Below are 57671 nucleotides of genomic sequence, written 5' to 3'. Positions count from 1 at the left end.
TCGCAGACCACATGGCAGCGGCCGCACTGGATGCAGGCATCCTGGTTGATGACAGCTTTTTCGATGTGGTTGAGGTTGAGGTTCTTCCAGTCCTTCACGGTAGGCACGGCCTGGCCCTTGAAGTCGTCGAGCGTGGCGTAGCCGTGCTCGTCCATGAAGTTGGACAGGCCGTCGCACATGTCCTGCACGATCTTGAAGCCATACACCATGGCGGCCGTGCACACCTGCACCGTGCCGCAGCCCAGCGCGATGTACTCGGCCGCATCGCGCCAGGTGGTGATGCCGCCGATGCCGCTGATGGGCAGGCCCCCCGTCTGCGCGTCGCGTGCGATCTCGGCCACCATGTTCAGCGCAATGGGCTTGACGGCCGGGCCGCAGTAGCCGCCGTGCGAGCCCCAGCCGTCCGTGCTCGGACTCATCACCATACGGTCCAGGTCCACGCCCATGATGGAGTTGATGGTGTTGATGAGCGACACCGCATCGGCTCCGCCCGCCTTGGCGGCGCGTGCGGGCTGGCGCACGTCGGTGATGTTGGGTGTGAGCTTCACGATCACGGGCAGCTTGCTATAGTGCTTGCACCAGGCCGTGACCATCTGGATGTATTCAGGCACCTGGCCCACGGCCGCGCCCATGCCGCGCTCGCTCATGCCGTGGGGGCAGCCGAAGTTGAGTTCAATGCCGTCGGCGCCGGTGTCTTCCACGAGCGGCAGGATGTTCTTCCAGCTCTGCTCCTCGCACGGCACCATCAGCGAGACGATCATGGCGCGGTCCGGCCAGTTGCGTTTGACGCGTTTGATCTCTTCGAGGTTGGTCTGCAGAGGCCGGTCGGTGATCAGCTCGATATTGTTCAGTCCGATCACGCGGCGGTCTTGCGACATGAGTGTGGAGTAGCGCGGGCCGTTGACGTTGACCACGGGTGGGTCTTCGCCCAGCGTCTTCCACACCACGCCGCCCCAGCCCGCTTCAAAGGCGCGGGTGACGTTGATCTCTTTGTCGGTGGGCGGTGCGGAGGCCAGCCAGAAGGGGTTAGGGCTTTGGATGCCCAGGAAATTGCTGCGAATGTCTGCCATGGGGTGCTCCCGTGAAAACTGGGGTGAAGGGGTTCAAGCCATCAGTGCGGCGTGGATGGACACAGCGGCGACCTTGCCGTGCTCCACCGCTTCCACCGTGAGGTCGCGGCCGCCCACACGGCAGTCGCCACCCGCCCATACACGCGGCAGGCTGGTCTGGCCTTCGGCATCGGTGGCGATGCGCCCGCCCTCCAGTGCAATGCGGTTGCCCACGGGTTCGGCCACAAAGGTCTGGCCAATGGCCTTGAGCACCATGTCGGCGTCCAGCGTGAAGGTTTCGCCCGTTTCCACCAGCTTGCCGCCGCTCAGCGCCGTGGCGGCGAACCGCACACCCGTCACCGCACCGTTTTCGCTCAGCACCTCTTTCGGTGCAGCCCAGTGGCGGATCGTCACACCATTCGTCTGCGCCCACTGCTGCTCCACAGCGGACGCCGACATGGCCTCGGCGCCGCGGCGGTAGACGATGGTCACTTCTTCGGCGCCCAGCTTGCGCGACTGCACGGCAGCATCCACCGCCGTCATGCCGCCACCAATCACCACCACGCGGCGGCCCACCGGCAGGGTCGAGAGGTCGGTGCTCTGGCGCAGCTCGGCGATGAAGTCCACCGCATTGCGCAGACCGGTGACCGTGGGCTCAGCCACGCCCAGCGCGTTCACGCCCTGCAGGCCCAAGCCCAGGAACACCGCGTCGTACGCGCCCAGCAGGCTGTCGAGCGTGATGTCACGGCCTAGTTGCTGGCCGGTGCGCACCTCAATGCCACCGATGGACAGCAGCCACTCCACTTCCTTCTGCGCAAAGTTGTGGGCGGTCTTGTAGCTGGCCAGGCCATATTCGTTGAGGCCGCCGAGCTTGGGGCGCGCCTCGAACAGCACCACGTCATGCCCGCGCACGGCCAGGCCATGCGCACAGGCCAGGCCCGCAGGCCCTGCGCCCACCACGGCCACGCGCTTGCCGGTGGCGGCTGCACGCTGGAACAGCGGTGCACCGGGCTGGGCAAAGAAGGCGTCGGTGGCGTAGCGCTGCAACGAGCCGATCTCCACCGGCTTGTCCTCGTTGGTGTTGCGCACGCAGGCCTGTTCGCACAGCACCTCGGTGGGGCACACGCGGGCGCACATGCCACCGAGCGGGTTGGCCTCCAGGATGGCGCGGGCAGCGCCCCGGTTGTTGTCCTGCGCAATGCGGTGGATGAACGAGGGGATGTCGATGCCCGTGGGACATGCCGTGGCGCAGGGCGCGTCGTGGCAGTAGTAGCAACGCTCGGCCTCGATCAGCGCCTGCGCCCGGGTGAGCGGCGGGTGCGCGTCGCTGAAGTTGACGGCGTAGTCGACCAGGTTCAGGCGTGCGGCATGAATGCCGCAGGCACGGCTTGCGGGTGTGTCCATCAGGTTTCCTCCGAGAGGGTGAGGGTGGGGGTCTGGGCGCCCAGGGGGCGTGCAAGCGCACGCCGCGCAGCGGTGGAACGCCAGCCAGTGGCGCCAACCAATGCGGCACCAGCGTGAATGCTGGTGCCCGCAAACTTCGGAGGTTTCATCGTGGTCCTCGCTGTGGGGTGCAGGTGCCCGCTGCTTTGCGACGGCGGTGCCCTGCGTTGTGGGTCAATTTACCAACCCGTAAAAATTTACCAATTGGTAAAATCCCTACAGCAAACCGCGTGCCAGCCTCCAGCCAGCCAATTGCCAGTTTTCAGGCCCCGGCTTGTTCCACAATGGTGCAATGACTGCAGCCCGCCCGTCCCCTGCCCCCCCGCCCCCGCGTCCCCGCAAGGCGGCCCTCCCGCCCGCCCACGACGAGTCCGCCCCCCGCGCCCCCACGGCCTCGCGGCTGCTCAAGGAGCAGGGCATCCTTACCGAGGCAGAGAATCAGTTTGCGCAATTCGGCTTTGAGGGCGCATCGCTGGAGAGCATTGCCGCCGCCATCGGCATCAGCCGCCACAACCTGCTGTACTACTTCCCGAGCAAGGAAGCGCTGTACCAGCGGGTGCTGGACGATGTGCTCACCCAGTGGCTGGCGGGCATGGAAGACCTGTCGCACAGCGATGACCCCCAGCAGGCGCTTCGGCGCTACATCCGCGCCAAGCTGCACTATTCGCGCACCCGCCCCCAGGGCGCCAAGGTATTCACCAAAGAGGTGATTGCGGGTGCACCACGGTATGGCACGGCCATCACCGAACGCGTGGCGCCGCTGCTCAAGACCGAGGTGCGCACCTTCGAGCGCTGGGCGCGCGAGGGCCGCATTGCCAAGGTCAACTTCACGCACCTGATGTTCATCATCTGGTCGGTCACCCAGGCGTATGCGGAGCAGGAAGCCCAGTTCGCCCTGTTGCTGGGCAAACCCGCCCTGACCGAGCGCGACTACGAAAAGGCCGAGGAACTGATCGTGCGCATGGTGCTGAGCGCGCTGGCGCCCGATGCGGTGGTCTAAGCCAGCAAGGCGCACCAAACGCTATATAAAAGATAGCTGCCAGCACAATCAATACATGCGCTTGAGGCCAATTTCTTCACTTATTGGCGTCAAGCACCCAATGTTTTCAGCCGCCGATACAGCGATCGCTCGCTGATGCCCAGCCGCCGCGCCAGGGCTGAACGGCTGCCCTGGTGGGCAGCCACGGCCTGGCGCAGGGCCTCGTCGTCGGGCAAGGGGCGGCGTGATAGCCCCGCTAACGCAACCGATACAGGCAGCACCCCTGCGCCCTGAGCCACCGCACCCGCGAGCGGGGGCAGACCACAGGCAAGCGCTTGCTGCACATGCTCCGCGCCGATGCTGTCGCCATCGCACAGCAAGGCGGTGCGCTCCAGCAGGTTGCGCAGTTCCCGCACATTGCCGGGGTACGGCTGCGCCTCCAGCAAGGCCAGCGCAGCGCCAGACAACTGCAGCGCGCGGGGCGGGGGCGCCACGCGCTCCAGCAGCGCGCGTGCCAGCAAAGCGGTGTCCCCCTGGCGTTCGCGCAGCGGTGGCAGGTGGATGGGGAACGTGCTCAGGCGGTAATACAGGTCTTCGCGAAAGTGCCCTGCGGCCACCATGTGCTGCAGGTTGCGGTGCGTGGCTGACACCACGCGCAGGTTGGCATGCCGCAGCTCGGTGCTGCCCACGCGGCGGTAGGTGCCGGTCTCCAGCAGGCGCAGCAGCTTGACCTGCAGCGGCAGCGGGATGTCGCCCACTTCGTCCAGAAACAGCGTGCCACCGTCTGCCGCGTCCACCAGCCCCGGCCGGGCCTGGGCCGCACCGGTGAACGCCCCTTTCTCATGCCCGAACAGCTCGGACTCGAACAGCGCCTCGGGCATGCTGGAGCAGTCCACGGGCACCAGCGCACGCCGCGCGCGCAGGCTGCCCTGGTGCACGGCATGGGCCACCAGCTCCTTGCCCGTGCCCGACTCGCCCAGCAGCAACACCGCAGCCCGCGAAGGCGCCACCCGCGCCACCAGGCCCAGCATCTTCTGGAACGCGGGCGAACGCCCAATGAGCCCCTGCGCGGACGGCACCGGCTGCGCCGCCACCGGCAAAGGCACCATCTTTTCCACAAAAAATCCCGTTGTGCCCTCCGCCCCCGCCACCGGTATCAGCTCGATCTGCACATATTCCTCACCCTGGGCCGTGTGGTGCACATGCAGCACCCGTTCGCATTGCCCCGAGGCGCGCGCCTGCGCCAGCGGGCAGGACTCGCCCGCCTGGTCACAGGGCACGCTGGCGTGGTGTGACACAGCGTGGCAGGTGCGCCCCACCACGCTGCCCTCCGCGCCGCCCGCTGCACCGAACTGGCGGCGATAGGCGCCATTGGCCGCCAGGATGCGATAGCGGTCGTCCAGCAGGATGTGCGGATCGGCCAGGCCTTCCAGGAAGGACACCAGTTCTGCAGGTGGTGCGGGGAGATGGGGCATGGAAAAACCTTGGCACATGCAAGGGCCCTAACGGTGCACCGGTTTCGGCAGCGGGCCTTTGATCTATGCCATGCGGACTGCAATGGATGGCAGTTGGCAGCCGGTTTGGCAGACAGCGGGCTGCGAATCCGGCCACGGCCGGGCCCGCAGCGCGCGGGCAAGCCTCGCATCGCGCGCGCAACCCGTTGAATTCACGGGCTTTTCATGCAGCACGCGCCATGGCACGCAGGTCTTAAGGGCGATGGCACGCGGTTTGCGGTAAGCCATAGCCGCTCGCAGCGATGCGGGCGGTGGCTGTCACCCCGGCGAGAACCTTTTCTGTGCCACAGCCCGTCCCGTCCTCCTTCTCAGAAAGCCCCCATGGCCCTCCACCCCGCTACAACGAATGGCTCCCTTCCAGGCACAGAGGGCGATCCCGCTGCAGAGCGTCGGCAGTTGATGCTGCTGACGGCGGCCACAGGCTGCGTGGCGGCGGCAGGGGTCGCCGTGCCCCTGGTGTCCAGCTTGGCCTCCAGCGAACGAGCGCGGGCCATGGGCGCCGGCGTGGAGGTAGACATCAGCGACCTGCCGCCCGGCGGCGTGAAGACGGTGGAATGGCGCGGCAAGCCCGTGTGGATCATGCGGCGTACGCCCGAGATGCTGGCCGCCCTGCCGCAGCAAGACGCCGCACTGGCCGACCCCGCCTCGCGCAAGGACCAGCAACCCGAGTACGCCCGCAATCCGCAACGCTCCATCCGCCCGGAGGTGTTTGTCACGGTGGGTATCTGCACCCACCTCGGCTGCTCCCCCACCGCCGTGCCCGCAGGCACCTCCAACCCCAGCGTGGGCGACCAGTGGCAGGGCGGCTTCTTTTGTCCCTGCCACGGCTCCACCTTCGACCTGGCGGGCCGCGTCTTCAAGAACAAGCCCGCGCCCACCAACCTGGAGGTACCGCCGCACCGCTATGTGTCCGACACCCGGCTGCACATCGGGGACGACGCAGCCTGAGCGACAGGCGGCGGCCTGGGGCGGCACATTCCCGGTTCAGCTTCGCGTCACACCTGCTTCTGTTGCCACAGCACATCCAGCACATGCTGGGTGGCGCGCTCCACCGGGCCCGCGCGGTGGGCGATGCCCAGGGGCCGCCACAGCCGGGGCTGCACCGGCAGCATTCGAATGCGCGGGTCCAGCGGCGTGGCGGTGGATGCCTCGTGTGGCAGCAGCGTGGCCCCGTAGCCGGCGGCCACCAGGCTCTTGATGGCATCGTTGTAGTTGAGCTGGATGCGCGCCTTGGGCTGCTCGCCCGCCAGGGCCAGCCATTCGCTCGTCAGGCGTGACAGGCTGGTGCCGTCATCGTTCAGGATCAACGGCTGCCCCGCCAGCCACTGAGGCGTGACCCTGCGGGGTGCCTCCCAGGACGAGGGGACGAACGCCACCACGGGGTCGCGCCGCCACGGCATCACCGTCACCCCGCGCACCGAGGCCATGGGCAAGGCCACCAGGCCCACATCCAATGCCCCCAGCGCCAACCGCGACACAGTCTCCTGCGACGTGAGCACCAGCACCTGAACATCGATGCCGGGGTGGTGCTGGCCCAGCACTTCCAGCGCCTGGGGCAGCAGGTGCGCGATGGCGCCGGTGGACGCGCCCAGCCGCACCCGCCCCTCCAGCCCCAGCACCTGGCGCCGTACCAGGTCCATGGCCTCGTCGGCATCGGCCAGCAGACGCCGCGCCCGCTCCACTAGCACCTCCCCCGCGCCGGACGGCCGCACCTCGCCCCGCTTGCGCACCAGCAATGGCGCACCGATCAACCCCTCCAGGTCGGCGATGTGCAGGCTGACCGTGGGCGGCGCCAGGTGCAGCGTGCGGGCAGCTCCAGCGAAAGAGCCGAGGTCAGCGATGGTGACCAGGGTACGCAGCCGGTCGAGATTGAGTTCGCGCATGACGTTCAGCAGAACTGATCTTGATGTTTGTGAAATTCAACTTTTCAAATTTTAGACCGGCGTTGAAGATTCCCACATCCCATCTCCCACCTCTGCCAGGAATCCGCACCATGACCACCCAGCCCCTTGTTTTTATTGACGGCGACCAAGGCACCACCGGCCTGCAAATCCACCAGCGCCTGCACGGCCGCACCGACCTGCAGCTGCTGACACTGCCCGAAGCCGACCGCAAGAACCCCACCCGCCGCGCCGAAGCCATCAACAGCTGCGACATCGCCATCCTGTGCCTGCCCGACACCGCCGCCCGCGAAGCCGTGGCCGCCATCCACAACCCCGCCGTGCGCGTGATCGACGCCAGCTCGGCCCACCGCACGGACGCGCAATGGGTTTACGGCTTTCCAGAGATGGATGCGGCGCAGGCCGCGCGCATCGCCAACGCGCAACGGGTCAGCAACCCCGGCTGCTACCCCACAGGCGCCATCGCCCTGCTGCGGCCCCTGGTGCAGGCCAGCTTGTTGCCTACCGACCATGCGCTCACCATCCATGCGGTGTCGGGGTATTCCGGCGGTGGGCGTGCCCGGGTGCAAGCACACGAAGGCCCCGAGGCAGCACATGCGCATGCCTTCCAGGTCTACGGGCTGCAGCTGGAGCACAAACACACGCCCGAGATCGCGCAGCACGCCGGGCTGTCGCAGCGCCCGTTTTTTCTGCCCTCGTACGGCGCCTTCCGCCAGGGCATCGTGCTGACCATCGGGCTGCATCTGCGGCAGCTCGCGCCCGGCACGCAAGGCGAACACCTGCACACCTGCCTGCAGCAGCACTATGCCAACGCCCCATTTGTCGAGGTGATGCCTCCCGACGCGACAGAAGCGGCCGAGCACCTGGACCCGCAGGCCCTGAACGGCACCAACCAGCTGCGGCTGGGGGTGTTCAACAACGCCCGCCACGGCCAGGTGCTGCTGACCGCCGTGTTTGACAACCTGGGCAAGGGCGCCTCGGGGGCGGCGGTGCAGAACCTGGATTTGATGCTCATCGGCGAACGTTGAGCAGCGTTACCCTGCTACGCATGCCGAGCCCCACAAAATCGGGCGTCCGCGGGTTCCAAACGATCTGCGTGCGTGCAGCAACCTAATGTTTTTGAACACATTTTTTTGCAGTTCACCTTACTTTTTGCTCTGCTACACTGCCTTTTGCACTTTGCCTCCCGCTCGGGTTGGCGCCTCCCATCTTCTCCCTGAAGCCCCTCATTCTCCCTGAAGCCCCTCATGGCTGAATCCGGCAAAGCACCCTATTTTTTCGCATTGATCGTGTTGTTGGCCGTGTTGGGCGTGTACCTGCCCACGCTGAACAACGAACTGCTGTTTGATGACTTGCGACTGACCGAAGGCTCCATCTTTGGTGTTTACGGGAGCTTGCTGGACATCAAGCAGCGCATGATTTCGTACGGTAGTTTTGTATGGATAGAGCAGATCTTTGGCTCTGGCTGGTGGAAGCAGCGTATGGTGAACATCGCGCTGCATCTGGGCGTAGTAGCAGCGATGTATGGGCTCTTCAAAGCGCTCTTGAGCCAGACTCGTTTTCCACAGGACATTGAGGAGCAACCGCACTTCGCGTCCTCTCAGCGCGCTGCCTTGCGGGTTGGCGTAGCGTTGTTTGCCTTGCACCCCATGGCGGTCTACGCTGTGGGCTACCTGATACAGCGGTCCATCCTCATGGCAACGCTGTTCGCGGTGTTGGCCTGCTTCGCGTTCGTGCGTGGGCTGCAAACACAACGTGTTGCCTGGTACGCGGGCGCACTGCTGAGCTACTTGCTCGCCGTGTTGTCCAAGGAGCATGCGGTCATGACCATTGCTCTTGCTGTGCCTCTCTACATTCATGTCAAGCGGCCCAGCTGGAAAAAAATCACGGCACTCCTGGGCAGTACCCTGCTGCTTTTGGCCGTGGTCACCGGGGTACTTCTGCACTTTTATGGCGCGGTAGTGGGCCGGCTCTTTGACGCGCAGTCGCAAGCTTTTGCCCAACAGCTGGAAGCTCTGCAGCCGGGGGTGACCCAGCTGATGTTTCCTCTCAGCATTCTCAACCAGGCGGCACTGTTTTTTGCGTACGGATTGCTGTGGCTAGTGCCCTATGTGGGATGGATGTCCCTGGACCTGCGACCAGCCTTCCCGCTGGGGTTTGCTTCGTCGTGGCACATACTGGGTGCAGTGGGCTACGTCACCCTGATGGCGGGTATGACATGGCTGCTTTTGCGACGCACAGGTGCCCTGAGCCTTGTAGCGCTGCTCATGCTTTTTCCGATGTTGTGGTTTGCCACCGAATTTGCGACCGTGTGGGTGCAGGACCCGTTCGTGCTTTATCGCAGCTATTTATGGGGCATAGCCCTTCCAGGATTACTGGCAGTGGCGCTCACAGGCTTCAAGCCCCGCACGATCTACATACTGGGTACCGTGCTTGGACTGGCCTTGGGCGCCTTTGCTCTGGAACGCAATCTCTCGCTGAGCGACGAAGTAACTGCCTGGACGGATGCCGCCGAGAAGATAGACCTCAAAGCCCCCCCCAATGCGGTAGGACGCAGCCGTCCATTCTTGAATCTGGGGGCCATCTACATACGCAAGGGCATGGTTGAGCAGGCTGAGCGGAACATTGCCACAGCATCCGCCCTGCGCGACCGAGGAGAACTGGGCAGCGGCGCCGTGTTCAACACGGGCGTCATTCTTCAGCTCAAGAAGAAGCACAAAGAAGCACTTCAAGCATTTTTATCGGCCGAGGAGCAGGGCTACTCCGAGGCTGGTTTGCACTTTCACAAAGGCGAATCACAGGCTGCGCTGGGGCAAGTTGTACCCGCGTTAGAGAGCTTTCGCATCGCATTGACCCAGGCCGAGAAGGACCGACAGCAGCAGAGCGTGGTGCCGACCATTCGCATCCGGCTGGTCGAAACGGCCATGGCCGCCCAGCGGTACGACGAAGCCATCGCCGGCTTCAAGGCATTGCTTCAAAGCAACCCCAATGACCCGCGGCTGCGATTGGGCATGGGCATGGCTCTGGTGGGCAAGGGCGAATCGCAAGCAGCTCTTGCAATCTTTGACCCACTCATCGCATCCCACCCTGGCGCCCCTGTGTACTACGGCAGGGCTTTGGCACGCCATCAAGCAGGCCAAGAGGCCGACAGCCTCAAGGATCTGGATGAAGCGATCAGACTGGATCCACAGAATGCGCAGTATCGCCAAATGCGGTCCCTCATTGCAGCGGCCAAAAAACGATAGTCACTTTCAGATTTAGACCAGGGTGGCATTCTGTGGCGTTGCGCGTATTGCATATTGGAAAGTTCTACCCCCCACACCGGGGCGGGATGGAAGTGTTTTTGGCCGACCTCATCAGGGAGCAACGAGCCTGTGGGATCGAGGCCGCAGCGATTGTGCACGGCACTCCGGAGCCGGAGGATCCGCCATGGTTGACGCGGGTTCCAGTGCAGTTTCAAGTAGTTTTCGCCCCCATAGCCCTGGGATTTCGCGCTGCATTGGTGAAAGCCATTCAAACATACAGGCCTGACGTGCTTCACCTGCACATGCCGAACAACTCTGCTCTATGGATCCTCACAGTGGACGAGGCAAAGGCATTGCCCTGGGTGGTGCACTGGCACTCGGACGTGGTTGTTTCGCGCATAAAACTGGGCATCGCATTGGCGTACAAAGTGTATCGCCCATTTGAACAAGCTTTGCTGGAGCGCGCGACGCGCATCATAGCCACGTCCCCAGCCTACCTAGCGGCCAGTCAACCGCTGACCACTTGGAACGAGAAATGCGTGGCGATCCCGCTCGCACTCGACATTAGCAAATTTCCGCAGTCTCCATATGCCTTTAGGCCCATATGGACACCCAACAAACTGCGTGTACTGTCTGTCGGTCGATTAACGTATTACAAAGGCTTTGAGACGCTCATCAAAGCGATAGCCAATCTTACGGATACTGAGTTAATCATCGTCGGCGACGGGGAGCTACATAACGATCTTCAAGCGCTTATACACGCTGTCACCCCATCGGGTAAGAGCCCCAACGTAAAGCTGCTTGGCGCCGTTGATGACGACACAAAACATGCATTGCTTGAAAGCTGCGATGTATTTTGCCTAGCGTCAAGAGAGCGGACTGAAGCGTTTGGCTTGGCACTACTGGAAGCCATGTACCATGCTCGTCCCTGTATTGTGTCGTCGTTACCTGGCTCAGGAATGCCATGGCTGGTCAATGTTGCAGGATCAGGCACGCAAGCACCGCCCGACGATGAGCAGGCTTGGATAAACGCAATAGCACATATGCGAAATCATCCGGCGCTCCGATTGGCACTCGGAGAGGCCGGACGTCGCTCATTGCACTCGCAGTTTGCGATGAAAACTTGTGTCGACTCAATATCTGGTCAGTATGCCCTTGCTGCACCTGAAGCCTCACGCTCAGCAAAAAATAGCCGCGATTTGCTCATCGTTATTCCCGCCCGTAACGAGGCCCTGACCATCGGAAAGGTATTGTCTAGCCTTAGCGCCATGGGCTGGAACGACGTTTTGGTAGTCAATGACCAAAGCACCGATGAAACAGCAAACATCGCACAGGCGCACGGTGCACAGGTACTTAGCCCCGTCTTGCCAGTAGGCGCTTGGGGTGGTATGCAAGCTGGCATACGTTACGCGCGACAGCACGGATATCAAGCGGTCATCACCATGGATGCCGATGGCCAGCACGAGGTCGATGAAATTCCGACACTTCTCAAGGTGCGTGAACAGGCTGACCTCGTAGTTGGCGCCTTTCCCGAGCGCGCCAGCCGCCTCCGACAAATTGCATGGGACTGGTTCCGCCATCTCGCGGGCTTTGACCTGCGCGACCTCACCTCAGGCTTCCGGCTGTATAGCCGTCAGGCGATCGAGGTTCTGGCATCACGCGAGGCTACACTGCTGGACTATCAGGATTTGGGCGCATTATTGCTGGTGCGTCGTGCGGGTCTGCAAATTGCCGAGGTACCCGTCACAATGAACACACGAACCATAGGGAAATCGAGAATATTCAACTCTTGGGTCAACGTGGCGAAATACATGCTTGCGACGAGTTTGCTTTGTTTGGCGCGGTGGAGCCACCGCTCGCGTGGCGGCTTGTAGCGTTCAGATCGCGACACATTGGCAAGAGATACGTAGTGTAGTGCGCACAGGTCTGGTGCAGTGTCTCAGTTGGCAGGATTGATTGGCCCCTACCGCAGGAGGCATAGACTGAATACAGACTCCTGCATTTCAATAGTAATGTTGAAGGAAGTGCTGTGGAGTCCGCCGTGGGAGTGCTTCAGTACCAGCACTGGCGTGGCCGACTTGCACCATACATTCGCAGCAAAGAGTAAACATCGGCACCAGTCGCCCAACAGCCAGTACGGCGTAACACACGTAAGCGATGAACAAATCTACACGACCTTTGATTTCAGCGTGGCGCAGCGCATTAACGGCTCTATCCGCCACTGTTTTGGTACTGTTGTCTGCAGCCGCGCAGGCGCAGCATGTGATGCAACTCGTGCCAGGTCAGGCCCCCTCCGAAAAAATCGCTAAAGCAGCGCTGGATGTCAGGCCCGGGGAAGCGCTGCGCATTGAAAACCTTCGCGTCAATGATGCCAGCCCCAGGGTGGTTAACTTGGAGCTTTACCGCTCTGAGGTAGTTAGCGCCGCCACGCAGTACACCGTATTTGACGATAAAGGCGCCCGCGCCTACCCACTGGCAATTAACGCGCACTTTGTCGGTGTTGTTCAAGGTCAGCCAGGCAGCTACGCCTATGCCACGGTGACTCCTCAAGGCGAAATTCGTACCATCATCCACCAGGGCCAAGACACCGTCTTGAACGAATTACTACCTGCAGTCGATCGTGACGGCGGCAAAGCCGAATCGAGGGCAGTGGATCATGAAAAAGACTTTGTTGATCGTAGTTTTTCTTGCGGTGTAACGCCTGAGTTTGTCCGTGGCAATGCCCAAGAGCAAAAACTCATGCTGCGAAAAATGATGGAGTCCGGTGCACCAGGTGCGACAGATGCAGCCACCATCAAAGCAACTGGCATGCGGCGTGCGGATATTATTGTGGACAGTGACTATGAGTTCTTTCAACTCAAAGGCACTGAATCAGCGACGTTCAACTACATAGTGGATCTGTTTACCTACGTAAGCAGTCGCTACCAATCCGAGATATCCACCAGATTTAACCTCAAGCAAATATTGGTTCGAAGCACCGTCAGCGATCCGTGGAGTGCCACGTCCACCAGTGCGATGCTTTCAGAACTGCGAACAACCTGGAACGGTGGCTCTTATGCATCGATTACCCGCCACCATGTCCACCTAATGAGCGGCAAGCCCGCGGGCGGGGGAATCGCTTACATTGACACATTGGGAATACCTTCCTACGGCTATGGAGTAAGCGCCAGCTTGGCAGGCAACTTTAGCCCCAACAACCCACAGGTAATCTGGGACTCGGTTGTTGTTGCACACGAGATTGGTCATGCATTTGGCAGCTCGCACACTCATGAGTTTGACAACCCCGCTGTAGTTCCGTCTCCCAACGTTGGCGGCGGAGCCATTGACTGCTGCTATTCGCCCGATGGCCCGAGCCAGTGCAGCACCGCACTCGGCGGGACCAACCAATTTGGGTACTTGCCAGGCCTGAGCTCCACAACGGGAGGTGGCGCTGGTCAACGCAATGGCACCATCATGAGCTACTGCCATTTGTTGAATGGTAGTTTTGGCAATATCGCGTGGACTTTCGGTACAAGCCATCCCTATGGCGTCAACCCTTCGCGTGTGCCCAGTGCTATGACAGCAGAGGCTCAACTCTACTTACCCCTTGACTCTGCCAGCACCTACGATGTGTACGTTACTAAAGCAGGCGCTGGCGCTTCGACTAGTACGGTTACCAGCAACCCTGCAGGTATCAATTGCGGGATCGACTGCACAGAGTCCTTTACCTCAGGTGCCGCCGTCACTCTAACCGCAACACCTGGCGCTGGGTACGTTTTCGCCGGTTGGTCTGGTGGTGGATGTACCGGTACAGGTGTTTGTATTTTGACCATGGACTCCTATAAAGGAATTACAGCCACCTTCACGGCTCCACCCGCAGGTTTATTGTCGATTGCAAAAATAGGCACCGGTAGCGGTACTGTAGTGCGCTCAGGAGGCTCGTTGAATTGCGGGGCCAACTGCACCGAATCGCTTGCATTGGGTGCCACGGTGACTTTGGTTGCCCCCCCTGCAGCTGGTAGCACTTTTGCAGGCTGGAGCGGTGGAACCTGTGCCGGCACTGGCTCATGCGCATTCACCATTAACGCCAACACAACAGTGAATGCACAGTTCAACGCCACCAACGGAGGCACCACATCTACCCCACTACTGCAAAATAACCTGTCGGGGGTTGCGGGGTCAACTCAATATTTTTCAGTGACAGTACCGACGGGTGCCAGCAATCTTGTCGTCCAAATGAGTGGCGGCACCGGCGATGCGGATTTGTATGTGAAGTTAGGGCAAGTGCCCACACTCAGCTCTTACGACTGCAGACCATATGTAAATGGAAATACAGAGTCATGCACGTTTCCAAACCCGGTCGCCGGCGTTTATTACATAATGATTAATAGCTATCAAAGCTTTGATGGATTAACACTGTCAGCGAGCTACCAGAAGTCTTCAACCACCAAAACCAAAATCAATATTCTTCCTGCAATCCAATTGCTTTTATTTGACTAAGAGGAATTATGAAAGTCAGCACAAAAACCATCGCAGCCACAATTTTTTTTACGATCGCCTGCTCAAGCCACGCAGGATCATCGAGTGGCAAGGTTACCACCATGATCATTAACTCCAGCAATTATTTATTTTTTACCGTGGGCACAAAATCAGGCTCTCCCACCTGTGGAAATAATGATCAATGGGCCATCAATCTGGCAACGGCGCAAGGAAAGTCGATTTATGCCTTGCTCTTGGCCGCACAGGCACAAGACAAAACAGTGAACGTGGTTGGGAACAACACGTGCAATAACTGGGGAGATCGCGAAGATGTTCTTTATGCGTTTACCTCATAACACAACCTAGCAGGCTGCAGGAATACCTGCACCTCCAAAAATGCGTGCTGAATGGTTGCGCTCCCAACGAGGAACTCAAATGGGTCGCCAGCAGACCTATTTATGGAGTCAAACTTTTGAAGCCATCATCAACCAGCAGTATTTCAGCGCCCTGCTGAGCAATGCGCAAACCATTTGTAGCATCCCGAACGTCCATACGGTCACTTGTGAAACAGTTGCTGCTACACCTATTATCAAGTTCGTCCTGAAAAATTCCGTTCTCAGCCGCAAGCATGTTGGTTCTCCAGCGCAGGGGCGAGCAGCGCTGCGATGACCGCCTGCATCGACAACCCGAACTCGGCGCATAGAAGCCGCAGCGCGGCCAGGATCAGGCGCCGGTTGTGCCCAGCGCCACACATCGCCGCGCGCAGCGCATCGCCCAGTGCGCCCTTGAGCGGATTGCGGGCAAGCCGCCCATTCATCTTCTTGTGCCCGATAGTCGGCTCTATGGCGCTGCGCCTTTCGATCATGGCCTTGAGCGGGCGGGTGATGCCACGCTTTTGGCCTGACATCAGGACACGCACGCCCTCAACCTTCACGCCACGGTAGCCCTTGTCCACGATGGCCGTGGCTGACGGCTTGTCCGTGCCGGTGAGGATGCCCACCTGCTCCGGCGTTTCGGCCGGTGTATGCCCGTCGTAGGGGTTGCCAGGCATGGAGCGCATGCCCACCACCAGCCCTTCCTTCAACGTGGTGGCAATGCAGACCTTCACGCCGAACTCTTGCGGTGTCCTTGCCTTGACCTTGCTGATGCATTCGACCTGGGGCGCGTGCAGGGCTTACAGCTTGTTCTTGCCTTTGGTGCGCTGGGTGAGGTGCGGCCCGTGCGCTGCAGCCGGTCCTGGACTTTGGCCTTGGCCGCTTCGCGCAGCATGTGCAGTGGGCGGGTGACCTCACGATGCACGCGGCCGACGCGGGTGCGCAGTGTCCTCACAGCTTTGCGCATACGGTTGATTTCCACGCAAACAAAACCCAACGGGGGTTGGTGGGTCACTTCTGCGAGGAAATCAACACCAACTTGTTATTACTGCGATTTTACCTGAATGGTCCAGCCTAGATAAATTAATCCCGTCCTGAGACTATAGCCTCCACTCGACTATAATCGAAAATAGACACCCTCTCCGACCCACTCACCTCAAGAAGATGAGAAATTAAATCACAAGGCAACGGACTTCGACTTTTATAATCATGAAAATAAATATGCGGCAGATTTATTAATTTACTCCGCTGCTCTGCTGCCGCAATACCTTCATCATCGAGCAAACAAATGGCGGGAAGCCCCAACAAATTAGCCTCCGCATGAATCGACGAAGCACCATTACAAACAACAATATCCGCTCGATGCATCAAATCAACAGAATTATCTACCGAAGAAAATACACGACAGTGCGGATGTTTTCTGAATAGATTCTCTATCTTATCAACCCCATTCCATGCCGGTAGCTTGACAATGACATTGGGCCCCAACAATGGTTCAAAATATTCAAACACACCCTGATCACCGTATCGCCAGCGCAGATGTTCGATCATGCTGATAAATAAGGCAACGGTTGGTGTCTGCCCTGGTAACGTACCGGCAACCCCAGTGCCACTCTGCGGCACCCTTGGTGGACTCACTTTAGCGTGTTTGATCCAACCAGCTGCATGTACTTGCGTTTGCCTGCCAACCACAGCTTGTAATGCAGGCGCTGGAAAAGGCGCAAATATGTGATCAAACAAGTCAAGGTAGCGATACTCATTAAGATTGCCATCACCAAAAGGCGTTAACAAGTCATGAGGAATATAAATCGAACGCAAGGGACGCAAAATCCCCAAAATCTCTAACGGAGCCAAGTATTTTGGATAGTGTTTAGCAAACAAGGGCGCCAACATCCCTGCGGTCATTGTAGTGAGGTTGGTGTGTGCTGAGGTAATATATGTACACTGACTATTACTTAAATATTGAAGGAGCCCTACAGCGTCACCCTTGAAAGAAGCGAAATCAATTTCATGCACTCGATGTCCTTGGTTCCGCAAATAATCAGCCAAATCACCAAGAACATATTCAGAGGCCACACCGGACAAAACAACTTCAGCCACAATCTTGATCCATGTGGAAACCAAATTCACTGACAGCAATATGTTGGCCATACACACGTATTCCAGCCGCCGCAGCATATAGTCCGTGTGCTACCGGTAGTTCAATCAATGGGTGGGGACCACAGCCAGCACGCACTTGTGTAGCGGTCAGATTCAGCCAACAAGTAATCCGCACACACTCTGCCTGGATTTGGCATTCTTCAGGCGGGACTTCTTTCGTTGAAAGACATTTCCACGCGCCGTCGTGCAACCAAATCGATAACACAGCGGTGCCGGGCTGGATCGATTGAATCATGGCCAGTACCATCGCCGTATCACCTGGTCCATGGTAAGCCCCCACCAACGATGCATGGCCCTCAACACGATGCAACGGCCACTGCATGACCGCCTGTATTTTCTGATAGTACCCAGTGGTTATGGCCTTATCAGCATCATTTTGGTAAATAGACAGTGATAAGGTATTCTGTGCCCCTATCCAGCCCAAGGCGCTGTCGCGCAAACCGCTATTCAAAACGCTACGCCACTTGGTCGTCCTGACTCCTTCTGGCTGACCAAGCCGACTTGCACGGTGCAAACACCAAGCCCCCCCTGTCCCTGACAAGCCTGGCTGGCTGCCAAGCAGCAAAAAATCACCATCTGCAGACCATCCGTGGGTAATGTGGTCTAGTTCACCATCGGATAAGACACTGGCAATTTCAAAAAACCCGATCTTGTGTAAAGACCGCCGTTGGGTGGCAAGGTCATCACGGACTTGCGAAAAATAAAACAAGTCGGATCGACAGGCTCGGATCAATTGAAACGGCACCTGTGGAGACTGAAGCGCTAACTTCATGAGGTCCAGCCCTACCACTGCAATGGCATCCCATCGGCGCCCAGTGAGCACATCTGCCCAGTCTTTCTGAGTTGCGACTACCACGACCTCTGCAGACTGGAATAAACCGCAAGCGGCCTCTGCCGTCAGCGGACAGGCAATCACCAAGCGACATCGCTGCAATAGATCACCATGACACCACCACTGGGTATGCAGGCTGTGCAATAGACCAGCGTGCACATGTTCCGGCGCAACATCATGAAGCGCATGTTGTGGCGTTACGGGTGCCTCCAGGGATATACCCGTCATGGAATTCGCTGCAGGTTCGATGATGGATTGCCGCAATTCGCGAACTTCCTGTCGCAATTGCTCAAGCGCTATCACTGTAGATGCACTGAAGTAGGTGCGCAGCCGTTCAAATAAGGGATGCAACAACCCCACCAACCAATTTGATATTATGCGCTTCATATAAGAGTCAATTCAATCGATGCCGATCAACTTGACAACGCAGACTGCAAATTGGGATGACACACCAAAGCGTAAAAATGTGTATTGGGCCAACGATTAAAAGCCGCAGGGTAGATATCAACAGGCTCATCGACGACAAAGCCCGCCTCTGCTACCAATTGTATTTCGCGCTGTATCCAACGATACTCAGAATAATATTTTTCACCAAGCTCTTCAGAATATCCATCGACCAAAACATCTTCTTGGATTCCCATTTGGTGCTTGAGGATAAGCACACCGCCTGGTTGCAGCCACCGAATAGCCTTGCGATACAGTTTCAAGGCTTCGTCTCGGTTAAAGAAATTCATCACACCAAAGATTGTGATGAGATCGAACCGCTCCGATGTATCGAAGTCATTAAGATCTGCATCAATCAACTCTACATGGGGTTCCCGAGCAATAAAACGGCTAAACTGCGGATATTTTTCCACCGCTGTGATACGACCAAACTCTTTGATCAGGGGGTTAATCAGCAATCCAGTTCCAGCACCCAAATCCAACAGATGTTTGGACTGACCAGAGAAACGGCGTATAAAATCAATATCGAAAGCCGAAAAATCTGGTGACTTGTTACGAGTTTCAATTGGTTTATGAATTTTTTTCGCCAACTGCTCGTAATATTTATGGATGTTAGCATTACCATGCTGCCATGAGGATACAAAATTTACCGCCTTTTTGTAATCTTCATAAGTGTCGATATCACGCGCACGGATGACCTTACACGGTAGAGGCAACAAGGGCTCTAACAGAGCGTAGACATGACCTGACGTAAAGTGCACCTGAGAGCGATGAAAGCACGCTGGTCCAGACCATTCGAAGTCCCCATCGTCGTCAGCAAAGGCCATCACACGTTGCTGCGCGTCAACTTTGACAAAAACCGTGTCTTCGCTGGCTTTCTGGCTCACACAAACATAATTTGCACCACCGGACAAGCATTGTTCAATATCGTCTGGATGCACCAGTAAGTCGCCGTCCCAAGCCACTACCCACTCATTGGCATGCCTGGCACCAAGGTACAGACTGGCACCAGTTTTGGTATGAAAGTAGTCGTGATTAAAAACAAAAACTAAGTCGCGTCGACTTTGCAAGGCAACGTCAATCAAATCCTGCGCCTGAAAGCCCACAACGATCCTCACATCGGGCACTGCGGAAAATTGCTTGAGTTGAATTTCGATCAGCGACTTATCTGCCAAGCGAATAAGCGACTTGGTTTGTCCAAGCCCCAAGCGTGAACCCACGCCAGCAGCACTGATCACGACCGATACACCAGCGCAGGGTTGATGAATTTGCTCTAATAACCGAAGTAGCGCCGCAGTGTCAAATACAGCATAGTCTGCGACTTGCATCACAGACGGGGCCGGCTTATGCACGATACCGCATGCAATGGAAACGTCCGCCAATCGCATGGCTTCGGCATCGTTATTGCCATCGCCAATGAAAACCACTTTTTCACCACGCGCTTGATAGGCCTTGACCAAATCTTCTTTTTTCAGAATCTGGGTTAATCGTACACATCCCCGGATATCTACTTCCCCCTTGGAAGCGACTGTTTCGCAAGGGATTTTTTTACAGAGCCCCTCAATCCAACCCTCAAAGTTGCCTGTAGCCACCACACAGTCTGCAGCATTTTTCGCAATGAATTCAACCAAGGGTTGGTTGACTTCCACACGCTCTAAAACAGCAGCTACATCTGCCACACTCAGATGTGCTAGCAGGTTGACACGCCGAATGAAACCCTCCATGAAAGGAATTTCCCCACGGATAGCCTGTGCAGTCAGAGCGTTGATCTTGTCCTCCATATGAAACGCCCGCGCAATTTCTGGCAAGGTTTCACGCAAAGTGAGCGTTCCGTCTAGATCAAAAATAAATTTCATTATTTACCAAGAAACTCAATAAATTCAGAATATATAGCAATCAAACAAAATCAATCTACCGTTCATTTAAAAGTCTGGCTGGCACGCCAACATAGGTTCCAGATTGAATTAAATTCTTGAGCACAACAGCTCCGGCTCCAAGCACAATATCATCACCAATGGCTACCTTATCGATCACAGTGGCTCCGGCACCCAACATCACATTACGGCCAATAGAGCAGCGGCCTGCGACTGAAGCATTAACCGAAATATGAGTAAAGTCGCCAACCTTTGTTTCATGGTCAACAACAGCCCCTGAGTTAATAATGCAACCATCGCCAACCACCGCCATCGGTCCAACATGTGCTTGCTGACCAACGATAGTTCCTGGACCTATGGTGGACGCTACGCCCAAGCTCGCACTGGGAGCAACCAGGGTCGCAAGTGGCCAACCTGCAGTGCGTATCCGCGCTAGCTGCGCCTGGCGTTGGGCGCTGTGCCCAGCGGCACCGAAAGCCATCCATCCATCAGGTAACGGTAGCTCCCACACCGGGAAAACCCGGAAACCTTGAAAGTGCTCACCACTGCGCGCGCTGGCATCTTCAAAAGCCAGTTCGGTAATGCCCATGGCAATGGCCACATCTGCCACTGCACGCGCATGCCCGCCAAAGCCCAAGATCAAGAGTCCCCTAGGGTGGGACTTACGCAGTTGAACACCCGTCATACAGCCATGCCTTGCCGCATATCTTGTGCAATTTGCTCGAGCTTATCGATATGCTCTCTGGCTACGTCTGACCAGGTGCGTTGCGTCAATCGCTGATAAACCGGTATTTGAATCGCGAGCAAATGCTCTCGATGCTTCAGCGCCCACTCGATTCGGGCCGCGCAATCTTTCCAATCGTAAGGATCAAAAAACATCACATTCTGCAACGTCTCGTCCACCAACACCTCTTTGGCCACGGGAATATCGGACATAACGACCGGAGTACCCACCGACAAAGCCTCAGTGAATGTGAACGGACAACCCCCTTCACTCAGGCTAGGGTTCACAGCCAGATCAGCAAGCTTATAGCACGCAGCAAGTTGCTCAACGCTCAAGCCGTGCAGGAAAATCACATCGTTTTCTAGCCGTCGTTCACTCACAAAGCGGTCAATTTCCGGGAGTTGCTGCGGTTTACCAGTCAAAACTAATTTATGGCCAATGCTGCGACTACGCAACAGATATTCGTATGCGCGCAGCAAGGTAATAATATTTTTGTTGGGCCGGAATTGGCTGGCGTAAAATAGGAATTTCACATCTTCATTGCGAAACGTCGATGTATATTCCAAACTGGCATTTTTTTGTAACGCCAATCTAAGCAGGTTTTTGCAATACTGCCGGGACGCCAAATGCGGCTCTGTAAAATCCCTAATATCCACCAAGGCGTTCAATGTATTGGGCGCATGGGGAATGGCTGCGACCTTATTCGCCTCTACGCCATATTGGCCAACCAAAGTGTTCCACTTGATGTGCTCGCTGTAGGTGACGAAATGATCGCCAGAACGGATTGCACACTCTAGGGCCTCAAATGTCTGATGAAAGAGATCTCCTCCGACTTGGGCAAACGCCACAACAAAATCCGAAAGCACCACATCAGGTACGCACATCAAGCGCGGAGCCTTGATCTCATGAAAAGACGGCCAAAAGGCTGTAGGACAATACCAGGCCTTGACATCGGTGAGATTGGCCGCCAAGCAATGCATGCGCCTAATTTCATGCGCCTGCATGGCGTCAAAGAGGTGAAGCACCCATGACTGACGCTCTGGCGCACTCAAAGCACGCATGGCAAGCAAATAAATGGCAATCAACCGCCTTGCAGTGCTGTTCTTCGCACGTGCAACGCGTCTTAATGTTGCTATCCCCGCCCTGACAAACAGCCACAGTACGGCAAAAGGCAAGGCCGCCAAAACCACGGGCAAAGCCAATAGGGCCCACAAACCCAGCTCCAACATAAAGCGCGAGAATGATGCAACGTTGTCCACGGCAACTGCGCGATGTGCCAAACGCCCCATGAGCACTCTAAAGGCCTTGGCCGCAGAGCCCAGCCATCGCGAAAACCATGACCTTTTCTTAGCTTTGGCTCGATAAGCTCGTATCCACTCAAACAGTCGCAAGATATAAGGCTTGCCCCTTGGCGAGACAATTTGGATAGCAGATATTGGTACCTGCTCGCTTTCAAAAAGTGCATGCAAGGCTTCCAATGACCAACTCGGACACAGAATTGTGAAGTGCACATCGCCCAGGCCCTGCGCTCCTTTAAGGAACATGGCCAAGTGCCGACCCAACCCTTGTGCTCGTAAATCTATCGTAGGGGGGAAAGCAAGGTAAATGCCGTAATGTTTTACAGACATGGCTGTATCTCTCGCCAGTAAAAACCAGCCAGTTTGTCCACACTTTGCTCGTTTAACCTGTCCATACTGGGTAGTTGTTGCCGCCGGGCTTCAGCATTCATCTCCATCCACTTCAGCGCCTCTGCCATCTTTCGGGCAGATGTCCCATCCATCCAAGCCATGGCAAGCCCAAACTGTTGGTTCATTTCACGCATGGCGGGATAGTCGCTTGATAAGGTCGGTGTACCCAGACAAGCAGCTTCCACGGCAGAGAAAGTACCGTTGTCCAACAAAGTCGGATGCCAAAGGAACTGAGCGTGTGCCAGCTTGCGCTGGTAATCCCGATCAGGGAGCTCGCCTTTGATTTTGACAGCACGGCGGGTTTTCTTGCTTTGAGAAAGAATTTCCGAAAAATCACTCAGATGCGGCGCAGTGCTGTTCAATATTTCAGCCACATTGACGCCGGTAAGCACGCAATTTAATGTGCCGCCCAATTCCTCGTAATAGACCTTCAGGGCTTGTGCTGCCCGCCCATGATTTTTATGAGGCCCCAAATTGGTACTCCAAACAAAGTAAAGCGGCTTACCCTCCCTCCGAGGAGCTAAATCCAGCCGCTTAAACAGCGATGCCAACATAGGAACTTGCCGAACTTTACGGGGATCGAGCCCCGCATATTGGACCGCATCCTGGCGGGTGAAATCCGTGGTGACCAGCACCCTGTCCGCCGCCCTGGCTGCCTGAATAAAACTGAGATCTGCGTTCGGTTGCAATTGCACCCAATAACGCTGGAGGTAGTCATACACCACCATGACTACGGGCTTGATAGGCAGTAATGGGTGCTGCAGGCGATCAGAAACCAGGCACCACACATCACAATCCTGCAGCTGCTGGATGCCATCGTCCGGAACAAGGTACGTGTTGGATGTTGGCTCCCAATCCTTGTAGCCGGCATAGCGCATAGCCCGGCGCGCCTCGGATGCGTTTAGCTCTTTCCATTTGAAAGGACGCCTATGCACTGCTGCGTCCAGATCGCAGAAATCTTCTTCGCTGTAAGTAACTGAATCATCCACATGCAGCAAAGTAATATCGGCCTTCTCGCCCTGTTGGGCACTGCCGATCACCAAGGCCTGGGCCAACGACTTGGCTGCGCGCAAAGTTCCACCACGGTAAGCCACCGGCAGTATCACGGCGACCCGCTTGTGACGCTGTGCCGCCAAAGGCCGTGCAGTTGTTGCCTCCCGGGCGGCTATGGCAGCCCGCTTAAGTAAAGTAAAACCCAGACTCCAACCTGCAAGACAATGCTCCACGGACATATTGCGTAGCAGCACGGGTTGGCTGTTGAGCACCTGGGCCATCAAAGATGCGTCACCAGCCAGCAAGCGACGCAGCTTTTCTTTGGCCTCACGAACCGATGTGCAGCGGCCGGGCAAACCAAGACCGCCCATTCGATCGAGTAAACCTCCACCCATGAAGATCAGAGGCATCCCAGATCTCACAGCCTCCAAGGGGTGATAGTGAAGGTGGCACGGTTCATCACTGTGGTAGAACATGACGCGCAATTGCCTCATGTTGTGCTCATGCTGTTCGCGGGGCACAAACCCCAAGACGTTTGGATCATCCACCGCCACAGGCTGCGCGCCGCCAATCAGGCAAGGTAAATCACCAAAGTTGCGCTTGAAGTCGGCATACACCTTTTTGTAATAAGGATTGAGTGCTATGTCTGGACATACAAAAAGAATTCTCGCGTCCTTACCCTCCCAACCGCCTGCGCTGGTGGTGTCAGGCAACCCCAGGGGCAAAAAGATGCGGCGACCCTGCAAGAAATCAGGCTCCTTGTCGGCCAAATGCGAATAGGCTTCGCCAAAGAAAAAGCGCTTGCTCAACGCCTCTATCGCATGTCTAGCGCGTCCGTTAGGCGAAAGAGTCCGAAGAAATTTATATTGCGTCCAAGCCTGAATGAATCCAAAAACGCGCCAAACAAGTACTCCTTTAAAATAACGTGAGGCATTTTCAATCAGGGCAGCGTCGGTCAGGATGAAAAAAACGATATCAAAGTAGCGATCGGCGATCTGCCACGCATCCGGAGTCGCCCCTGCATACCAGTCCGTATTGTTCAACACCTGCAAGTCTTCTGCCGGAATACTCAAATGACTATCTTCGGACCAATCAACAGAGGCGCTGCGAAAGGAAGGATCACCCGGAAAACTCTTGGGAAGGAAAAACTCCTGAACGCCCATTCTCTTGAGCATGGGAATTTCAAATTTCCTGGCGGAAGTATGGTTAAGCAACCACATTACGCGCAAAGGTCGATTATTTTCCATGGGGCGATTCTCAATTTTCAGTGCTGCTGGTTTTCGATCAAGCCGTCAAACCATTGATTTTTTTGTACTCATGTATGGCTGCAGCAATAGGCCCATCAAAAACAATGCTTCCATGATGAAAGACCAATCCGCGTGCGCACAAGGTTGACAATGCCCCAAAATCATGCGAGGCCAAAATTAAAATCTCTGCGGCCGCCACCAAATCAGCAATTCTCGCCCGCGCCTTCCCCATAAAATTCGCGTCACCCGCACCAATTACTTCATCCAACAGCAATATATCCCCCCCCACTGCGGTTGATATTGCAAAAGCCAACCGAACCTGCATGCCGGCAGAATAAGTTTTGATAGGATAATCAATAAACTCACCCAATCCAGCAAAATCAACTATCTCGGCTTCCTTCTGGCGCATGAAAGAAGGCGACAAGCCCAGGAGCAACCCCCTGTACAAAACATTTTCTCTACCAGTCGCATCAGGTTCAAAGCCCATACTCAGGTCAAACAAAGACCGCACCTCGCCATGGACTTCAACATCTCCCGCTGACACCGGATACAAACCAGCCACCGTCTTCAAAAAAGTGCTTTTCCCGGCCCCATTGTGGCCCAAAAGACCAACACGCTCCCCTCCTTTGATTTCAAGAGAGATATTCTTGAGCGCATGAACATCCTTGATATCCGCCCGTTTGGAACCCAGCTTAAAAGCGTTTGAAAGCAAAGACTTTAAAGAGCGCTCCTTAAATGCAACTGACGCATAATGCAAATTCACACCATTGAGCTTGATATATGGCGTTTTCATAAATAAAAAATCACCTTCCGCTCCGCTGACCGACCGACCAAATAAGCAACAACCGCAATAACACCGGCCGTGGCAAGAGTGAATAAATAGTTTTCAACTGTAGGCCAATTACCCTCGAGCAATGGAGCGCGAACGATTTGCAGAAGGTGATACACCGGGTTATAGTCCACCAAAAAAGCCATCCCCCCCTGTCGGAACATTTTGACCTCAAAGTAAACAGGTGACAAAAACCAAAGCGCCTGCATAGCCAGCCCGGTAGCATGTGGTACGTCACGAAAGCGCGCTCCAATGTAGGCAAGCAATGTAGATAATGGCCAAAGAATGAGACCCATGAGCGGGAACACAGTCAACATAGCCAACCAATGCACACCGATATTTTGGGGTAACACAATGGCCGACCAACCCAAAAGTGACGTTGACGCCAGGGCCAGAACAATCAGACTGGTTAGCACCGTTCGCAATGTATAAATTGCCAAAGGATGCCTGCATTGCTTAATGTAGGCATCTGCTTGCACAAAAGACAATGCTCCACCTGTCACACAAGCCATAACACACTCCCAAAATATGATTCCAGAAAGAATGTAGGGAGCGTATGTGTAAATATCGGACTTGAACATTTTGCTGAGCACCACCGCCAACAGCAAAGTCATTCCAAGAGGCTGAATCACCGACCAAAGAACACCAAAAAAAGAGCGGCGCCATCGAGCACGCAAATCCGCCAGTGCAAGATGCGACCAAAAATAGCGCGCTCGCCAAACACCTTGTATGTAGTTCTGCTTCATATCACGGCGCCTTATTAAATTTAAAAGCGCACACCAACCTATTTAAATGCTTTGCACAAAAGTAAAGACTGGTTTCAGGCCCATGGAATTACCAATCGATACCAGTCTTTAGAAGTAATGACCAACTATTTCATTGCACAGATCGATTGAAAAACTCAAATATTTTTTCAATCACGAAATTCACATCTTCTTTATTTAGCCCTGGATAACTCGGAAGATTAATTCCGCGTGCCGCCAAAGACTCTGCGACCGGGAAATTCTGACCCGTAGCGCAGTGAGGCATGGTGTGGGCGGGATAGAACACAGGACGGGTCTCTATGCCATGCGATTTCAAGAAATCACGCAATGGCTGGCGCTGCAAGCGGTCATTTAGCGCAACAGAACACATCCAGAAAGAATGGATCGTTTCTGGTCTTTCATTGTGAGATATCAATGGCAAGCCTGCCAAACCTTCTTTGTACCAGCGGGCTATTTGCCGTTTTTTATGCAAAATTTCTTCTACATTTTCTAATTGCGCAAGCCCTATTGCGGCACAAATATTGGTCATGCGGTAGTTGTATGCAACCACATCGTGCCAATACTCTCGGCTTTGCGAAACACCCTGATTTTTAAGGTGAAATGCCTTTTGTATGGTTTTTTGGTTTTTGGCCACCACCATACCGCCCTCACCAGTGGTGATCGTTTTATTGCCAAAAAAACTGAACGTAGAGATGTCACCGAAGGTACCAGCATGCCGTCCTTTGTAGCGAGTCCCGAAGGCTTCTGCGCAATCCTCTACCAAGAGCAATTGGTGCTCTTCACACAGCGCGGCAATTGCGTCCATGTCGCATGGCAAGCCATACAAATGCACCACCATCACAGCTTTGGTTTTCGGCGTTATTTTCCGCCTTACATCTTCGGGGTCAATCTGCCAAGTAAGCTCCAGTGAATCAACAAACACAGGTGTCGCACCAGTTTGAAGAATAGTATTAACGGATGCAATATAGGTGAACGTCGGAACAATCACCTCATCCCCTGGTCCCACGCCGAGGGCTTCCAGCGCAAGATGTATCGCAACGGTTCCGTTGCAGACACTGGTGACGTGCTCAGCACCTATATAGTCGGCAAATCCTTGCTCGAAACGCTGAATGAATTCACCCTTGGAAGAAATCCATGTAGTGTCTAAACACTCGTTGACATAGGCCTTCTCTTTGCCGCTGAAGTAAGGCCGATAAACGGGAATCAATTTCGGCGTCTCACTCATGGTGGTTGAAGTATTTGAATCCATGTTGCTTAACCAGATCATCACGCTGGGCGCCTTTCAAGTCCTCTCGCATCATTTCTGAAACGAGCTCATTGAATGACGTACGTGGCGCCCAACCGAGCTTCATCTTGGCCTTAGTAGGATCGCCAAGCAAGGTCTCTACCTCAGCCGGCCGGAAATATCGGGGATCTACCGCAACTATGCATTTTCCAGTTGCAGTGTCATAGCCCTTTTCCTCTACGCCATGGCCCTCCCAGCGTATCCGTATCCCAATTTCCCCAGCAGCACAGTTCACAAAATCTCTTACAGAATGCTGCTCACCTGTGGCAATCACATAATCTTCTGCAACATTCTGCTGCAGCATCAGCCACTGCATTTCCACATAGTCACGTGCATGCCCCCAGTCTCTCAGCGCATTCATATTACCCAAATATAGACACTCCTGCAGCCCAAGTTTGATGCGAGCAAGTGCTCGAGTTATTTTTCTAGTAACAAATGTTTCTCCGCGAATTGGGGATTCATGGTTAAAAAGTATGCCGTTGCAGGCATACATACCATAGGCTTCGCGATAATTCACCGTAATCCAGTACGCATACATTTTTGCAACTGCGTAAGGCGATCGCGGATAAAAGGGGGTGGTTTCCTTTTGTGGAATCTCTTGAACTAGCCCGTAAAGTTCTGACGTTGAGGCCTGATAAAATTTTGTTTTATCCTTCAGGCCGGCGATACGAATTGCCTCTAATAGCCGCAAGGTGCCCAGAGCATCTGAATTAGCTGTGTATTCAGGCTCCTCAAACGATACAGCCACATGGCTTTGTGCGGCTAGGTTGTATATCTCGTCAGGTTTCACCTCTTGAACGATCCGAATCAGGCTTGAGGAGTCGGTCAGATCGCCATAATGAAGGGTCAGGTCGTAGCCTTTGTTATGAGGATCGTGATACAGATGATCAATCCGGTTTGTATTGAACAAAGACGCGCGCCGGCGAATACCATGAACTTCATAGCCCTTTTGCAACAAAAATTCTGCAAGGTAAGCACCGTCTTGACCTGTAATACCAGTAATTAGTGCATTTTTTTTCTTCATGATCAATTCAATTTTATTTAAAAACTAACAATTTGGCATTCGCGCTACTGGGTGCGACCATAATTATCAGAAAACCTCACAATATCGTCCTCCCCCAAATACCCCCCCGATTGCACTTCAACAATCTCCAAGGGCAGTTTTCCTGGATTTTTTAATCGGTGGACATGTCCGAGGGGTATATAGGTTGATTCATTCTCACCCAGCAAGAATGTTTTATCCCCGTTGGTCACTTCTGCGGTACCTTGAACTACTATCCAATGCTCTGCCCGATGGTGGTGCATTTGCAAACTCAAGCTGGCTCCTGGGTTCACCACAATGCGCTTGACCTGAAACCGCTCGCCGCTGTCGATGCTGTCGTACCAGCCCCAGGGGCGGTGGATCTTTCGGTGCGTCTGGGTCAGGGTGTGCCCTGCTTCGCGCAGTTTGCCAACGATCTGTTTGACGTCCTGGGTTTGGCGTTTGTCAGCCACCAGGATGGCGTCGGCGGTTTCTACCACCACGATGTTGTCCAGCCCCACGCCAGCCACCAGGCGGCTGCTGGACAACAGCAGCGAGTTGGAACAGCCGTGCTGAATGGTGTCGCCCACGTGCGCATTGCCATGCGCGTCTTGCTCCCGCACCTGCCACAGGGCATCCCACGCGCCCAGGTCAGACCAGCCCGCCTGCAGCGGCACCACGCAGGCCGGGATGTCCAGGTCGGGGCGGGTGGGCAGTCGCTCCATCACGGCATAGTCAATGGAGTCTGCGGGGCATGCGCTGAAGGTTTCGGTGGATGGACGGATGAAGTCCACGTCCTTTTGCGCATCGGCCATGGCGGCCGCGCAGGCGACAAAGATGTCGGGACGGCAGCTTTCAATGGCCTTGAGCCACACGCTGGTGCGCACCATGAACAGGCCGCTGTTCCACAGGTAGTTGCCAGCGTCCAGGTAGCTTTGCGCACGTGCTGCGTCGGGTTTTTCGGCAAAGCTGGCGATGTGGTGGGCACTGCCTCCCGGCACTGTTTCTCCGCACTGGATGTAGCCGTACCCGGTCTCTGGCTTGTCGGCCACGATGCCAAAGGTCACCATGGCGCCACCGCTGGCAATGGCAAACGCCTGCTCGATGGCGCCGTGAAATGCTGGCAGATTGGCCATCACGTGGTCAGCGGGCATAGCCAGCAACACCGGGTCACCACGTTCTTCAGCTTGAGCTTGCAAGGCAGCCAGGGTCAGCGCGGGCGCGGTGTTGCGGCCCGCAGGCTCCAGCACGATGCGCGCGCCGTGTATGCCTGCCTCCATCAGCTGGCTGGCCGCCAAGAAGCGGTGCTCAGCATTGCAGACCAGGATAGGCGCCTCCGCCACGGGGATTTGAGTCAGCCCTTGCAAGCGCAGTGCCGTATCTTGGAGCATGGTGCGCGCACCGGCCAGGGCTAAAAACTGCTTGGGGTAAGTTTCGCGCGACAGCGGCCACAGGCGCGTGCCAGACCCACCACACAGAACCACAGGCAACAACAAATTCAAGGATGCATTCATAAAACTAGAGCAGGTCTTGATCGTGGGGACGCTCAGCGGACTTATGCGCAAGATCGGCCTCCAGCATGGCCAAGCGCTGGTTCAACCGGCGAACATCGCGCTCAATACGGGTATTGACCATGTCGCTATGCAGGGCCTTGATCAACAGGACCACGCACGCCAACAGCAGCAGCAATGCGGGGGGGTAGGCCACACCCAGCCGAAGTGCCAGCCAGTCTATGAGCCCGGGGGACGCTCCGAGCACGGCCGCAGCCGCAGCCACCGCCACCCAGAACAGGCCGTGCATGACGTAGAGATGATCTCTTCGGATCAGGTACAAAATCAGCGCGGCAAGGCCAATGCCCATCAGCGCGGTCGTGAATTGCAGGGACGCCATCAGATTCCTGAATCGGTAAAACTCCGCACACCCAAAAGCCAGGCCTGTGAGTGGGAAGCAAGAAAGAGATGGCTGGGTCACTGCAACCCACGGAGTTGCACATGCATGCGTGACGCAAACGCCCACCATCGCCGTGTGGGAAAGATTGTAGGTGCAGGGCCGTTTCAGAGAGCCCCAAAGGCCCCACACCGGCTTACCAACAAGTAAGCAAATATCTCCGACATACAAGCGATGCTTCTGATGCTCTTGAAATGGACCAGAATGCCCGTATCATTAGCACTCACCGCAGACGAGTGCTAACACCGCGCTCCCTGCTGGCAGTTTGGTGGCCCCGGATGGCCGGGGCTGATTGAATCCCTCAGCTTTTTTACTGAAAACAGGAGCATTGCAATGAACCTTCGCCCTCTGCACGATCGCGTGATCGTCAAGCGTATTGAAAGCGAAACCACGACCGCTTCCGGCATCGTGATCCCTGACAACGCCGCCGAAAAGCCCGATCAAGGTGAAGTGTTGGCCGTTGGCCCCGGCAAGCGCAACGACAAGGGCGAAGTGCTCGCCCTGAACGTGAAGGTCGGTGACCGCGTTCTGTTCGGCAAGTACTCGGGCCAGACCGTCAAGGTCAAGGGCGACGAGCTGTTGGTCATGAAGGAAGACGACCTGTTTGCAGTGGTTGAGAAGTAATTTCTCTCCCCTCTGAATCACTCATCTTTTCATAGCTGCTGGTGCGTTTTGAATAAGCGCCAGCAGCCAATTTGAATCAAATTTTCAGGAGCTCCAAAATGGCAGCAAAAGACGTAGTTTTCGGCGGCGAAGCCCGCGCTCGCATGGTTGAAGGCGTGAACATCCTGGCCAACGCGGTCAAGGTCACGCTGGGCCCCAAGGGCCGCAATGTGGTGCTGGAGCGCTCGTTCGGCGCCCCTACCGTGACCAAGGATGGTGTGTCCGTGGCCAAGGAAATCGAACTCAAGGACAAGCTGCAGAACATGGGCGCCCAGCTCGTGAAGGAAGTGGCCTCCAAGACCAGCGACAACGCTGGTGACGGCACCACCACCGCTACGGTGCTGGCACAAGCCATCGTGCGCGAAGGCTTCAAGTACGTGGCCGCCGGCATCAACCCGATGGACCTGAAGCGCGGTATCGACAAGGCTGTGACGGCCCTGGTTGCCGAGCTGAAGAAGGCTTCCAAGCCCACCACCACCTCCAAGGAAATCGCCCAAGTGGGTTCGATCTCCGCCAACTCCGACGAAACCATCGGCAAGCTGATCGCTGACGCCATGGACAAGGTTGGCAAGGAAGGCGTGATCACCGTGGAAGACGGCAAGTCGCTGGACAGCGAACTGGACGTCGTGGAAGGCATGCAGTTTGACCGCGGCTACCTGTCGCCCTACTTCATCAACAACCCCGAAAAGCAATCCGCGATTCTGGACAACCCCTTCGTGCTGCTGTTCGACAAGAAGATCAGCAACATCCGCGACCTGCTGCCCACGCTGGAACAAGTCGCCAAGGCTGGCCGTCCCCTGCTGATCATCGCCGAAGAAGTCGAAGGCGAAGCCCTGGCTACGCTGGTGGTCAACACGATCCGCGGCATCCTGAAGGTTGTGGCTGTGAAGGCTCCTGGCTTCGGCGACCGCCGCAAGGCCATGCTGGAAGACATCGCCATCCTGACGGGCGGCAAGGTCATCGCTGAAGAAGTCGGTCTGACCCTGGAAAAGGTCACCCTGGCCGACCTGGGCCAAGCCAAGCGCATCGAAGTGGGCAAGGAAAACACCATCATCATCGACGGCGCTGGCGCTGCCGCTGACATCGAAGCCCGCGTCAAGCAAGTGCGCGTGCAGATCGAAGAAGCCACGTCCGACTACGACCGCGAAAAGCTGCAAGAGCGCGTGGCCAAGCTGGCTGGCGGCGTGGCTGTGATCAAGGTGGGCGCTGCCACCGAAGTCGAAATGAAGGAAAAGAAGGCCCGCGTGGAAGACGCACTGCACGCTACCCGTGCAGCTGTGGAAGAAGGCGTTGTGGCTGGTGGCGGCGTGGCTCTGCTGCGTGCCAAGCAAGCTGTGGGCGACTCGATCAAGGGCGACAACGCTGACCAGGACGCCGGTATCAAGCTGGTGTTGAAGGCAGTGGAAGCTCCTCTGCGCGAAATCGTGAACAACGCCGGTGGCGAAGCCTCGGTGGTGGTGAACGCAGTGTTGGCTGGCAAGGGCAACTTTGGCTTCAACGCTGCCAACGACACCTACGGCGACATGCTCGAACTGGGCATTCTGGACCCCACGAAGGTCACCCGCACGGCCCTGCAAAACGCTGCCTCCGTGGCATCGCTGCTGCTGACGACCGAAGCCATGGTGGCAGAGGCTCCGAAGGAAGAAGCCGGCGCTGGCGGCGGCATGCCCGACATGGGCGGCATGGGTGGCATGGGCGGCATGGGCATGTAATTGCCTGGCCCCTGCGCAGCAGCCCCGTGCTGACTGCGCAGCCCACTACACAAAAGCCCGCAGGCCTTACGGTCTGCGGGCTTTTGTTTTTCTATGGGGCCAACTCGGGCCGCTGGCCTGCCGTGGGTTTACTCGCCGCTGGGCTGTACCCACCAGTAGATCAGCACCAGGGTGCCGATACCGGTGAGGGACAGCAGCTGCCACCAGCCGGAGCGGCCAATATCGTGCAAGCGGCGAGCCCCCACGGCCAGCGCGGGCAACAGCAGGGCCAGCGCGGCAATGCCATACAGCACCTGGCTGATCATGGTGGCAATCACCAGCACCCCGAACTGAAACAACGCAAACCACCAGAACTCGGAGCGTGGCGCACGGCCCGAAAACCCTGCGTACTGCGCGAAGCAGCTTTTGACAGCCGAAACAAAATCCATAGCGAATTCCCTCTCTTGAACAATCATTGCTCGGTCACGGGGTATCCCCGCGTGGCCATGATAGAGGGGCGCTGCGACAAGTCCAGCCAACTCGGCGCGCGCAGCGGAGACACCGTACCGCTGGCGCCACAGTGTCAGCGCCTCCTTTGCTCTCATTTTGATAGCTTTTGGTGCATATTGCACTAGCGCACCAGGCGCTTTTGGCTGCAAACCCAGCGCCCAGAGCCCCTCAAGCCGCCTTGCGCAATGCCTGGGTGTCGCGCGCCAGCTGGGTGATGCGCGCCCAGTCGCCCGCGCGCACCGCATCGGTGGGCGTAAGCCATGAGCCGCCCACGCAGCGCACATTGGGCAGTGCCAGGTAGTTGGAGGCAGTGCCGTTGGTGATGCCACCCGTGGGGCAAAAGCTCACCTGGCCAAACGGACTGGCCCAGGACTTGAGCAGCGGGATGCCGCCCACGGCCTCGGCCGGGAAGAGCTTGAGGAACGAGAACCCATCGGCCAGCGCCGCCATGATCTCGCTGGATGTGGCCACACCGGGCAGCAGCGGCAGGTTCAGGCCCTTGCAGGCGCTGCCCACGGCCGAGGTGTAGCCGGGGCTCACGGCAAACCGCGCACCGGCTTCGCTCGCGCGGCGCGCGTCATCGGCGTTGAGCACCGTGCCCACGCCCACCACGGCCTCGGGCAGGTTGCGGGCGATGGTTTCGATGGCGGGCAGACCGGCAGCGGTGCGCAGCGTCACCTCCAGCACCTTCACGCCACCGGCCAGCAGGGCCTCGGCCAGGGGCAGCGCGTCTTCCACGCGGTCAATCACGATGACAGGGATGACCGGGCCATGGCTGGCGATGTCGAGGGGATTCATGGGGGCGGAAGCAGGGGTTACAGCCATGTACAGGCTCCTTGTTCGGCACCGCCTGCGTGGCGGCGAAAGTTGGTGAAGAGTTCGCGGCCGAAGCCGATGGGTGATGGGGCGCTGCAGGGCTCCGGGGCGCGTGCGGCCCACTCGGCGTCGTCCACCAGCACATCGAGCGTGCCAGCCACCGCATCCACCCGCACGATGTCGCCATCACGCACCTTGGCCAGCGGGCCACCGGCCAGGGCCTCGGGCGTGACGTGGATCGCGGCCGGTACGCGGCCGGAGGCGCCGCTCATGCGGCCGTCGGTGACCAGCGCCACCTGGAAGCCCTGGTTCTGCAGCACTGCCAGCGGGGGCGTGAGCTTGTGCAGCTCTGGCATGCCGTTGGCCTGCGGGCCCTGAAAGCGCACCACGGCCACCATGTCCTGGTTCACCTCGCCAGCGCTGAAGGCTGCGAGCAGGGCTTCTTGCGAGTCAAAAACTCGCGCTGGGGCTTGGACGATGTGGCGGTCTTCGGGTACGGCCGACACCTTGATCACCGCGCGGCCCAGGCGGCCTTGCAGCAGGCGCAGACCGCCGGTGGGTGAGAAGGGTTCGCTCACGGACCGCAGCACCGAGGTGTCGCCCGACACCGCCGGTGCGCTCTTGCCGCCATCGGCAATGCCGCCCGCGTTCACGCTCATCACATCAGGGTGCATCAAGCCACCCGCCAGCAGCTCGCGCAGGATCCAGGGCGGGCCGCCCGCCGCCTGGAACTGGTTCACATCGGCATCGCCATTGGGGTACACGCGGGCCAGCAGGGGCACCACCGACGAGAGTTCGTCAAAGTCCGTCCAGTCGATCAGGATGCCCGCGCTGCGCGCAATCGCCACCCAGTGGATCAGGTGGTTGGTGGAGCCGCCCGTGGCCAGCAGGGCCACCATGGCGTTGACGATGCAGCGCTCGTCCACCAGCTTGCCGATGGGGGTGAAGCGGTTGCCCCGCTTGCCGATGTCGAGCACCGTGCGCAGCGCCTGGCGCGTGAAGGCCTCGCGCGCCTCGGTGCCGGGCGACTCGAACGCTGCACCGGGCACATGCAGGCCCATGGCTTCGAGCAGCATCTGGTTGCTGTTGGCCGTGCCGTAGAACGTGCAGGTGCCAGGGCTGTGGTACGCGGCCGATTCGGCCTTGAGCAGTTCGTCACGGCCCACCAAGCCTTGTGCGTACTGCTCGCGCACCTTGGATTTTTCCTTGTTCGACAGGCCTGTGCCCATGGGGCCTGCAGGCACAAACACGCAGGGCAGATGGCCGTAGTGCAGCGCGCCAATCAACAGCCCGGGCACGATCTTGTCGCACACGCCCAGCAGCAGTGCACCATCGAACACATCGTGGGACAGCGCTACCGCAGTGGCCATGGCAATAGCATCGCGGGAGAACAACGACAGCTCCATGCCGGGCGTACCCTGCGTCACACCATCGCACATGGCGGGCACGCCACCGGCCACTTGCACCGTGGCACCGAGCTGGGCGGCCTCATCACGCAGGATAGCGGGGTAGCTCTGGTACGGCTGGTGCGCCGAGAGCATGTCGTTGTAGGCCGTGACGATGCCGATGTTGGGCGCCTTCTCGACGGTGACCTTGAACTTGTCCGAGCCCGGCAATGCAGCGTAGGCGTGGGCCAGGTTCGCGCAGCCCATGCGGTCTTGTGCGGGCTTGCGGGCAATCATGGCGTCAACGCCGGCAAGGTAGGCGCCGCGGGTGTCTGCGCTGCGCTGGACAATGCGCTCGGTCACGCGCGCTACAACTGGATGCATGGAAGTCTCCATCGGTGGGTGGCAGGACCCCGTGCATTGCGCCAGGGTCGTTATCTGAGGCCCTAGAATGTAACTCGATAACCACCCCAATTCAACCCATGTCCCTGCAAACCTTGCCCTTGCCGCCGTCCGAACTGGGTGAATCCCCCTTCTGGCACCCCACGGAAAAATCCCTTTACTGGTGTGACATTCAGGGACAATCGGTGCACGCATGGCATCCTGACAGCGGCCACCACCGGCAGTGGCGCATGCCCAGCGAGCCCGGCTGCTGCGCGCCTGCGACCGATGGGCGATTGGTAATCGGGTTACGAAACGGTTTCTATCTTCTGGATACAGCCAAGGACAGCGCAGACCCTACCGCCCTCAGCTGCCTGGCCCTGCTGCCGCCCGAGCAGCATGACACCACGGTCCTGCGCCTGAACGACGGCCGCTGCGACACCGCAGGCCGTTTCTGGGCGGGCTCGGTCATCACGCCCCGCACCGCACCGAATGCGGCCCTGTGGTGCCTGCAGGCCTACCCGGCCAGCGCCACAGGCTACCGCGTGCGCCACATGGCAGGCGATAACTTCACCGCCAACGGCCTGGCCTTCAGCCCCGACAACCGCACGATGTACTGGTCGAATACGCCCGAGCACCGCATCGACCAGTTCGACTTTGACGTGGCCACGGGCGATATCACCAACCGCCGCCCCTGGGTGCAGTTTGACCGCAAGGTGGACGGCCAGCCGTACGGTGGGCGGCCCGATGGCGCGGCGGTGGATGTGGAAGGCAACTACTGGGTGGCGATGTACGAAGGCGCTTGTGTGTTGCAACTCTCGCCAGCAGGTGAGGTGCTGCAGCGCATTGCGGTGCCGGTGCAGTGCCCGACCATGGTGTGTTTTGGGGGGGAGGATCTGCACACGCTGTTCATTACATCGGCGCGGGCGGGAAGGCCTCTTCAAGAACAGCAGGCAGCGGTTGCAGCAGGGTCGCTGTTCAGCATGCACGTGGAAGTGGCGGGGCTGCCGGTGAATTTCTTCAAGGTGTGAAAAGCGACGAGCAACTGGTCACAGTGGGACACAAAGGCCAGCGCTCCATCACCAGCCCGCCAACGCGCCGATCTCCTCGCGCACGATCCGATAGCTGAGGCGGTCACTGACCAACCTTGCACTCAGGCTCTCGTAAAACGCAATGCCCCGGGCGTTGGACGACTTGACCGACCAGTCGATGCGGCCACAGCCGTTGTCCAGCGCGTATCGCGCCACCCATTGCATCAAAGCCAAGCCAATACCTTGGCTCCGATGGTGCGGAGAAACAAACAGCTCTTTGAGTACACACTGCCGCTGGTGGGCGGGCTCGGGCTCCACCAACGAATACACCAGGTAAATGGCGGCAAACCCCAACAACTCGCCGCCGAGTTCTGCCGTCACCAGTCGAATCTGAGAGTGGGGTCCGCACAGGTTGTCCAACAGGTGGTTGCGCACAAGGACCCGGTCGAGCGCACGGCCCGGGTGGTAGTGATCATGCAGCGCAAGCAGCAAGTCCACCATCTGCTCCTGTTGCGCCGGGGTCAGCAAACCGACTTCCATGCTTCCTCTCCTGCTGGACCGGATGGTTCCGATGGGGTGAGCTTACGTCGTCAGGGCGACTCGCTGCCGGCCAGCCCTTCTCAGCCCCCAGCCCCAGCGCTCCCAACACGTCATAACACGCCCCCATGTTGTGATAGTCCACCTTCCCCGCATTGCTCTTCTCGTGGGTGGTGTTGCGGTTGTCGCGGTGCAGGATGCGAAACCACGCGCCATGTTCGTGGTCCACAAAGTGGGTCCAGCAGTAGGTCCAGATGCGGTCGTACCACTGCCAGTAGCGCGCATCCCCCGTGCGAACAGCAAGCACCGCTGCAGCCGCCATGCTCTCGGCCTGCACCCAGTGGTATTTGCCGTCGTCGCAGATGCTACCGTCGGGCGCCATGCCGTAATACAGGCCGCCGTGCTCGGCATCCCAGCCCCGCTCCACAGCGGTATCGAACAGGCGCTGCGCACACGGCAGGTGCCAGTCGGCGGGCCGCAAGGCGTCGAGTTGCAGCAGCAGCTTGGCCCATTCGGTCTGGTGGCCGATCTGGTAGCCCCAGGGGCGGAAGATGTTGCTGCGGTCATGGCGGTTGTAGTCCCAGTCCACGGACCAGTCGGCATGGAAGTGCTCCCACACCCAATCTTCGGCAGCGGGCGCAAGGGCGCGGGTGGACAACGCGGCCTGCCGCTGGCAGATACCTTGCGCGAGTTGTTCGGCACGCTCGATGTAACGACGCTCGCCCGTAGCGCGGAAGGCGGAGATCATGGCCTCGCAGGCGTGCATGTTGGCGTTCTGGCCTCGGTAGCTGGTCAGCCGCCAATCAGGGCTGGCCTCGTCGGCATACAGGCCTGCGGAAGGTTGCCAGAAGTGCTGTTCGGCAGTTTCAAAAGCCTCAGCCAGCCAATCGCGGGCCTCGGGCACTCCGGCCGCGTAAGCGCGGGCATACGCCAGCATCACAAAGGCCATGCCGTAGCAGTGGCGCGTGGCGTCTTGCACGGTGGTGCGGCCATCCTGCCAGTCGATCAGCCAGGCGTACCCGCCCGTGGCGGGGTCGAGGAACGCGGTGCGCAGGAACGTGAGCGCGTGCCGCATGCCCGCCTGATAACGCGCCTCCCCCGTGGTGCGGTAGAGCATGGCGTGCGTGACCACAAAGCGTGTGGCGCTGACGAGATGGCGGGAGTGGGCGTTGTAGACCGTGCCATCGTCCAGAAAGAAGTGGTACTGCCCGCCGCTCGCGTCCGTGGCCACGGGGGCGTAGAACGCCATGGTGTCACGCAGATGCTGGCGCAAAAAGGCTGCGGAGCGGAAGTCCGGATAGGGCGGAATCTCCATGGGAAGTGTCTCCTGATGCGTTAGCTGTCGACCAGAAACTGTGCCGGCTTCTGCCAGCAGGGCGCCCGGTCTTCCGCCAGAGCGACCCCGAGGACTTTGCTGTGCCGTGAAGGTCAGGCAGCGCTGCGCAGCAAGCCCAGCAGGCCAGCGGTGGAGCCATCGAGCCCCGCCACATCACCGCTCTCCAGCCGGGCCTCCAGGTCCTTGGCCAGCACCTTGCCCAACTCCACGCCCCACTGGTCAAAGCTGTTGATGCCCCACAGGCTGCCGCTCACAAACACGCGGTGCTCCTGCAGTGCAATCAGCGCGCCCAGCGATGTGGGGGTGAGTGATTCGAGCAGCATCAGGGTGCTGGGGCGGTTGCCCGGAAAGTGCCGATGGCCGTCGTCGCTGGCCTTGCCCACCATCAGCGCCTGCGTCTGCGCCAGGGCGTTGGCCAGCAGCTTTTGCTGGTGGCCGGGCAGCGGGTGCGAGGCCTTGCGCACGGCGACGATCTCCAGCGGCAGCACATCGGCGCCCTGGTGCAGCATCTGGAAGAACGCGTGCTGGCCGTTGGTGCCGGGCTCGCCCCACAGCACAGGCGATGTGACGCAGGCCAGCGTGCTGCCGTCTTGCGCCACGCGCTTGCCGTTGCTTTCCATCTCCAACTGCTGCAGGTAGGCCGAGTAGCGCCCCAGCGCGGCGTGATACGGCGCGATGCAGCGGCTGGTGAAGCCGTGGAAATTGCGGTACCAGACATCGAGCAGACCCAGGCGCACCGGCAGGTTCTGCGCCAGCGGTGCGGTGCGGAAATGCTCGTCCATGGCGTGCGCGCCCGCAAGGAAATCTCGGAAGCCTTGGGCACCGATCGCGATGGCAATCGGCAGGCCAATGGCCGACCACAGCGAGTAGCGGCCGCCCACCCAGTCCCAGAAGCCGAAGGTGGTGGTGATACCGAGGGCCGCTGCGGCCTCGATGTTGGTGGTAAGCGCCGCAAAGTGGCGGGCCACATCGCGCCCGCCCTGGGCACCAAACCACGCCAGGGCCGAGCGCGCGTTGGTCATGGTCTCGGCCGTGGTGAAGGTCTTGGACGCGACCAGGAACAGCGTGCTCTCAGGCCGCAGGCCCTTGAGCACGTGGTGCAGCTCGTGCCCGTCCACGTTAGACACAAAGTGAAAGCGCTTGCTTGGGATGCGGAACTCTTCGAGCGCGCGCACTGCCATGTGCGGGCCCAGGTCCGACCCGCCGATGCCAATGTTCACCACGTCGGTGATGGCGGCATCGCTGCGCACCTGCTCGGCGTACTGCAGCATCGCATCAAGCGTGTGGTGCACGTCGGCCAGGCGCTGCGCGGTCTCCGGCACATCACCGGGCAGGGCTACGCCTAACGGACGGCGCAGCAGCGTGTGCAGCACGGCGCGGTTTTCGGTGGTGTTGATGGCCTCGCCTGCAAACATCGCATCGCGGTGTTGCACCAGGCCGCAGTCGCGGGCCAGATCCAGCAGCAGCGCTTCGATATCGCGGTCCCACAGGTTCTTGGACAGGTCAGCAAACACATGCGGAGCCGACTGGCTGAAGGCCGCAAACCGCTGGGCATCCTGCGCAAACGCCTGGCGCATGTCCAGGTGCTGGCCGTGGGAAGCGTAGTGGGCGGCCAACTGGGGCCACAGCGCAGACTGGTCGCAACGGAGAGGCATGGTCATCAAACGGGTAAGGTGAAAAAAGCGCCGAGATAGTAACTTGATTACACGACAAAGTGGCCTATTAACAGGTTCTTTTGGGTTACAAGCAGTAGATACAAGGCACGCCTCTTTAGAAAATCATGTAACGTGATTACAATCCCACGCAACAAAACGAACCACCCCATCACGGAGACACCATGAGTTTTGACCTCGTCCTGTTCGGCGGCACCGGCGACCTCGCCTGGCGCAAGCTCATGCCCGCATTGTTTCAGGCCTTTCGGCATGGCACGCTGCCTGAGGGGGGGCGCATCATCGCGGTGGCACGTGATGACCTGAGCGACGAACAATACCGCAGCCTGATCCAGTCGCGGTTCGACAGCGTGGAGCTGGCCAAGCGCCCCAGCCCGGACGAGTTTGCACGCTTCGCCGCGCTGCTGCACTACCTGCGCATGGACTTGTCCAAAACCCAGGACTACGAGCGCCTGGCCGAGACGCTGAAGGCGCGCGGAGCCGACTCGGTGGTGATGTATGTGGCCACAGCCCCCAGCCTGTTCACCAATGTGTGTGAACAGATCGCCGCCGTGGGCCTGAATGGCCCCACCACCCGTGTGGTGCTGGAAAAACCCCTGGGCCACGACCTGCAGTCCAACCGCGCCATCAACGACACGCTGCGCCGTGTGCTGAAAGAAGAGCAGGTCTTTCGCATCGACCACTACCTGGGCAAGCCCTCGGTGCAGAACCTGTTTGCGCTGCGGTTTGGCAACGCGCTGTTCGAGCCCCTGTGGCGCCGCGAAACCATTGCCAACATCCAGATCACGATTGCCGAGGAGCTGGGTGTGGAGTCGCGCGGCGCGTTCTACGACCAGACCGGCGCGATGCGCGACATGGTGCAGAACCACGCGCTGCAGCTCTTGTGCGCGATTGGCATGGAGCCCCCCATCAACTCCAGCGCCAACGCCATCCGCGACGAAAAGCTCAAGGTGCTGCAGTCGCTCAAGCCCTGGACGCCGGAAACCATTGGCCAGCATGTGATCCGCGGCCAGTACGCAGCGGGCAACCACCAGGGCCAGCCCGTGCCCGGCTATGCGCAAGAAAAAGGCGTGGCCCCCGGCAGCACCACCGAGACCTTTGTGGCGCTGCGCACCGAGATCAGCAACTGGCGCTGGGCGGGTGTGCCGTTTTACATCCGCACCGGCAAGCGGCTGGCGGGGCGCGACGCGCACATCGTCATCAACTTCCGGCCCGTGCCACACCCCATCTTCAAGACCCCTGCGGGCGCTGCCAACCGCCTGGTGATCAACCTGCAGCCCAAGGACGGACTGGAGCTGCACCTGATGGCGCAGGGCGCCGCCCAGCACCAGACCGAGCCCGCGCTGTCGCAGGTGCACCTGAACCTGGACTTTGACCAGCGCTTTGGCACCGAACGCGTGGGCGCCTACGAGCGCCTGCTGCTCGACGTGATCGCCGGCCGCCTGAACCTGTTTGTGCGCAGCGACGAGCAGGAAGAGGCCTGGCGCTGGGTGGAGCCCATCCTGCAGTACTGGAAGAACGACCCGGCAGGCCCCCGCCCCTACCCCGCAGGCAGCTGGGGCCCGCGCGCCGCGAGCGCGATGATTGCGCGCGACGGGTATTGCTGGAGCGAGGAGATGTGAGGCCAGCGGCCGCCTCGCGTCTTGGCTTCTCTTTTCACCGTCACCACCCGCCAATCCGGCGTGGCCCATCCTGCGCCCGACGCACCGGGGCTTGTTGATACCCCTCGCAGAGCCCCGTAGACAGGCGCTTGGCGCGCACTACGCACCCGCCAGCTGCGCCCGGGCTTCGCGCCTGAAATCAGTGGGCCGCTGGCCGGTGCGCTTCTTGAAGAAACGCCCGAAGTAGGCCTCATCCTCAAAGCCCAGTTCGGCCGCAATCTGCTTGACCGAGAGGGATGAATACACCAGCTCCCGCTGGGCCTCATGCACCACGCGGGCGTTGACCACCTCCTGGGCGGAGAGCCCCAACACCTCGCGGCACAGCCGCGAAAGCTGCCCCACAGAGATCCCGAGCGCATCCGCGTACGCGTGCACCGGTGTGTGCTGGCGCACGTTCGTGTCCAGCAGGGCGCGAAACCGCTCTATCTGCACCGCCTTGCGCGAAGGCAGCGCCTCGGGCAGCGCTGCCGAAGTCTGCGCCAGGCGGGCAATCTGCACGAACAGCGCCACCAGCAGGGGCATGCCTGCAGCGCGCACACCGCCGTCCACATGGGCCTCCTGCCCGATTACCTCGAACAGGGGCTGCAGCGCCTGGGCATGGCGCCCCGCCGGATCCACTGGCAGCACCAGGGGGCGGCGGATGTGCTCCAGCAACTCCGGTGCCGCCAGCGCGGCCAGTGACTCCAGGGGCTTTTGCGCAGCCGTGATCACTGGGCCGTCCGTGCCCGGGTGAAAGCTGAACCCATGCACGGTGCGCGCGGGCACCACCACCAGGCACGGAGGATGCAGCGGCCAGCGTTTGCCATCCATCAGCGCGCTACCGCCTTCACCGCCTGCCGTGAGGTACAGCACCTGAATCAGCCCTTCGTGAAAGTGCAGGTCGATCTCCCAGCCAAACAGGCTGGAGCGCTCCGGCACCCGCTCCAAATGCACCAGATCGGCCCAGGCAGGCGCGGCGTCCTGCGTGCCGTAGAGCGCGAACTGGCGCACGGTGCCGGGTTCGGTTCTCATGGTTTCTACCCATCCTTAATTGCCATCAATGCACGAATTGTCCTGCTCATGGCCCGGTTTGTCGATTGAGGAAGGAGGCATGTTGCGGGATGCTTCACCCCATCACAACAAGGAGACAGCAGCCCATGAACCACAGCGACAACCGCATCGCCCCCGATGACTTTTCTCCTGCGCAAGGCGCTGACTGGCTGGGCCTGAAGGGGCGCGTCTGCGTGGTCACCGGCGCGGGCAGCGGTATCGGAGCGGCTATTGCAGAGTCATTGGCAGCAGTGGGAGCACGGGTAGCCCTGGTGGACCGCGACGGCGATGCGGCCCGGCAGATGGCCACGCGACTGGACACACAGGGAGGCCATGCACTCGCCGTGGCCTGCGACATCACCGACGAAAGTGCCGTGTCCGCCGCAGCTGCGCAAGTGCGCGAAAGCCTGGGGCCCGCCGCCGTGCTGATCAACAACGCGGGCCTGCTTCGTCCGGGCAGCCTCGACAGCGTATCGCTGGCCGACTGGAATGCCGTGCTGGCCGTCAACCTCACGGGTTACCTGCTGTGCTCGCGGGCCTTTGGGCAGGACATGCTGCATGCGGGCCGGGGTTCGCTGGTGCATGTGGCATCGGTATCGGCCCTGCACCCGCAGACCGCCAGCGGCGCCTACAGCGCCAGCAAGGCGGGGGTGCTTCTGCTGTCGCGCCAGTTGGCAGCCGAGTGGGGCCCCCGGGGCGTGCGCAGCAACGCCATCTGCCCCGGGATGATCCGCACCGCGCTGTCTGCCCGCTTCTATGAGGAGCCAGGCTTCGAGGCGCGGCGCGCAGCAGCCACGGCCAGCCGCCGCGTCGGCGAGCCCCGGGATATTGCCGAACCCGCGCTGTTCCTCGCCAGCGACCGATCGGCCTACATGAACGGTGCAGAGCTGCTGGTCGATGGCGGCCTGGGCTGCATGTTGATGGACATGGTGCCGCGCCCGGGCTTCAACCGCACACCGGCCCCAGCCACCTGACGCGCACCGCCCCGCACGGCGCCCCCTCACCAGAACACACGCACCAAGCGCCACCGGTGCAGGCCGCCGCATGGGCGATGCCCAGCGCCCCTTGCACATACGCCCCCTCAACAAGGAGACTGCAACATGAACCCTGCCAACCCTGCCTCCAGCCAGGAACTGACATGCGACCTGCTGGTCGTGGGCTCCGGCGCCGGCGGCCTGTCCACCGCCATCGCGGCCAGGAAACACGGACTGGATGTCATCGTGATCGAAAAGGCAACCTGCTTCGGGGGCACCACCGCCTTCTCCGGCGGCGTGCTCTGGATCCCCGGCAACACGCAATGCGCCGCCCCGGACACCCGCGAGGCCATGCGCACCTACATGAAGGACCAGACGGGGCCGTTCTACCAAGCCGACGCGATCGATGCCTTCCTGGACCATGCGCCCGAGATGGTGGCCTGGTTCGAGCGGGAGACCGCCGTGCGCTTCGTGCCCACGCTCTACCCCGATTACCACCCCGACGCACCAGGGGGCGCAGCCATCGGCCGCTCCATCCTGGCCGCGCCCTATGACGCGAGCCAGCTGGGGCCAGAGCTGGCACGGCTGCGCCCGCCGCTGTCCACCATCACCTTCGTGGGCATGATGTTCAACTCGTCGAACGCCGACCTCAAGCATTTCTTCCGCGCCACCAAATCGGTGGTGTCGGCTGCCTATGTGGCACGGCGCCTGGGGGGCCACCTGCTGGACCTGCTGCGCTACCGCCGGGGCGTGCAAGTGACCAGTGGCAACGCCCTGGCTGCGCGCCTGGCCAAGACCTGCTTCGACCTGGGCATTCCGATCCACACCGAGGCCGAAGCCCGCGAGTTGCTGCAGGCGGGCGACCGCGTGACCGGCGCACGCGTTCAGACGCCCCGGGGCCAGCTGCGCATCAACGCCCGCCGGGGCGTGGTGCTGGCCTGCGGCGGCTACCCCCACGATGTGGCCCGTATCACCCAGCGCTACCCGCACCTGGCGAGCGGTGGCGAGCACCTCTCGCCTGTGCCCGCAGAGAACACCGGCGATGGCCTGCGCCTGGGCGCGCAGGTCGGTGGGCAAGTGGATGAGCGCTTTGACGGCGTGGGCGCAGCCGCCTGGATGCCGGTGTCTCGCGTGCCCCTGAGCCAAGGCCGCACGGGGGTGTTTCCGCACCTGCTGGACCGCTACAAGCCCGGCATCATCGGGGTGCTGCGCAACGGGCGGCGTTTCACCAACGAGTCCCATTCGTACCACGACGTGGGCGCTGCCATGATCGAGGCCTGCCGCGACCAGCGCGAGACCGCCATGTGGCTGCTGTGCGACCAGGCCACGCTGTCCAAATACGGCCTGGGCTATGCCAAGCCCGCGCCCATGCCCGTGGGCGGCCTGATTCGCAAGGGCTATCTCTTCAAGGGCCGCACGCTGGCCGACCTGGCCCAGGCCGCTGGCATCGACCCCGAGGGGCTGGAAGCCACCGTGCGCGAGTACAACGCTGGCGCGCGCACCGGCGAGGACCGCCAGTTCGGGCGCGGCACCACGGCCTTCAACCGCTACCTGGCCGACCCCGACCAGCAGCCCAACCCCTGCGTGGCCCCTATTGGTGCCGGCCCTTACTACGCCGTCAAGGTCGTCATGGGCGACCTGGGCACCTTCGAGGGCCTGCGCACCACCACCGAAGGCCAGGTGCTGCGTGCCGACGGGCAGGCCGTACCCGGGCTGTACGCCGTGGGCAACGACCGCACCAGCATCATGGGCGGCAACTACCCTGGTGCCGGCATCACGCTGGGGCCGGCCATGACCTTTGGCTGGATCACCGGCCGCCACGTGGCGGGCGCATGGCCGCCAGGCCAGCGCACAGCGCCCACCCGCAAGGAGGCCTGCCATGCCGCATGAGCCCTTGGCCAAGCCCCTGGTGGACCACCGCATCTACACCATCCGCTTGCGCAAGATGGGCGAGTTCTTGGAGGTGTTCAACCGCATGGCCATGCCCGTGCTGATGGACACGCTGGCACACCCCGTGGGGTTTTACGTCAGCCAGGTCGGCCCCTTGAACCAGTTCGTGCACCTGTGGGCCTACGAAGACCTGGCCGACTACGAGCGCCGCTGCCAGGCCCGCGACAGCCACCCAGCGTTTCCCGCCTACCTGGCAGCGTCCGAGCACCTGATCGTGGCGCAGGAAACGCGCCTTGTCCGCGCAACGCCCATGCCGGGCTGGAGGACGCACCAGCCCTGAAGCAACACCCGCCCTGCCCCATTGCGCCCACCAGCCACCACAGACAACATCAACGGAGACAAACCATGCATATCCCATCCCTTCGCACCTTCATCACCCGTCGCAACCTGCTGCTGCGCGCCAGCGCCGCAGCCTGCCTAGCAGCCACCACGGGCGCCAGCCTGGCCCAGCCCCCAGCGTGGCCGAGCAAGCCCATCCGGCTGGTCGTGGGCTTTCCGGCTGGCGGTACCACTGACGTGATGGCCCGCGTCGCAGGCGCGGCACTGAGCAAGTCGCTCGGCCAGCCCGTCGTGGTGGACAACAAGCCGGGGGCCAGCGGCAACCTGGGCGTGATGGAAACCAGCAAGGCCGCACCCGATGGCCACACGCTGATGGTGGCCCCCATCTCGGTGCAGACGGCCAACCCCTTCCTGTTCAAGCCTGCACTGAACCCCGAGCGCGACCTGCGCCCCGTGGCCAGCCTGGGCTACGCCCAGCTCTACCTCGTGGCCAAGAAGGGGCTGCCTGTGCAAAGCGCCAACGACCTGGTGGCCATGGCCAAGGCGGCGCCTGGCAAGCTCAGCTATGCCTCCGGGGGGGCTGGCACCCAGATGCACCTGGTGGGCGAACTCTTCAAGCAGCAGGCGGGGTTTGACGCCGTGCATGTGCCCTACCGGGGCGCGGCACCGGCGCTGCAGGACATCCTGGCCGGGCAGGTGGACTACTACTTCGACCCGGCCACCGGCTTCCAGCACATCCGCGAAGGCCGCGCACGGCTGCTGGCCGTGACGGGCACCAAGCGCTCGGCCTTCTTCCCGGAGGCCCCCACCCTGACCGAGCTGGGCATCAAGGGCGTGGAGCTGGGCAACTGGTTTGGCGTGTTTGCGCCCGCAGGCACGCCCAGCGACATCGTGAACCGACTGGCCAGCGAGATCGCCAAGGCGGTCGCCCTGCCGGAGGTGAAAAGCCGCTTTGCCGACCTGGGGGCCGAACCCATCGTCCAGGACGCCACCACCTTCCAGCAGACCATCGGGGCAGAAACGCAGCTCCTGTCAGCGCTCATCAAGGAACGCCGCATCGCCGTGGACTGAGCGCAGGACAACGAAGGAGAACCTGCACCGGTCAGGCCGGCCCGACCAACTCGATCGGCAACCCGTCCGGGTCGGCAAAAAAGGTGAACAACGCCCCGGTGAACGGGTCCGTGCGCACCGGCTCCACGGCCACGCCGTGCGCCGCCAGGGCAGCGACACTGGCCGCCATGTCGGCCACGCGCAGGGCCAGGTGGCGCAGGCCACAGGCCTCGGGGTAGGACGGGCGTGCAGGCGGTTCAGGAAAGGAAAACAGCTCCACCTGCGTGCCATCGGGCAGTTGTAGGTCGAGCTTGTACGACTGCCGCTCGGCGCGGTAGTGCTCGTGCACCACCTGCAAACCCAGCACCTCGGTGTAGAAGCGGCGGGAGCGGGCGTAGTCGCTGGCGATGACGGCCACGTGGTGCACACCGGTGGGGCGGAGCATGGGCGGTGGTGCGCTGTTGCTGCTCATGCGTCCGAGCCCGCAATGTCCAGCGCACGCGATGCGCCAAACAGCGCGGGTGTGGCGCTGGGGTCGATGACCCAGCAGGGAATGGTCGCCAGATAGGACTGGAAGCGCCCTTTGGATTCAAACCGTGCGCGGAACGGGGACTGGTCAAACCACGTGCCCAGTCGCGGCACCATGCCGCCGCCCAGGTACACGCCACCGCGCGCACCCAGCGTGAGCGCCAGGTTGCCCGCCACACTGCCCAGAAAGCCGCAGAACAGCTCCAGCGCCTCCAGCGCCAGCGGGTCGTTGGCCTGCAGCGCCAGCTCGGTCACCTGTGCGGCGGAGCTGACTTCCTTGCCACCGCGCTGGGCCAGCCGGCGCAGCGCGTGGTACAGGTCCACCAGCCCGGCGCCACACACGGCGCGCTCGGCCGACACATGGCCGTAGCGCTCTTGCAGGATGCCCAGCACATCGAACTCGCGCTGGGTCTGCGCGGCCAGCGTGACATGGCCGCCCTCGCCCGACAGCGGCACGCCCAGGCTGGAGCCGGGCGGAAACACCAGGCCCGACACGCCCAGGCCCGTGCCCGGGCCCAGCAGCGCAATCGCAGCGCCCGGCACGGCCACACCGCCGCCCACGGGGCGCAGCTGCTCGGGCGTGAGCAGGGGCAGCGCCAGCGCGAGTGCTGTGAAGTCGTTGATGACCACCAGCCGCTCAAAACCAAAGGCCTCGCGCACGGCGCGCTGCGAGAAGCTCCAGCTGTGGTTGGTCATGCGGATGGCGTCTCCCGTGACCGGGTTGGCGATGCCAAACGCCGCCTCGCGCGGGGTGGCGATGTTCACTTCGGCCAGGTAGGCCGCTAGTGCGGCGTCCACCGTGGGGAACTGTGCGCAGGGCAGCACACGGGTGTCGTGCAGGGGGCCGTCGGGCTGGTCTTGCCAGGCCAGGCGAATGTTGGTGCCGCCAATGTCGGCCAGCAGGCGCAGGGGTGTCATGCGGTGGATTTAAGCAAAAACAGCTGCTAGCGCTAGTGGAACATGCGCTAGCAGCTATTGTTTCAATAGCAACCAGTGTGCTGTCCCGCAAATAGCTGCACGAAATGAAATCGATGACATCGCGCCCAGAGAAAGGCGCAAACCGCAGTGATAGCCGTCACTATCGCGAGGATTTGCAACGCAGCCCTGGGGGTGAGGACGCGATTTCATGTGCAGCTATTTGCGGGACAGCACACTACATGCAACGATCCGGCGGCGCTTACGCCGCGCGGCTCACGCCAGCCGATTCTCGCTGCTAGCGTCAAACCAGTGGGCGTTGGCGGGCTCTACCGCCAGGCCCACGGCATCGCCGGGCTGCACGCGGGTCTGGGCGTCGGTGCGCAGCGTGACGCTGCCCGCGGCCGTGTCCACCATCACATAGGTGTCGGGGCCCGTGGGCTCCACCACGCTGACGCGGCCGCGCCACGGGGCCGTCTCCTGCATCACCAGGTGCTCGGGGCGCACGCCCAGCAGCACCTCGTTGGCACTGGCGGGGGCCGCCAGGTTCAGCGCTGCGCCCTGAATGCCAAACTGCCCCCCCGTGGCCGCACCGCGCAGCAGGTTCATGGTGGGCGAGCCGATGAAGGTGGCCACATAGGTGTTGGCCGGGCGGTTGTAGATGTCGTCCGGCGTGCCCAGCTGCTGCACCACACCGCCCTTCATCACCGCGATGCGCGAGCCCAGCGTCATGGCCTCGACCTGGTCGTGTGTGACGTACACGCTGGTGATGCCGCTGGCCTGGTGCAGGCGCTTTATTTCGGCGCGCATCTCCACGCGCAGCTTGGCGTCGAGGTTGGACAGCGGCTCGTCAAACAAGAAGAGCTGCGGCTGGCGCGCGAGCGCCCGCCCCATGGCCACACGCTGGCGCTGACCGCCCGAGAGCTGGCTGGGCCGGCGGTCCAGCAGGTGGCTGATCTGCAGCATGGCGGCCACTTCGTCGATGCGCTTTTGGCGCTCGGCCTTGGGCATCTTGCGCATCTCCAGCGCAAAGCCGATGTTGTCGGCCACGCTCAGCGTGGGGTACAGCGCATAGCTCTGGAACACCATGGCGATGTCGCGGTCGCGCGGGGGCATGCCCACCACGTTTTTGCCACCGATGCGGATCTCGCCCTCGGTGGGCTCGTCCAGCCCCGCAATGATGTTGAGCAGCGTGGACTTGCCGCAGCCCGAGGGGCCGACGAGGATGAGGAACTCGCCGGGCGCGACGTGGATGTCCACCTTGCGCAGCACCTCCACGCTTTTGTCGCCCTTGCCAAAGCGCTTGTTGATGCCTGCAATGTCGAGTGATGACGCCATGATTTATCCCTTCACCGCGCCGGCCGTCAGCCCGCGCACAAAAAATTTACCCGCCAGCACATAGATCACCATCGTGGGCAGGCCCGCGATGATGGCGGCCGCCATGTCCACGTTGTAGGCCTTCACGCTGCTGCTGGTGTTGGCCAGGTTGTTCAGGCCCACGGTGATGGGCTTGGACTCGGTGCCCGAGAACACCACGCCGAACAAGAAGTCGTTCCAGATGTTGGTGAACTGCCAGATCAGCGTGACCATGACGATGGGCGTGGACAGCGGCAGCACAATGCGCCAGAAGATCTGCCAGAAGCTCGCGCCATCCATGCGTGCCGCGTTCACCAGCTCCTTGGGGATGGCCGCGTAGTAGTTGCGAAAGAACAGCGTGGTGCCGGCCAGCCCAGCCAGGCAGTGCACCAGCACCAGCCCGGTGATGGAGCTGGACAGCCCCAGCCAGCCCAGCACCTGGCTCATGGGCAGCAGCACGACCTGGAAGGGCATGAACACGCCGAACAGCAGCAGGCCAAACAGCGTGTCGCTGCCGCGAAACTTCCACAGGCTCAGAACATAGCCGTTGAGCGCGCCCCACACGGTGGAGATCAGCACGGCCGGCACGGCCATGGCCACCGAGTTCCAGAAAAACGGGCGCAGGCCGTTGCAGTCCACGCCCGTACAGGCGCTCTGCCAGGCCGTGCCCCAGGCCGACCAATTCAGCGCCGCGGGCAGTGCCAGCAGCGAGGTGCTGCGGATCTCCTCGGCGTCCTTGAACGAGGTGACCAGCATGGCGTACAGCGGCAGCAGAAAGAACGCGGTGGCCAGGGCCAGCACGCCATAGACCAGCAGGCGACCCACGGACGGAAACACAGAGGGCTTAGCGGTCATGGGGTTTGCTCCGCAGTTCGCTGTAAAGGTAAGGAATCACCAGGGCCGCCACGGTGGCCAGCATCATGGTGGCGCTGGCCGCGCCCAGGCCAATCTGCCCGCGCGAGAACGACATGGTGTACATGAAGGTGGCGGGCACATCGGTGGCAAAGCCAGGGCCGCCCGCCGTCAGCGCCATCACCAGGTCAAAGCTCTTGATGGCCAGGTGCGACAGCACCATGAGCGTGGAGAAGAACACCGGCCGCAGCGCGGGCAGCACGATGCGCCAGTAGATGCGCGGCAGCGAGGCACCATCGACCTGCGCGGCCTTGATGATGCTGTCGTCAATGCCGCGCAGCCCGGCGAGGAACAGCGCCATCGCAAACCCGGCGCTCTGCCAGATGCCGGCGATGACCACACAGTAGATCGCCATCTCGGTGTCCACCAGCCAGCCGAATTCAAAGTTCGTGAAGCCCCAGTCGCGCACCATCTTTTCGATGCCTAGGCCGGGGTTCAGCAGCCACTTCCAGGCCGTGCCGGTCACCACGAACGACAGCGCCATGGGGTACAGGTAGATGGTGCGCAGCGCGCCCTCGGCGCGGATCTTCTGGTCCAGCAGCACGGCCAGCACCACACCAATCACCAGCGATCCGCCCACATAGCCCACGCCAAAAATGCCCAGGTTCTTCAGGGCGACCCACCAGCGGTCCATCTCCCACAGGCGCTCGTACTGCGCCAGGCCCGCCCATTCGTAGTTGGGCAGCATGCGCGATGCGGTGAGGCTGAGCACGCCGTTCCACACCATGAGGCCATAGATGAAGGCAAAACCCAGCACAAACGCCGGGGTCACCACCAGCCTGGGCAGCCAGGTTTCAAAGGAATTCTTCATTGCTTGCGAATCTCTCTTGCGTACGCACTGCACACGCTGCGCGCGCGGTACGCGGTGTCTCGATCAGTCACTGAATCACCGTTTCACTCATTCACACATCCACTTTGTGTCACATGAAAAAAGGGGGGTGCGCACAGAGCACCCCCCAATGAACAAAGTGTCTACCTCAAACTAACTCGCTACTCACTCTCTCCCTCTTACCACCACACCTCGTACTGCACGCCCACCAGCGTGCGCGAGGTCTTGCCATTGGCGCCAAAGGTGCCTGCGTTGGCCACCGCCGCCGCCTGGTTCCAGTTGGCCTTGGTCACATACAGACGCAGCTCAGGACGCGACCAGAAATCTTCATTCAGTGCCAGGGCACCCGCCAGCGTGACCTTGGACAGGCGCTGGTCCGGACCACTGCCCTTGCGGGTGGTGGTGGACAGCTCCACGAGGCCCTTGAAGTTCTTGGTGAACGCGTACGAGCCACGGCCGCCCAGCGAGAAGTCCTTGGTCTCCACGCCGGTCAGGTCAGCCTTGTTGGTCTGGTAGCCAATGAGGGCCTGGCCGCCAAACGGGCCGCTTTGCCAGTTGATGGAGTCGGCAATGCGGGTGGCGCGCTTGCCTGCGCTGGTGCCCTCGATGGCCTCGAACTCCCCGTCGATGCGGGCATGGCCGCGCGATGTCTGCAAATACAGCGTGTTGCTGATGCTGGGCAGCAGGAACTCCTTTTGCGTGTGCATCAACGAGATGCCGGAGCCGGAGCCGCCGCCCACCTGGTTCTTGCCGCCCACGGCGGTCAGCAGCACCCGCAGCTTGCCGCCGGGGTTGGTGTTGATCTCGGACAGGTCGGCGTTGATGCGGTGTGCCTTCACGTTGTTGGGCAGGCCGCCGTCAAACTTGTCGCCAGAGAACACGCCCACGCCCAGCTTCATGCCACCCACAGGCACGTCGGTCACACCGGCGCCGATGTTGTCGCCGTAGTTCAGCAGGAAGTAGTCGACGATGTGCACGTCCTGGATCCGCAGGCGGCGCTGGCCGACCCAGAACTTGGCTTCGGGCGAGAACGAGAAGCCGCTCATTTCCACAAACGCCTGTTCGGTGCTGATGTCGCCACTGCCCCACTTGGCGGGCATGTAGTTCACCTTCCAGTTGATGCCACCGGCCTCGAAGCCCTTGGCAAAGTTGACTTCGATGCCGTTGTCGCCTTCGTTGCCCAGGCGGTACTTCTGCAGCTCGCCGCCCAGCGTCAGGTTGCCCTTGACGCCATCGGAGTGGTTGAACACCGGGCCACCGCGGGAGTAGCCGTTGAACTCAAAGCCTGCTACGTCCATAGCAAAGGCGCCATTCGCGCATGCGGCGGCCAAAGCCACCGCCGTGAGGCGGTTTCTTGTCTTCATGATGGGATCCCTCTGGGGTTGGTTTTAGTGCGTGCGGGTGCGTGTGTCGTACACGGCTTACTTGGTCTTCGCGGCGGCCGCGATCTTCTTCATGGCGTCGGCGACGCTCACCTTGTCGTCGTTCCAGAACTGGCTGACGACATCCTTGATCGCCCCTTCGGTGGCAGGCGCAATCGCCATGCCATGGGCCACGCTGGGCACCAGGCCACCGCTCTTGGCAGTGTCGGCAAAGTCTTTGCTGGACAGCTTGGCGCAGTCGTCAAACTTGTCCATCTTCTGTCCGGTGCGCACAGGGATCGAGCCCTTGTTGAGGTTGAACACCTCCTGGAACTCAGGGCTCATGATGGAGCTGGCCAGGTCGCTCTGCGCCTTCTGTGCTGCTGCGTCCTTGAGCTTGAACAGGATGAACGAGTCCACGTTGAAGGTGAACGCGTTGGCCGTGCCCGGTGCCGCTGCGCACTGGAAGTCCTTGCCCGGCGCCTTGTTGGCCGCGATGAACTCACCCTTGGCCCAGTCACCCATCAGCTGGAAGCCCGCCTTGCCCTGGATGAGCATGGCCGTAGCCAGGTTCCAGTCGCGGCCGGGAGCGCCCGGGTCGGTGTAGGTTTTGATGCGGCGGAAGGTCTCCAGAGACTTCTTCATGGTGTCGCTGTTGATGGCCTTGTCGTCCAGTTTGACCAGAGCGTCCTGGTAGAACTTGGCACCGCCCACGCCCAGCACCACGGATTCAAAGGTCGTGAAGTCCTGCCAGTTCTGGCCGCCATGGGCCACGGGGACCAGGCCTGCGGCCTTGAGCTTGTCGGCAGCGGCAAAGAACTCGTCCCAGGTCTTGGGCATGCTGGCAACGCCAGCCTTCTTCAGCGCATCGGAGCTGGCCCACAGCCAGTTCACGCGGTGCACGTTGACCGGGGCAGCCACGTAGCTGCCCTTGTACTTCATCACGTCGGCGACCACCTTGGGCAGCACGTCGTCCCACTTCTCGGTCTTGGCCAGCGCATCGACATTGGCCAGCACGCCTTCGGACGCCCATTCCTGGATGGCCGGGCCCTTGACCTGGGCGGCCGAGGGCGGGTTGCCCGAGATCACGCGGCTCTTGAGCACCGTCATGGCGCTGTCGCCACCGCCCCCAGCCACGGCAAAGTCGCGCCAGGTGTGGCCCTTGGACTGCATGATCTTCTTGAGCTCGGCGGCCGACTTGGCCTCGCCGCCCGATGTCCAGTAGTGCAGGACCTCGACCTCCCCCGCGCTGGCAGACATCGCGGCCGCCAGGCCCACCGCCAGTGCGGCGATCTTTGTCATCTTCCACATACCCTTGTCTCCTCGACGTTGTTTTCAGAACCCGTTGCTGCGCCGTGATACCGGTGCCGTTCAGCGCAGTCGGTACTTTAATTACAATAATTAATTTAATTCTCAGGGCTTTCCCTGAGAGTCGCAGCGGCCCCACAGAGGGCCCGTTGCAGGGGCCTTTGTTATGCTCAATCCATGGCCACGATACTGATTGTCGAAGACGACGCCCTCCTGCTCGACGCTCTCACCGGCCAGCTCAAGCAACTCGATTACAGCGTCTGCACCGCCAGCAGCGTGGCGCAGGCCATGGCGCTTTTGCAGACGCAGGCGGTGGACGGCATCATCCTGGACCTGGGCCTGCCCGGCGCCGACGGCATGGAACTGCTGACCTGGGCCCGCGCGCACATTGCCGGCCTGCCCGTGCTGATCCTCACCGCCCGCGACGGCGTCGACGACCGCGTGCTGGGCCTGAACGCCGGGGCCGACGACTACATCACCAAGCCCTTCAACATGCAGGAGCTGCAGGCCCGCCTGCAGGCCATGCTGCGCCGCGCGCGCCAGCCCGCCTTCACCCAGGCCAGCAGCGCGGCGGGCGTTGCCAGCACCACCATCGGCCCGCTGGTGCTGGACCACGCCAGCCATGCCGCTGCCCTGAACGGCGACCTGCTGGAGCTGACCCAGCGCGAGTGGGAGCTGCTGGAACTGCTGGCCCACCGCTGCGGCGAAGTCGTCACCCGCGACGACGTGCTGGCCGCTTGGCGCGCCAGCCCGCCCGAGCCCGGCCAGACCGCCGCCCCGCTGAACTCCAATGCGCTGGAGGTGTATGTGCACCGCCTGCGCAAGAAGCTCGACCAGTCCAACCTGGTGATCCGCAATATCCGGGGGCTGGGGTACATGCTGAATAAACCGTGAGCATCCCCCTGAGCGGCTGCGCCGCTTCCCCCTTCTCTCGCGCTGTGCGCGGGCAGGGGGACGCCGCCAGCGCGGCGGGGCGGCCCTTGCGCGGCGGCCCTCGCATGGGCCGTGCCAGTTTTCAACGCAGCGCCGCCCATTTTTGACTGTTGAAACATGCGCCACGTACCTGGGGTCTCTCTTCAACGCAAGCTGCTGCTGTGGCTGCTGCTGCCGCAGCTGGTGCTGTGGCTGTCGGGTGGGTTTCTGGCGTGGCGCATTGCGCTGCAGAACGGCGAGAAGGGCATTGACCAGACGCTGACCCAGTCAGTGCGGGCGCTGGCGCGGCAGATCAAGCCGATTGGCGATGGGCTGCTGGTGGACTTTCCGAAGGCCGCGCAGGACATCCTGGAACAGGACCCGGCCGACCGCATCACCTACATGGTGTCGTCTCCGCCCGGCCGCTTTTTGCTGGGCAACGCGCAGCTGCCGCCACCGCCCGCCCAGGTTGATGTGGCGGTGGGCGAGGCGTTTTTGTACCAGGCGCGGGTGGATGACAAACCGGTGCGCGTGGCCTTGCTGGATGTGGACTACGGCACCGCCTCTACCCGCCAGCGCCTGCGCGTTCAGGTGGCCCAGAGCCTCACGGTGCGCGAGCGCATTGCGCAGGAACTGCTGGAGCGCATGGTGTTCCCCATGGGCCTGATGGGCCTGGCCCTGAGCGCCGTGGTGTACGCCGGTGTGCTGCGCGGCCTGCAGCCCTTGAAGCGCCTGGAGGCGCAAATTGAGCGCGCAGGCGCGCAGCCCCACACGGGCACCACGCCGCTTCCGCCCATAGAGCTGACCTCTGCCCCGCAGGAAGTGCATTCGCTGGCCAGCACCATCAACCGCCTGCTGGAGACCGTGGCGCGTGGCCAGCAAAAGGAAAAGCGTTTTCTGAACGACGCTGCCCACCAGCTGCGCACGCCGCTCGCAGGCCTGATCGGCCAGACCGAGCTGGCCCTGCATGAGAGCCACGAACCCGCAGTACAGGCCCGCCTGCAAAAGGTGCTGTCGGCCGCGCAACGCAGCGCGCACCTGGTGCACCAGCTGCTGCAACTGGCGCGCTCAGAGTCGAACGTGGAGATGCAGTCCATCGACCTCGCCGCCCTGGCCCGCGAGGTGGCCCGCGAATGGGCCGCCCGCGCCCTGGCCCAGGGCATGGACCTGGGCTACGAGGGCGTGGACCACCTGCCCGCGCAGGGCCACCCGCTGCTGCTGCGCGAGGCGTTGAACAACCTCATCGACAACGCGCTGCACTACGCGGGCCCCGGCGCCACGGTGACGGTGCGCGTGGGCCATGAAGAGCCGGGGCATTGGGCGCTGCTGGTGGTGGAGGACGATGGACCGGGCGTGCCGGCCGAGCACCTGGGCGATCTGTTTGCGCGGTTCTGGCGTGGGTCGGACAAGGCGGGGGGGTGCGGACTGGGGCTGTCGATCGTGGAAGAGATCGCGCTGCGGCACGGGGGGCGGACGGTGGCGGAAGGGGTGGTGCCGAAGGGGTTGCGGGTGGGGATGCGGCTGCCTGCGGGGTGAGTTTTTGGTGTTTTTGGCTGGGTGCGCTAGTGCTTCATGCCTTGGCAGCTATGATTTTTATAGTGAACTCCAGCACGTCCGGGTGGGAGATTTCCGGTCGACGTTGACGGTCTAACGGACTGTTGTTGGGCGCAGCGCGTCTGTGGAGGCTTGTGTGCTTATCGGGTTGCTTGCCTGGGCTCAGGGCGGAGGCCGGGAGTCGCCCGGCAGGCGAGTAACTTTCTCTTGTCTCGCCAAGAGAAAGTCACCAAAGAGAAAGCGACCCCACTGTCTGCGTCCC

At 60.6% G+C, this 57671-nt stretch carries 49 protein-coding genes and 1 pseudogene (1 of these 50 running past the window's edge); 18 read left to right on the top strand and 32 right to left on the bottom strand.

What is annotated here, in order from left to right; all coding sequences use genetic code 11:
* The 3 genes in view from preA to ASD75_RS23630 are tightly spaced (at most 33 nt apart) and all read right to left on the bottom strand, a layout consistent with a single transcriptional unit that may run on beyond the window.
* Positions 1 to 1070: the 5' portion of an NAD-dependent dihydropyrimidine dehydrogenase subunit PreA gene (preA, locus tag ASD75_RS06340; RefSeq protein ID WP_056744116.1), read on the bottom strand. It extends 244 nt beyond the left edge of the window; 1070 of the gene's 1314 nt are visible here — the first part of the coding sequence; its start codon is at positions 1068 to 1070; its stop codon lies off the left edge, out of view.
* Between the two features lie 33 nt (positions 1071 to 1103).
* Positions 1104 to 2453 carry an NAD(P)-dependent oxidoreductase gene (locus ASD75_RS06335; protein ID WP_056744114.1) on the bottom strand — a complete coding sequence of 450 codons (1350 nt, stop codon included), beginning with the start codon at positions 2451 to 2453 and terminating at the stop codon, positions 1104 to 1106.
* Positions 2453 to 2602, bottom strand: coding sequence for a hypothetical protein (locus ASD75_RS23630; RefSeq protein WP_156400955.1), 150 nt, complete (start codon positions 2600 to 2602; stop codon positions 2453 to 2455). Before ASD75_RS23630 ends, ASD75_RS06335 begins: the two co-directional genes overlap by 1 nt.
* A 182-nt stretch (positions 2603 to 2784) precedes the next feature.
* Between ASD75_RS23630 and ASD75_RS06330 the strand changes: the two genes are divergently transcribed.
* Positions 2785 to 3492, top strand: coding sequence for a TetR/AcrR family transcriptional regulator (locus ASD75_RS06330; protein WP_056744112.1), 708 nt, complete (start codon positions 2785 to 2787; stop codon positions 3490 to 3492).
* Positions 3493 to 3581: 89 nt separating this feature from the next.
* On the opposite strand, the gene ASD75_RS06325 is transcribed toward ASD75_RS06330, so the two are convergent.
* Positions 3582 to 4946: a sigma-54-dependent Fis family transcriptional regulator gene (locus ASD75_RS06325; RefSeq protein WP_056744111.1), complete on the bottom strand. Its 1365-nt coding sequence runs from the start codon at positions 4944 to 4946 to the stop codon at positions 3582 to 3584.
* Between the two features lie 360 nt (positions 4947 to 5306).
* On the opposite strand from ASD75_RS06325, the gene petA reads away from it, so the two are divergent.
* Positions 5307 to 5933: a ubiquinol-cytochrome c reductase iron-sulfur subunit gene (petA, locus tag ASD75_RS06320; protein ID WP_056744109.1), complete on the top strand. Its 627-nt coding sequence runs from the start codon at positions 5307 to 5309 to the stop codon at positions 5931 to 5933.
* A gap of 47 nt (positions 5934 to 5980) precedes the next feature.
* Here the strand turns inward: petA and ASD75_RS06315 are convergent, their stop codons facing one another.
* Positions 5981 to 6868 carry a LysR family transcriptional regulator gene (locus ASD75_RS06315; RefSeq protein WP_056744106.1) on the bottom strand — a complete coding sequence of 296 codons (888 nt, stop codon included), beginning with the start codon at positions 6866 to 6868 and terminating at the stop codon, positions 5981 to 5983.
* Between the two features lie 110 nt (positions 6869 to 6978).
* Between ASD75_RS06315 and argC the strand changes: the two genes are divergently transcribed.
* From argC to ASD75_RS23615, 6 genes are all read left to right on the top strand, one after another.
* Positions 6979 to 7914 carry an N-acetyl-gamma-glutamyl-phosphate reductase gene (gene argC, locus ASD75_RS06310; RefSeq protein ID WP_056744103.1) on the top strand — a complete coding sequence of 312 codons (936 nt, stop codon included), beginning with the start codon at positions 6979 to 6981 and terminating at the stop codon, positions 7912 to 7914.
* A 219-nt stretch (positions 7915 to 8133) separates the two neighbouring features.
* Entirely contained in the window at positions 8134 to 10131 is a 1998-nt protein-coding gene (locus tag ASD75_RS06305; RefSeq protein WP_056744101.1) for a tetratricopeptide repeat protein, read from the top strand.
* A gap of 86 nt (positions 10132 to 10217) precedes the next feature.
* Positions 10218 to 12005 (top strand): glycosyltransferase, encoded by a 1788-nt coding sequence (locus ASD75_RS23190; protein ID WP_082564918.1) that lies wholly within the window; start codon positions 10218 to 10220, stop codon positions 12003 to 12005.
* A gap of 283 nt (positions 12006 to 12288) precedes the next feature.
* Positions 12289 to 14610, top strand: coding sequence for a pre-peptidase C-terminal domain-containing protein (locus ASD75_RS23625; protein ID WP_156400954.1), 2322 nt, complete (start codon positions 12289 to 12291; stop codon positions 14608 to 14610).
* A gap of 8 nt (positions 14611 to 14618) precedes the next feature.
* The gene (locus ASD75_RS23620; protein WP_235511556.1) at positions 14619 to 14945 is read left to right on the top strand and encodes a hypothetical protein; all 327 of its coding nucleotides are present in this window, start codon (positions 14619 to 14621) and stop codon (positions 14943 to 14945) included.
* Between the two features lie 79 nt (positions 14946 to 15024).
* Positions 15025 to 15258: a hypothetical protein gene (locus ASD75_RS23615; RefSeq protein ID WP_156400952.1), complete on the top strand. Its 234-nt coding sequence runs from the start codon at positions 15025 to 15027 to the stop codon at positions 15256 to 15258.
* Here the strand turns inward: ASD75_RS23615 and ASD75_RS06290 are convergent.
* The 13 genes and pseudogenes from ASD75_RS06290 to ASD75_RS06250 all read right to left on the bottom strand — a co-directional run.
* Positions 15206 to 15942: pseudogene (locus ASD75_RS06290) on the bottom strand (IS5/IS1182 family transposase); the annotation flags it as partial. The gene ASD75_RS23615 and the pseudogene ASD75_RS06290 overlap by 53 nt on opposite strands.
* Before the next feature lie 104 nt (positions 15943 to 16046).
* Positions 16047 to 17114 carry a hypothetical protein gene (locus tag ASD75_RS23610; protein ID WP_156400951.1) on the bottom strand — a complete coding sequence of 356 codons (1068 nt, stop codon included), beginning with the start codon at positions 17112 to 17114 and terminating at the stop codon, positions 16047 to 16049.
* Positions 17056 to 18342 carry a hypothetical protein gene (locus ASD75_RS23605; RefSeq protein ID WP_156400950.1) on the bottom strand — a complete coding sequence of 429 codons (1287 nt, stop codon included), beginning with the start codon at positions 18340 to 18342 and terminating at the stop codon, positions 17056 to 17058. The genes ASD75_RS23610 and ASD75_RS23605 overlap by 59 nt, the downstream gene beginning before the upstream one ends.
* Before the next feature lie 26 nt (positions 18343 to 18368).
* Complete coding sequence (locus ASD75_RS23170) at positions 18369 to 20255, bottom strand: HAD-IB family phosphatase (RefSeq protein WP_082564916.1); 1887 nt, start codon at positions 20253 to 20255, stop codon at positions 18369 to 18371.
* A gap of 55 nt (positions 20256 to 20310) precedes the next feature.
* The gene (locus tag ASD75_RS23165; RefSeq protein ID WP_082564915.1) at positions 20311 to 20958 is read right to left on the bottom strand and encodes a NeuD/PglB/VioB family sugar acetyltransferase; all 648 of its coding nucleotides are present in this window, start codon (positions 20956 to 20958) and stop codon (positions 20311 to 20313) included.
* Positions 20955 to 22625, bottom strand: coding sequence for a glycosyltransferase (locus tag ASD75_RS06280; protein WP_082564914.1), 1671 nt, complete (start codon positions 22623 to 22625; stop codon positions 20955 to 20957). Before ASD75_RS06280 ends, ASD75_RS23165 begins: the two co-directional genes overlap by 4 nt.
* Positions 22616 to 24925 carry a glycosyltransferase gene (locus ASD75_RS06275; protein ID WP_056744092.1) on the bottom strand — a complete coding sequence of 770 codons (2310 nt, stop codon included), beginning with the start codon at positions 24923 to 24925 and terminating at the stop codon, positions 22616 to 22618. The genes ASD75_RS06280 and ASD75_RS06275 overlap by 10 nt, the downstream gene beginning before the upstream one ends.
* Before the next feature lie 37 nt (positions 24926 to 24962).
* Positions 24963 to 25718: an ABC transporter ATP-binding protein gene (locus tag ASD75_RS06270; protein ID WP_056744090.1), complete on the bottom strand. Its 756-nt coding sequence runs from the start codon at positions 25716 to 25718 to the stop codon at positions 24963 to 24965.
* Positions 25715 to 26500, bottom strand: a complete 786-nt coding sequence (locus ASD75_RS06265; RefSeq protein ID WP_082564913.1) for an ABC transporter permease — start codon at positions 26498 to 26500, stop codon at positions 25715 to 25717. The genes ASD75_RS06270 and ASD75_RS06265 overlap by 4 nt, the downstream gene beginning before the upstream one ends.
* Positions 26501 to 26630: 130 nt before the next feature.
* Positions 26631 to 27743, bottom strand: coding sequence for a DegT/DnrJ/EryC1/StrS aminotransferase family protein (locus ASD75_RS23160; RefSeq protein WP_162251078.1), 1113 nt, complete (start codon positions 27741 to 27743; stop codon positions 26631 to 26633).
* Complete coding sequence (gmd, locus tag ASD75_RS06260) at positions 27736 to 28827, bottom strand: GDP-mannose 4,6-dehydratase (RefSeq protein ID WP_056744087.1); 1092 nt, start codon at positions 28825 to 28827, stop codon at positions 27736 to 27738. The genes ASD75_RS23160 and gmd overlap by 8 nt, the downstream gene beginning before the upstream one ends.
* A 44-nt stretch (positions 28828 to 28871) precedes the next feature.
* The gene (locus ASD75_RS06255) at positions 28872 to 30338 is read right to left on the bottom strand and encodes a mannose-1-phosphate guanylyltransferase/mannose-6-phosphate isomerase (RefSeq protein ID WP_056744084.1); all 1467 of its coding nucleotides are present in this window, start codon (positions 30336 to 30338) and stop codon (positions 28872 to 28874) included.
* Between the two features lie 4 nt (positions 30339 to 30342).
* A complete protein-coding gene (locus ASD75_RS06250; RefSeq protein WP_056744082.1) occupies positions 30343 to 30714 on the bottom strand; it encodes a DUF2304 domain-containing protein in 372 nt (123 codons plus the stop codon).
* 390 nt (positions 30715 to 31104) lie between these two features.
* Between ASD75_RS06250 and ASD75_RS06245 the strand changes: the two genes are divergently transcribed.
* Both ASD75_RS06245 and groL read left to right on the top strand, forming a co-directional pair.
* Complete coding sequence (locus ASD75_RS06245; protein ID WP_056058492.1) at positions 31105 to 31395, top strand: co-chaperone GroES; 291 nt, start codon at positions 31105 to 31107, stop codon at positions 31393 to 31395.
* Between the two features lie 98 nt (positions 31396 to 31493).
* Positions 31494 to 33146 (top strand): chaperonin GroEL, encoded by a 1653-nt coding sequence (gene groL, locus ASD75_RS06240; protein WP_056058489.1) that lies wholly within the window; start codon positions 31494 to 31496, stop codon positions 33144 to 33146.
* A gap of 128 nt (positions 33147 to 33274) precedes the next feature.
* Here the strand turns inward: groL and ASD75_RS06235 are convergent, their stop codons facing one another.
* From ASD75_RS06235 to edd, 3 genes are all read right to left on the bottom strand, one after another.
* Positions 33275 to 33574, bottom strand: a complete 300-nt coding sequence (locus ASD75_RS06235; RefSeq protein ID WP_056744079.1) for a DUF805 domain-containing protein — start codon at positions 33572 to 33574, stop codon at positions 33275 to 33277.
* A 229-nt stretch (positions 33575 to 33803) separates the two neighbouring features.
* Positions 33804 to 34460, bottom strand: coding sequence for a bifunctional 4-hydroxy-2-oxoglutarate aldolase/2-dehydro-3-deoxy-phosphogluconate aldolase (eda, locus tag ASD75_RS06230; RefSeq protein WP_056744077.1), 657 nt, complete (start codon positions 34458 to 34460; stop codon positions 33804 to 33806).
* Complete coding sequence (edd, locus tag ASD75_RS06225; protein ID WP_056744075.1) at positions 34451 to 36220, bottom strand: phosphogluconate dehydratase; 1770 nt, start codon at positions 36218 to 36220, stop codon at positions 34451 to 34453. Before edd ends, eda begins: the two co-directional genes overlap by 10 nt.
* A 98-nt stretch (positions 36221 to 36318) precedes the next feature.
* On the opposite strand from edd, the gene ASD75_RS06220 reads away from it, so the two are divergent.
* Positions 36319 to 37248, top strand: coding sequence for an SMP-30/gluconolactonase/LRE family protein (locus ASD75_RS06220; protein WP_056744073.1), 930 nt, complete (start codon positions 36319 to 36321; stop codon positions 37246 to 37248).
* A gap of 48 nt (positions 37249 to 37296) precedes the next feature.
* On the opposite strand, the gene ASD75_RS06215 is transcribed toward ASD75_RS06220, so the two are convergent.
* From ASD75_RS06215 to pgi, 3 genes are all read right to left on the bottom strand, one after another.
* The gene (locus ASD75_RS06215) at positions 37297 to 37788 is read right to left on the bottom strand and encodes a GNAT family N-acetyltransferase (protein ID WP_056744071.1); all 492 of its coding nucleotides are present in this window, start codon (positions 37786 to 37788) and stop codon (positions 37297 to 37299) included.
* A complete protein-coding gene (locus ASD75_RS06210; RefSeq protein WP_235511553.1) occupies positions 37721 to 39100 on the bottom strand; it encodes an AGE family epimerase/isomerase in 1380 nt (459 codons plus the stop codon). The genes ASD75_RS06215 and ASD75_RS06210 overlap by 68 nt, the downstream gene beginning before the upstream one ends.
* A 113-nt stretch (positions 39101 to 39213) precedes the next feature.
* Entirely contained in the window at positions 39214 to 40782 is a 1569-nt protein-coding gene (pgi, locus tag ASD75_RS06205) for a glucose-6-phosphate isomerase (protein ID WP_056744069.1), read from the bottom strand.
* 176 nt (positions 40783 to 40958) lie between these two features.
* Here pgi and zwf point away from each other — a divergent pair, with 176 nt between their 5' ends.
* A complete protein-coding gene (zwf, locus tag ASD75_RS06200; RefSeq protein ID WP_056744068.1) occupies positions 40959 to 42413 on the top strand; it encodes a glucose-6-phosphate dehydrogenase in 1455 nt (484 codons plus the stop codon).
* A gap of 138 nt (positions 42414 to 42551) precedes the next feature.
* On the opposite strand, the gene ASD75_RS06195 is transcribed toward zwf, so the two are convergent.
* A complete protein-coding gene (locus ASD75_RS06195) occupies positions 42552 to 43463 on the bottom strand; it encodes a helix-turn-helix domain-containing protein (RefSeq protein WP_056744066.1) in 912 nt (303 codons plus the stop codon).
* A gap of 125 nt (positions 43464 to 43588) precedes the next feature.
* Here ASD75_RS06195 and ASD75_RS06190 point away from each other — a divergent pair, with 125 nt between their 5' ends.
* From ASD75_RS06190 to ASD75_RS06175, 4 genes are all read left to right on the top strand, one after another.
* Positions 43589 to 44455 (top strand): SDR family NAD(P)-dependent oxidoreductase, encoded by an 867-nt coding sequence (locus ASD75_RS06190; protein ID WP_056744064.1) that lies wholly within the window; start codon positions 43589 to 43591, stop codon positions 44453 to 44455.
* Between the two features lie 126 nt (positions 44456 to 44581).
* On the top strand, positions 44582 to 46345 hold the full coding sequence (locus ASD75_RS06185) for an FAD-dependent oxidoreductase (RefSeq protein ID WP_056744062.1): 1764 nt from the start codon (positions 44582 to 44584) through the stop codon (positions 46343 to 46345).
* Positions 46335 to 46685, top strand: a complete 351-nt coding sequence (locus ASD75_RS06180) for an NIPSNAP family protein (RefSeq protein ID WP_056744060.1) — start codon at positions 46335 to 46337, stop codon at positions 46683 to 46685. Before ASD75_RS06185 ends, ASD75_RS06180 begins: the two co-directional genes overlap by 11 nt.
* A 65-nt stretch (positions 46686 to 46750) precedes the next feature.
* Positions 46751 to 47755, top strand: a complete 1005-nt coding sequence (locus ASD75_RS06175) for a tripartite tricarboxylate transporter substrate binding protein (protein WP_056744059.1) — start codon at positions 46751 to 46753, stop codon at positions 47753 to 47755.
* A 31-nt stretch (positions 47756 to 47786) separates the two neighbouring features.
* Here the strand turns inward: ASD75_RS06175 and ASD75_RS06170 are convergent, their stop codons facing one another.
* From ASD75_RS06170 to ASD75_RS06140, 7 genes are all read right to left on the bottom strand, one after another.
* Positions 47787 to 48206, bottom strand: coding sequence for a VOC family protein (locus ASD75_RS06170; RefSeq protein WP_056744057.1), 420 nt, complete (start codon positions 48204 to 48206; stop codon positions 47787 to 47789).
* Complete coding sequence (gene glk, locus ASD75_RS06165) at positions 48203 to 49180, bottom strand: glucokinase (RefSeq protein WP_056744054.1); 978 nt, start codon at positions 49178 to 49180, stop codon at positions 48203 to 48205. Before glk ends, ASD75_RS06170 begins: the two co-directional genes overlap by 4 nt.
* A 273-nt stretch (positions 49181 to 49453) precedes the next feature.
* Entirely contained in the window at positions 49454 to 50515 is a 1062-nt protein-coding gene (locus tag ASD75_RS06160; protein WP_056744052.1) for an ABC transporter ATP-binding protein, read from the bottom strand.
* A gap of 3 nt (positions 50516 to 50518) precedes the next feature.
* The gene (locus ASD75_RS06155) at positions 50519 to 51388 is read right to left on the bottom strand and encodes a carbohydrate ABC transporter permease (protein WP_056744049.1); all 870 of its coding nucleotides are present in this window, start codon (positions 51386 to 51388) and stop codon (positions 50519 to 50521) included.
* Positions 51378 to 52256 carry a carbohydrate ABC transporter permease gene (locus ASD75_RS06150; RefSeq protein ID WP_015012611.1) on the bottom strand — a complete coding sequence of 293 codons (879 nt, stop codon included), beginning with the start codon at positions 52254 to 52256 and terminating at the stop codon, positions 51378 to 51380. Before ASD75_RS06150 ends, ASD75_RS06155 begins: the two co-directional genes overlap by 11 nt.
* A gap of 197 nt (positions 52257 to 52453) precedes the next feature.
* A complete protein-coding gene (locus ASD75_RS06145) occupies positions 52454 to 53572 on the bottom strand; it encodes a carbohydrate porin (protein ID WP_056058431.1) in 1119 nt (372 codons plus the stop codon).
* Positions 53573 to 53695: 123 nt separating this feature from the next.
* Positions 53696 to 54946, bottom strand: coding sequence for an ABC transporter substrate-binding protein (locus ASD75_RS06140; protein ID WP_056058428.1), 1251 nt, complete (start codon positions 54944 to 54946; stop codon positions 53696 to 53698).
* Between the two features lie 174 nt (positions 54947 to 55120).
* Here ASD75_RS06140 and ASD75_RS06135 point away from each other — a divergent pair, with 174 nt between their 5' ends.
* Both ASD75_RS06135 and ASD75_RS06130 read left to right on the top strand, forming a co-directional pair.
* Entirely contained in the window at positions 55121 to 55837 is a 717-nt protein-coding gene (locus ASD75_RS06135) for a response regulator transcription factor (RefSeq protein ID WP_056058426.1), read from the top strand.
* Between the two features lie 156 nt (positions 55838 to 55993).
* Positions 55994 to 57391 (top strand): sensor histidine kinase, encoded by a 1398-nt coding sequence (locus tag ASD75_RS06130; protein WP_056744047.1) that lies wholly within the window; start codon positions 55994 to 55996, stop codon positions 57389 to 57391.
* The last annotated feature ends 280 nt before the right edge of the window (positions 57392 to 57671 follow it).

This window comes from Acidovorax sp. Root568 (genome assembly GCF_001427445.1).
Lineage (GTDB): Bacteria > Pseudomonadota > Gammaproteobacteria > Burkholderiales > Burkholderiaceae_C > Acidovorax > Acidovorax delafieldii.
The sequence above is the reverse complement of the archived record's forward strand: the minus strand, read 5'-3'. Positions and strand labels throughout refer to the sequence as shown.

Bases quoted from the DNA above. Each gene is read 5' to 3' on its own strand.
- ASD75_RS23630 (WP_156400955.1), bottom strand. From the start codon at position 2,602: ATGAAACCTCCGAAGTTTGCGGGCACCAGCATTCACGCTGGTGCCGCA.
- ASD75_RS23625 (WP_156400954.1), top strand. From the start codon at position 12,289: ATGAACAAATCTACACGACCTTTGATTTCAGCGTGGCGCAGCGCATTA.
- petA (WP_056744109.1), top strand. From the start codon at position 5,307: ATGGCCCTCCACCCCGCTACAACGAATGGCTCCCTTCCAGGCACAGAG.
- ASD75_RS06235 (WP_056744079.1), bottom strand. From the start codon at position 33,574: ATGGATTTTGTTTCGGCTGTCAAAAGCTGCTTCGCGCAGTACGCAGGG.
- ASD75_RS06185 (WP_056744062.1), top strand. From the start codon at position 44,582: ATGAACCCTGCCAACCCTGCCTCCAGCCAGGAACTGACATGCGACCTG.
- ASD75_RS06155 (WP_056744049.1), bottom strand. From the start codon at position 51,388: ATGACCGCTAAGCCCTCTGTGTTTCCGTCCGTGGGTCGCCTGCTGGTC.
- gmd (WP_056744087.1), bottom strand. From the start codon at position 28,827: ATGAAGAAAAAAAATGCACTAATTACTGGTATTACAGGTCAAGACGGT.
- ASD75_RS06180 (WP_056744060.1), top strand. From the start codon at position 46,335: ATGCCGCATGAGCCCTTGGCCAAGCCCCTGGTGGACCACCGCATCTAC.
- ASD75_RS23190 (WP_082564918.1), top strand. From the start codon at position 10,218: ATGGAAGTGTTTTTGGCCGACCTCATCAGGGAGCAACGAGCCTGTGGG.
- ASD75_RS06245 (WP_056058492.1), top strand. From the start codon at position 31,105: ATGAACCTTCGCCCTCTGCACGATCGCGTGATCGTCAAGCGTATTGAA.
- argC (WP_056744103.1), top strand. From the start codon at position 6,979: ATGACCACCCAGCCCCTTGTTTTTATTGACGGCGACCAAGGCACCACC.
- ASD75_RS06210 (WP_235511553.1), bottom strand. From the start codon at position 39,100: ATGGAGATTCCGCCCTATCCGGACTTCCGCTCCGCAGCCTTTTTGCGC.
- zwf (WP_056744068.1), top strand. From the start codon at position 40,959: ATGAGTTTTGACCTCGTCCTGTTCGGCGGCACCGGCGACCTCGCCTGG.
- ASD75_RS06335 (WP_056744114.1), bottom strand. From the start codon at position 2,453: ATGGACACACCCGCAAGCCGTGCCTGCGGCATTCATGCCGCACGCCTG.
- ASD75_RS06265 (WP_082564913.1), bottom strand. From the start codon at position 26,500: ATGAAGCAGAACTACATACAAGGTGTTTGGCGAGCGCGCTATTTTTGG.
- ASD75_RS06305 (WP_056744101.1), top strand. From the start codon at position 8,134: ATGGCTGAATCCGGCAAAGCACCCTATTTTTTCGCATTGATCGTGTTG.
- ASD75_RS23610 (WP_156400951.1), bottom strand. From the start codon at position 17,114: ATGGCCAACATATTGCTGTCAGTGAATTTGGTTTCCACATGGATCAAG.
- edd (WP_056744075.1), bottom strand. From the start codon at position 36,220: ATGCATCCAGTTGTAGCGCGCGTGACCGAGCGCATTGTCCAGCGCAGC.
- ASD75_RS06150 (WP_015012611.1), bottom strand. From the start codon at position 52,256: ATGAAGAATTCCTTTGAAACCTGGCTGCCCAGGCTGGTGGTGACCCCG.
- ASD75_RS23160 (WP_162251078.1), bottom strand. From the start codon at position 27,743: ATGAGTGAGACGCCGAAATTGATTCCCGTTTATCGGCCTTACTTCAGC.
- ASD75_RS06325 (WP_056744111.1), bottom strand. From the start codon at position 4,946: ATGCCCCATCTCCCCGCACCACCTGCAGAACTGGTGTCCTTCCTGGAA.
- eda (WP_056744077.1), bottom strand. From the start codon at position 34,460: ATGGCTGTAACCCCTGCTTCCGCCCCCATGAATCCCCTCGACATCGCC.
- ASD75_RS23615 (WP_156400952.1), top strand. From the start codon at position 15,025: ATGGGTCGCCAGCAGACCTATTTATGGAGTCAAACTTTTGAAGCCATC.
- ASD75_RS06190 (WP_056744064.1), top strand. From the start codon at position 43,589: ATGAACCACAGCGACAACCGCATCGCCCCCGATGACTTTTCTCCTGCG.
- groL (WP_056058489.1), top strand. From the start codon at position 31,494: ATGGCAGCAAAAGACGTAGTTTTCGGCGGCGAAGCCCGCGCTCGCATG.
- ASD75_RS06315 (WP_056744106.1), bottom strand. From the start codon at position 6,868: ATGCGCGAACTCAATCTCGACCGGCTGCGTACCCTGGTCACCATCGCT.
- ASD75_RS06160 (WP_056744052.1), bottom strand. From the start codon at position 50,515: ATGGCGTCATCACTCGACATTGCAGGCATCAACAAGCGCTTTGGCAAG.
- ASD75_RS06255 (WP_056744084.1), bottom strand. From the start codon at position 30,338: ATGAATGCATCCTTGAATTTGTTGTTGCCTGTGGTTCTGTGTGGTGGG.
- ASD75_RS23170 (WP_082564916.1), bottom strand. From the start codon at position 20,255: ATGAAATTTATTTTTGATCTAGACGGAACGCTCACTTTGCGTGAAACC.
- ASD75_RS06280 (WP_082564914.1), bottom strand. From the start codon at position 22,625: ATGTCTGTAAAACATTACGGCATTTACCTTGCTTTCCCCCCTACGATA.
- pgi (WP_056744069.1), bottom strand. From the start codon at position 40,782: ATGACCATGCCTCTCCGTTGCGACCAGTCTGCGCTGTGGCCCCAGTTG.
- ASD75_RS06275 (WP_056744092.1), bottom strand. From the start codon at position 24,925: ATGGAAAATAATCGACCTTTGCGCGTAATGTGGTTGCTTAACCATACT.
- ASD75_RS06130 (WP_056744047.1), top strand. From the start codon at position 55,994: ATGCGCCACGTACCTGGGGTCTCTCTTCAACGCAAGCTGCTGCTGTGG.
- ASD75_RS06135 (WP_056058426.1), top strand. From the start codon at position 55,121: ATGGCCACGATACTGATTGTCGAAGACGACGCCCTCCTGCTCGACGCT.
- ASD75_RS06330 (WP_056744112.1), top strand. From the start codon at position 2,785: ATGACTGCAGCCCGCCCGTCCCCTGCCCCCCCGCCCCCGCGTCCCCGC.
- ASD75_RS06270 (WP_056744090.1), bottom strand. From the start codon at position 25,718: ATGAAAACGCCATATATCAAGCTCAATGGTGTGAATTTGCATTATGCG.
- glk (WP_056744054.1), bottom strand. From the start codon at position 49,180: ATGACACCCCTGCGCCTGCTGGCCGACATTGGCGGCACCAACATTCGC.
- ASD75_RS06195 (WP_056744066.1), bottom strand. From the start codon at position 43,463: ATGAGAACCGAACCCGGCACCGTGCGCCAGTTCGCGCTCTACGGCACG.
- ASD75_RS23605 (WP_156400950.1), bottom strand. From the start codon at position 18,342: ATGAAGCGCATAATATCAAATTGGTTGGTGGGGTTGTTGCATCCCTTA.
- ASD75_RS06215 (WP_056744071.1), bottom strand. From the start codon at position 37,788: ATGGAAGTCGGTTTGCTGACCCCGGCGCAACAGGAGCAGATGGTGGAC.
- ASD75_RS06170 (WP_056744057.1), bottom strand. From the start codon at position 48,206: ATGAGCAGCAACAGCGCACCACCGCCCATGCTCCGCCCCACCGGTGTG.
- ASD75_RS06145 (WP_056058431.1), bottom strand. From the start codon at position 53,572: ATGGACGTAGCAGGCTTTGAGTTCAACGGCTACTCCCGCGGTGGCCCG.
- ASD75_RS23165 (WP_082564915.1), bottom strand. From the start codon at position 20,958: ATGACGGGTGTTCAACTGCGTAAGTCCCACCCTAGGGGACTCTTGATC.
- ASD75_RS06175 (WP_056744059.1), top strand. From the start codon at position 46,751: ATGCATATCCCATCCCTTCGCACCTTCATCACCCGTCGCAACCTGCTG.
- ASD75_RS23620 (WP_235511556.1), top strand. From the start codon at position 14,619: ATGAAAGTCAGCACAAAAACCATCGCAGCCACAATTTTTTTTACGATC.
- ASD75_RS06140 (WP_056058428.1), bottom strand. From the start codon at position 54,946: ATGTGGAAGATGACAAAGATCGCCGCACTGGCGGTGGGCCTGGCGGCC.
- ASD75_RS06250 (WP_056744082.1), bottom strand. From the start codon at position 30,714: ATGGCGTCCCTGCAATTCACGACCGCGCTGATGGGCATTGGCCTTGCC.
- ASD75_RS06220 (WP_056744073.1), top strand. From the start codon at position 36,319: ATGTCCCTGCAAACCTTGCCCTTGCCGCCGTCCGAACTGGGTGAATCC.